This window comes from Streptomyces nojiriensis, from assembly GCF_017639205.1.
In the GTDB taxonomy this organism is placed as follows: Bacteria; Actinomycetota; Actinomycetes; order Streptomycetales; family Streptomycetaceae; genus Streptomyces; species Streptomyces nojiriensis.
Window position 1 is genome coordinate 8,801,358 of record NZ_CP071139.1, and the last position, 56,747, is coordinate 8,858,104.

Below are 56,747 nucleotides of genomic sequence, written 5' to 3' on the forward strand. Positions count from 1 at the left end.
GCCCGCGCGGCTGCTGTGGGCGCGCGGCCTGGTGGAGCTGTGCCGACTGGTCCCGGTGTTCTGCTCGGCCGCTCTGGCCGTGCTGACCGCGGCGGCGCTCTGCGCGCTGATCACGCGGAGCGGCCTCGGCGTCGGGGGAGCCGCGCTGCTCTCCGGAGCGGTCCTGCTCACCGCCGGAGGCGCCGCCTGCGCGGTCGCGGTGACCGCCAAATGGCTGCTGGTCGGCCGGCACCGGACCGGGGAGCACCCGCTGTGGAGCGGCTTCGTGTGGCGCAACGAGCTGGCCGACACCTTCGTGGAGGTCCTGGCCGTGCCGTGGCTGGCCGGATCGGTACCCGGCACGCCCGTGCTGGCCCTGTGGCTGCGCGCGCTCGGCGGCCGGATCGGCCGGGGCGTGTGGTGCGAGAGCTACTGGCTGCCCGAGACGGACCTGGTCGTGCTGGGCGACGGGGTCAGCGTGAACCGCGGCTGTGTGTTGCAGACACACCTCTTCCACGACCGGATCTTGAGGACGGATACTGTGGTGCTCCGTGAGGGCGCCACCCTGGGCCCGGGCGGAATCGTCCTGCCCGGGAGCACGGTGGGGGCCCGCAGCACACTGGGTCCCGCATCCCTCGTGATGGCCGGGGAATCCGTCCCCGCCGACACCCGCTGGCTGGGCAACCCGATCGAGGCGTGGCGGTCCTGACCGGGCCGTCCGCGCCGCGGCAGGCAGCAGGGCGGTACCGGCACACCGCCGGTGCACCGGCACACCAGCACGTCGTACGAGCACAGCGCAGGGAGCGGAAGCGGCAGTGAGCGGCCAGAGAACAGAGCCATCGGACCCGTACTTCCCGGCCAACGGCGACTCCCGTTACCGAGTGCACCGGTACGAACTCGCTCTGGAGTACCGTCCCGGTCCCAACCGGCTCGCCGGCACGGCGCGGCTGAGCGCGATCGCCGGGCGGGCGCCGCTCACCGAGTTCCACCTGAACCTGGCGGAGTTCAGAATAGGCCGCGTCCTGGTGAACGGCCGGGCGCCGCACTACACCCACCGCGGCGGCAAACTCCGCATCCGCCCGGCCAAGCCCCTGCCCGCCGGCTCCGCCTTCACCGTGGAGGTGCACTGGGCGGGCAACCCCAAGCCGGTGCGCAGCCCCTGGGGCGGCATCGGCTGGGAGGAACTGACCGACGGCGCGCTGGTGGCCAGCCAGCCCGTCGGCGCACCCTCCTGGTACCCGTGCAACGACCGGCCCGCCGACAAGGCCTCCTACCACATCTCGGTCAACACGCCGTCCCCGTACGCGGTCGTGGCCGGCGGCCGGCTGCTCACGCGCACGACGAAGGCCAGCACGACCACCTGGGTCTACGAGCAGTCCGCGCCGACCTCCAGCTACCTGGTCGGCCTGTCCATCGGCATGTACCAGACGGTGCTCCTGGGCGACCCCGGACTCGGCGGCGTCCCGCAGAGCGCCCACGTGCCGGCGCACCTGCTGGCGCGGTTCTCCCGCGATTTCGCCCGGCAGCCCGCCATGATGCGCCTGTTCGAGGAACTCTTCGGGCCCTACCCCTTCGGCGAGTACGTGGTGGTCGTCGCCGACGAGGAACTGGACGTCCCCGTGGAGGCACAGGGCCTGTCCACCTTCGGCGTGAACCACGTGGACGGCGTCCGTGGCTCGGAACGCCTCATCGCCCACGAGCTCGCGCACCAGTGGTTCGGCAACAGCGTGACCATCGCCGACTGGCGGCACATCTGGCTGAACGAGGGATTCGCGAAGTACGCCGAATGGCTCTGGTCGGAACGCTCCGGCGGCCGCACCGCGCACGAGCTGGCGACCGCAGCACACCGGCTGCTGGCCTCGCAGCCACGCGACCTGCGGCTATCCGACCCCGGCCGCAAGCTGATGTTCGACGACCGCCTGTACCAGCGCGGTGGCCTGACCCTGCACGCGATCCGCTGCGCGCTGGGCGACAGCGCGTTCTTCCGCATGCTGCGGGACTGGGCCACGGTGCACCGCCACGGGGTGGTGTCCACGGTGGCGCTCACCCACCACGTGGCCCGCTACGCGGACGAGCCGCTGGACGACCTGTTCACCGCCTGGCTCCACGAAACGGCCCTCCCGCCCCTGCCGACGCCGCCCCGCCCCCCGATACCGGCGAGGCCCGGCTACCCGCCGTCGAACGGCCGCCCCAAGGGCGGCGGCCGCGGCAAGGCCTAGGGAGCAGTGAGCGGTATCCGGGCTCGTACCTGCCAGTCGCCCTCGGCGGTGGCCTCGGCACGGAAGGTGCCGCCGGCCAGGGTGACGCGTTCGCGCAGGCCCTTCAGTCCGTAGCCCGGGCGGGAGGTCGGCCGGGCCGTCCCGTCGTTGGTTATCCGCACGGCGGCCTCGTGGGGACGGACGCGCACGTGGACGCTGACGTGGCGGCAGTGGCGTGCGTGCCGGCGGATGTTGGAGAGGGATTCCACCGTCACGCGGTGCAGGGTGGCGGCCACCTCGGGCGGAACGGTGTCCGTCGGGCCCTCCTCGGTGAGGTGCGCCGGTACGCCGTTCAGGGCGAACCCCCGCACCAGGGCCCGCAGGTCGTCCATGCCGGCGGGCGCGGCCGGAGGTGCGTCGCTCTCGCCGGCCCGGAGCCCGGCGACCATCTGCCGCATGGACGCGAGCGCCTCCGCCCCGGTCTCCTCGATGCGCTGCAGAGCGGGCAGGACCATGTCGGGCCGCCTGGCGGCGACCGCCCGGGCGCCCTGGGCCTGCACCACGATGCCGGTCACGTGGTGGGCGAGGTGGTCGTGCAGATCCCTGGCCAGCTCGATCCGCTGTTCGAGCCGGATCCGGTGGGCGCGCTGCCGCCGGTCCGCCTCCCACATCCGCGCGGTCACACTCGCCCCCGCCACCAGGACGGTGACCAGGGTGAGGCCGAACGCGACGGTCAGGCTCCCCTCCTGTACGCCGGTGGACAAGGGGCGCACGACGACGGCCGCCGCCAGCAGCAGGGCGATGGGCGCGGTGGCGGGCGCCGGGCTCCGCCGGGCGACGAAGGCCAGTACCACCAGGAGGGCCACCGGCTCGAACGCCCCGTAGGCGGACGGGACGCCGACGGCGGTGTGACTCAGGTGCACGGCCGCGGAGCAGACCAGCGAGGCGATGGCGGCGGCGCCCCCGGCGTAGGCGTACGACCAGGCTTCCCTGAGCAGGGGCAGGGCGACGAGGACGGCGCCCACGGCCGTGGCCGACAGCGCGAGCCGGCCCTGCGACGCCGGCCCGGTGAACGTCCCGGCGCGTACGTCCGCCCAGGCCGCGGCCGCGAGCACACAGGCTGCGAGGGACCGCAGCAGGACCGCCGCCCTGCCGGGAACGGCGAGGAAGCGGAGGAAAGGAGACCACATAGCGCGCAGATTAGATCATCCGCTCGCCCGTCCCCGCGGCACCCACGAGACCGATGGCCGAGGATCGACGTAGCCTGCGCCGGTCGCGAACCGAGACCCTGCGGACGAGCGACGGCACGGCTACCGCGTGTGCGTGCTCGGGCCGGCCGCGTTGTGGATCAGCCGCCGGAGCACCTTCAGCGTGGTGACGTAGTCCGCGTCGTCGATGCCCTCGTGGAGGGCGGCACGGATCGCGGGGGCGTTGCGCGCGAGGTCCACCCGGGCCCGCTCACCCTCCTCGGTGAGCCACAGCCGGTGCTGCGGGTCCCGGGTCAGCCAGCCGCGTTCCAGGAGGACCTCGGCCTCCGCCGCCAGATCGTCCTCGTGCCGGATGTAGGAGGCCATGGCCTCGCGCAGCTCGGTCAGGGTCATTCCCTCGCCGTCGGGCGAGATGTCGTTCACCGACAGATTGCGCAGCAGCCAGAACTGGGGCTGGGTGTAGCCCTTCTCGGCCGTCCGGGCCCGGGTGTACGCGATGAGCGCCTCGTAGGCCGTACCCGTCCAGTAGGCGGCGGGCTGTCCGGCGAGTTCGGCGTCGGACATCTGCTGGGTCGTCATGTCGTGCCCCTTCTCGGTGCGGTGCAGGTCATGAGGAGACCGTAGGACCTCAAGTGCGGTTGAGGGCAAGGCTCAGGAAGGCGTCGCGGCGTGATCGGACTCGCTGCGCAGGACGCAGAATTCATTGCCTTCGGGATCGGCGAGAACCGCCCAGCCCGTACCGTCGGGCTGTCGGCGATCGGTGACCAGGGTGGCTCCGAGCTTCAGCAGCCGCCCGACCTCCTCCTCGCGCGAGGTCGTCGGACGCAGGCACAGATGGATCCGGTTCTTGACCGTCTTCGGTTCCGGCACCTGGTTGAAGTACAGCAGCGGGCCCTCCGCAAGCATCACCGGGACCTCCCGGTCGCCCCGTCCGGCGTCCGGATGCAACGGGCAGCCGGTCACTTCACTCCAGAACCGGGCCAGTTCATACGCGTCCGAACAGTCGATCGCCACATTCTGCACCACTGAAACCATGCGGCTCAGCCTGCCTGAGCACCGCTCCCGTCCGCCACTGAAATCTCCCTAGGTCGTCTCTTTCGGATCTTGCTGGTCAAGCCCGCGTCGTCCGGTGCCGTGCATCGGCGCCTTGGCGGGGCGCCTTTGTACTGGACGTACTCGGGCGCTCCGCCAAGGCGGCGAGGTGCGGTGCCGGGCGGCGCGGGTCAGGCAAGATCCGGAAGAGACGGCCTAGCCCTGTTTCGTCCAGCGCTGCGACGCCTCCCCGCCGCACGTCTTCGTCACCAGGCCGCCGCTCATGCCCAGGTCGAGACAGCCCCCGCTGAAGTCGTTGCGGAGGCTGCCGCCCGCCCCCGTACGCCACAGCCGGGCGGTGTCCTGGGAGCAGTCGCCGACGAAGACGGCCTGGTTGAGCATGTTGGCGTACAGGCAGCCGCCGCCCTGCTGGTTGACCAGTTTGAAGCTGCCGTCCGGCCCGCCCTGGACGGTCCACCGGGCGCTCGCGTCCGCGCAGTCGCCGTAGTCCGAGGCCCCGAAGACCTGCGTGATGCACTTGCTGTTGTTGCCGTTGCGGAAGCGGTAGGTGCCGGACGCGGGAGGGGCCGGGGGCGGCGGGGTCGTGGGCGCCGTGGACGTCCCGCCGCCGGAGGGGCGCGTGCTGCCCGAGCCGCCCGCGTTCGCGGGGTTGCCGGAGTTCCCGGCGCCGCCCGAGCCGGGCTGTGCACCGCCGCCGGGGAGGGTGCCGGGGCCGGTGCCGGGGCCGGGGCCGCCCGCGCCCCCGGCGGCCGCGGCCTGTCCCGGGTCCTGGGCGGGCGGCTGCGCCGGTGACGCCGTACCCGACGGGCTGCCGCCCGCCGTGCCGGCCGTACCCGCCGCGGCCCCCGGTGCCGTCGGGTCGGCCGGAGCCGGAGCCGGAGCCGGAGCCGTGACCGGGGCGGACGGGGAGTTCCCGGCCCCGGCCCGCAGCGCGGAGGCGTAGGGAAGGTGCTGGATGGCGAGGGTCGTACCGCCCGCGACCACGACGACGGGCACGACGGCGAGGAGGGCGCGGGTGCGGCGGCGCGGCGCGGCCCGTTCCGGCCGGGCCGTGACCGGGGGAGCGGGGGTCGCCGGAGCCGGGGCCTTCTCGGGAGCCGGTTCCGGTTCCGGCTCCCGCTCGGGCTCCGGCCGTTCGCCGGTGAGCGGGATCGTCGGTACGTCGGCCTGCTGGACGTCCGCGGCGAAGGCGGCCCGCTCGGTCAGGTGCTCGGTGACGGCCTCCGGCCACAGCGGGGTGGTGAACGGCCCGTGCTCGCGGGCGCGTTCGAGGAGTTCGGCGGCGGTGGGGCGTCCCTCCGGGTCCTTGTCGAGGCAGGCCGCGACGAGCTCGGCGAGGTCCGGCTCCAGCTGCCGCAACGGCTCCAGGTCGGGTTCCTCGTGGACGATGCGGTACAGCACCCCGTGCCCCGACTCGTCGCCGAACGGCGGCTGACCGCACGCCGCGTACGCGAGTACGGAGCCCAGCGCGAACACATCGGTGGCGCCGCTCAACCGCCTTCGGCCCGAGGCCTGTTCGGGTGCCATGTAGGCGGGCGTACCCACGACCATGCCGGTCCGGGTCAGCTGGCTCTGTTCGGCGGCGCGCGCCACACCGAAGTCGATGAGGGTGAGACCGTCGACGGTCAGCATGACGTTGGACGGCTTGAGGTCCCGGTGCACCATGTCCAGCGCGTGCACCGCCGCCAGCCCCGCCGCGGCCTCCCGCAGCAGCAGCCACAGCGCCGGCGCGGGCAGCGGGCCGCCGTGCAGTGCGATGGCCTCCCTCAGGGTGAGCCCGGGGATGTACGCGGTGGCGAACCACGGGGGAGTGGCGGTGCGGTCGCTGTCGAGCAGCGGCGCGGTGGCGTCCTCGGGCAGCCGGGCGAGGTTGTCCAGCTCGTGCCCGAAACGGCGCAGGAAGTCCTGGTCCTCCCCGACGACGGAGGACAGCAGTTGCTTGACGGCGACGTACCGGCCCTCGCGGATGCCGAGGTAGACGCGCCCCATGCCACCGGCCCCGAGCCGGCCCACCAGCGGGATCGACCCGATACTGCGCGGATCCGCCGCCTCCAGCGGCTCGGCCCCGCTCCCCGTCAGCTCCGACACGTCAGCCAGCCCCACTCGAAATTGGAGAAGTTTCCAGAAATCTAACCCTGATGATCCCGGAACGGCAACGCGGGTCGCCGAAAGCCGAGTTGATCCTGTTTTCGCCCCGGAGGCCCCCGGAACGCGCCATCGGGCCCCTTGCGCCCCCCTGTGCGATCGGCCCACGCGACGACCGGGCCCTGCCGGTGGGATAATCCAGTCGGGGAGACAGATGTGACGCACTCGGATCGAGAAGCTCGGGCGACTCGAAGGGAGGAGCGTGGTGAGCACCCCCGCCGCCGCTCGCATCGCTGACCTGCTGGAGGACGTACCGACGGACTCGAACCCGCCCGCCCGGTTCCCCGTTCCGGCTCCCGACCGACCCCCGCGGACCGATGGTCCAACGCTCAACATCACTGTGATCTGGGGCGACATAGCCCGGATCGCGGCCGATCTGCACGTCACGGGTCACTACCAGTCGGTAGTGCCCGCGGCCGCGGAACTCGCACTCGACCGGGCCATCTCCGTCGACCCCCGCCGCACCATCACCGAGCACACCAAGCTCGGCTGGATCGAAGCCCAGTTGGGCGAGGTCACGTACTTCCCCTGCAAGGAGGGCCCCGTGCGCTGCGCGGCCGTCGTCGGCATGGGACCGATGGGCACCCTGACGGAACGCCGCGCCGTCCAGCTGTACGCCTCCCTGCTCGGCGAAGCGCTCGGGCTCGGCCACGTCGGGACCATGGCCACCGTGCTCATCGGCTCGGGCACGGGCAATCTGGCCGTCAAGCAGGCGGCCCGCGCCCTCGTCCGGGGATTCGCCGACACCCTGGCGCCACTGGGCCCGCCCGCGCCGCCGCCCCGGCTCACCGACGTACTCCTCATGGAGGTCGACCGGCTGCGCGCGGAACAGCTCCACCTCGCACTCACGGACTGCGCCGCGAAGCTCCCGCAGGTACGGATCGTCCCCGGGCTGCGCGAGGAGAGCGGCGGCGAGCTCTTCGGGCCCTCCGCCGCGGTGTACGCACTGTCGGCGCTGACCGGGCTCGCCGGGCCGACGGGCGCGGCCGCCACCGACGGCACTCCGGGCGGCCCCGGCCCGCCGGCCGCGCAGGACGTCCTCGGCACCGTGCTCGCCGGCTTCGACGCCAACATCCAGGGAAAGATCCGCGAGCAGCTGGCGGACCTGGCCTCGGTGGAACGCACCGAACTGTCCCTGAGCGTCCGCAGACCGGCGGAGGGCCAGGACGACGCGGTGCCCGTCAGGATGTCCGTCCAGTCGGGGGTCGGCGGCCTGCGCTGGGCGGCGCTGACCGGGCGGGCCACCGTACCGGAGCGGCTCGTACCGGTGGACATGGACCTGCTCCGCGAACTCGTGGACCGGCTGACGGAACCGAGCGTCAAGGACGCGTGCGAACTGCCCGACCTGCTGTCCCGGTTCGTGGTGCCGCCGGACTTCCAGCGGCTGCTCACCGACGACTCGACGGTGCTGCTGGAACTGGACCGGGACACGGCCTCCGTGCCCTGGGAGTTCCTGGCCGAGATCCAGCAGGCCGGTATGGAGCAGCGCGATCCCCTGGCGATCCGCACCCAGCTGTCCAGGCAACTGCGCACGACCTACTCGCGGGTGATGACCGAGGGCCTGGCGGACGGTCCGCTGCGCGCTCTGGTGATCGGCGACCCGGGAGACCCGGAGAAGGGCTTCCACCTGCCCGGCGCCCGTCAGGAGGCCCTCGCGGTGGCCTCGCGGCTCAAGGAGCTCGGCGCGAAGGTCAGCCTCTTCGTCGGCGCGGCGAACGCGCTGCGCCAGCCGGGCGTCGACCCCGCCCGGCGCCTGGACGTGCTGCGGGTCCTGCTGTGCGGGGGCAACCACATCGTGCACTACTGCGGACACAGCGACTTCGACCTCTCCGGTACGGGACGCCGCTCGGGCTGGGTCTTCGCGGACGGCCTGCTGACCGCCCAGGAGCTCGCCCTGCTCGAACGCCCGCCGCTGATCGTCGTCGCCAACGCCTGCTACACGGCCCGCCTCGGCGCTGCCGCCGCCGGCCCCGGCACCCCGGACGGAGCGCCTGGCCTCGCCGGCCGCAGCCCCTGGGGGAACCCGCAGGCCGCGCTGGTCCCGAGCCTCGCCGACGAGTTCCTGCGCATGGGCGTGGGGCACTACATCGGGGCGGCCTGGCGGATCCCCGACGACCAGGGGATCACCTTCGCCGACCAGTTCTACACGCACCTGTTCACGGGCGGGTCCGGCGAGGCGGCCCCGACGGTGGGCGGCGCCGTCCGCACGGCGCGCAGGCGCCTCTACGGGCTGCGCGCCGGGGGGCAGGGGGAGCAGGACGGCGGCGGTCCGGGCGGCCGGAACGGCCCTGACGGCTCCGGCGGCCCCGACGACTCCTACCGCCCGGACATCACGGCGAGCGGGCAGCGCTGGAGTTCCTGGGCCGCCTACCAGCACTACGGCGACGCGGCCGACCCATTCGTCCGATCAGGGGGTAGCTAGGAGGCCCACTCATGGCCAGGATCCCGATGGCCGATGTCGTCGTACTGCTCCCCGGTATCGGCGGGAGCGTGCTGACGAGGAACGGCAAGGACGTGTGGGCGCCCTCCGCCTCGGCGGTACTGGGCGCGCTGGCGAGCCTGGGCGGCTCGCTGGAGTCCCTGGAACTCGGTGCGGACGACTGGCTCGTGGACGATCTCGGCGACGGCGTCGCCGCCGACCGTCTGGTGCCCGACCTGCACACCCTGCCCGGACTGTGGAAGATCGACGGCTACACGGCGATCGAGAAGTTCCTGCTGGCCCGGTTCGATCTGCAGAAGGGCCGGAACTACTTCCCGTTCCCGTACGACTGGCGGCGCGACAACCGGGCCGCCGCCCGCAGGCTCGCCGATCAGAGCGCCGTCTGGCTGCGGGACTGGCGCGGGACGAGCGGCAACTCCGCGGCCCAGCTCGTCCTGATCGGGCACTCGATGGGCGGGCTCGTCTCCCGCTACTTCGTCGAGGTGCTGGGCGGCTGGAAGGACACCCGGGCCATCGTGACCTTCGGGACCCCCTACTACGGTTCGCTCAACGCCGTCGAGTTCCTGTGCAACGGCTTCCACAAGCGGATCGGCCCGTTCGAGAAGGACCTCACGCGCCTCCTGCGCTCCTTCACCGGCCTGCACCAGCTCGCACCCGTCTACCGGTGCGTGTACGGGCCCGACGGCGAGGCGGCCACCCCGGCCAAGGCCGGGCTGCCCGGCTGGCACCCGCAGTGGAGCAGCCACCTCACCGACTTCTTCGGCGAGATGGAGAAGGCGGCCGCCGACAACCGGAAGGAATCCGCCTGGGAGTCCAACCAGGTGGTCTACCACCCCATCGTCGGCATGGACCAGCCCACCCGGCAGTCGGCCCGGCTCACGGACCACAAGGTCGAGACCCTGATGCTCCGCGGGGACGAGGACGAGGGCGGCGACGGCACGGTGCCCAAGCTCTCCGCCGCCCTCTCCGGCACCGAGGACGCCCGCACCTTCGTCCCCCAGAAGCACGGGAGCCTGCAGAACCACGACGCGATGCTCGACCACCTCGGCGGCATCCTCCAGTCCCTGCACGACATCCGCATCGACGACCTGCGCGCCGCCGTGACCTCGTGGTTCAGCTACCTCGGTGACGACCTCTACCTCGCCGACGAACCCGTCGTCTGCGAGGTCGGCGCCATCAGCGCGCTCAGCGAGGGCGAACTGCCCGAGGTGCCCGCGCGACTCTCGGTGACCGACCGGGCCTCCGGCCGGGCGGTGGTCGCCCGCGACCTCACGGTCGCGCGGGAGCGGCAGCGGGTCGACATCGGCGTGCTGCCCGCCGGTACGTACGACCTGCTGATCAGCGCCGGAGCCGACACGGCCCCGCTGTCCGACGTCTTCGTCGTCGCCGGACCGGACGGTACGGACGCCGTCGGGGCCACGGACGGCACCCGCGTGCCGGAGGGGTGACAGCCCCCGCTCCGCGTGAGCCCCCGCCGGGGTAAGAATCGTGACAACGATTACATTCATCCCCAAAACGAGCATCCAGCAGGGATCATTATTTCCCGTAATTGTCGTATATGGCTGCCATTGCGGCCCGCGCCACCTGAGGACCGGTCGGCGCTACGGGAGAGATATGGGACGCGTGCGCAGCTGGACGGTCAACCGACGGATCGCTCTGCCGGTGGCAGCGGGAGGGGCCGTCGTCCTCGCCCTGGGCGGCCTCTACGGAACCGCCCTCGCGGTCGGAGGCGACATCGACCAGGGCACCCGGGTCCTGGGGGTGGACCTCGGCGGCATGAGCCGGGCCGAGGCGCGCCAGGCGCTGACCCGGCAGCTCGGACCCGCCGCCGCGGCGCCGATCACGGTGAAGATCGGCGACCGGGTGGAGAAGGCCGATCCCGCCGCCCTCGGGCTCTCCCTCGACGCCGACGCGACCGTCGACCGCGCCGTACGGACCGGCTACGGCCCGGGCACCGTCATCGGCGGCCTCTTCGCCTCGGGCAGCCGCGACGTGGCGCCGGTGATCAGCATGAACGAGCAGACCGCCCGCGCCGCGGTGAAACGCCTCGGACTGACCACCGGGCAGCACGTCCGCGAAGGGGCGATCGCGTTCGAGGAGGGCACGGCGAAGGCCGTCGCCCCGCTCCCCGGCGTGTCCCTCGTCGAGGACAAGGCCCTCGGCACCCTCCGCGACGCCTACCTGCGGCCGCACCCGGGCCCCGTCGTCCTGCCGGTCGTGCGCACCGAGCCGCGCGTCGGCGCCGAGGAGACCGGACGGGCCATGCGGCAGTTCGCCGAGCCCGCGATGTCCGGGCCCGTCACGCTCACCGTCGCCGGCCGGCGCATGTCCATAACCCCCGCCGTCCTCGGCGAGCACCTGAAGATGCGGGCCGACGGACAGGGCCGCCTCGTGCCCGACCTCGACTCCAAGAGCCTGCTCGCGGACCCCGCCGTGGCGCCCACGATCGACGAGGTCACCCGTACGCCGCGCAACGCCGTGCCCGGCCTCGCCGCGGACGGCCGCGTGGTCATCGCCGACCAGGGCCGCGCGGGACGACAGGTCACCCAGGAAGCGCTCGGCCGGGCCGTGCTGCCGCTGCTGACCCGCACGGGCGCGGCCCGCAGCGGCGAGGTCGCCACCGCGGCGGTCCAGCCGGAACTCACGGCCGGTGAAGCGCGGCGGCTCGGCATCAAGGAGAAGGTCTCCTCCTTCACCGTGGAATTCCCGGCCGCCCCCTACCGCACCACCAACATCGGCCGCGCCGTGGAGCTCATCAACGGCTCCGTCGTCATGCCGGGGCAGGAGTGGAGCTTCAACCGCACGGTCGGTGAGCGCACCCCCGAGAACGGCTTCGTCGACGGGATCATGATCAACGACGGCCAGTACGTGAAATCGCCGGGCGGCGGTGTCTCGGCGGTCGCCACCACCATGTACAACGCCGCGTTCTTCGCGGGCGTCAAGCCCGTCGAGCACGGCGCGCACTCCTTCTACATCGAGCGCTACCCCGAGGGCCGGGAAGCCACCGTCGCCTGGGGCACCCTCGACCTGCGCTGGCTCAACGACTCCGGCCACCCGCTGTACATCCAGGCCCGGTCCACCGACACGTCGCTGACGATCTCCTTCCTCGGCACGAAGAAGTACGACGAGATACGTGCGACCAAGGGGCCGCGCACCAACATCACGCCGCCCGGGAAGCGGACCGGCAGCGGCGAGACCTGCGAGGTCCAGACGCCCCTGGAGGGCTTCGACGTCACCGTCGGCCGGACCTTCGTCCAGGGCGGCAAGGAAGTCAAGCACGAGGACTTCAAGACCCACTACACGCCGCGCGACGAGGTCACCTGCACCCCGGAAGGCGCGCCGGAGGCCTCTCCCGGGGCCACCCCGGGCGCCACGCCGGGCGCCACCCCGCAGGCCCCGGTGCCCTCGCAGACCCCGTCCTCCGCCGCCGCGGGCGGCGTCCGGACCGCGGCCCAGCGCCACGCCGGCTGACGTCACCGGGGGACCAGGTGTGACAATCCGGGCGCTCCCTGTGCATGTCGGGGGCCGGAGGCGCCCGGAAGTGCTACAACTGGGTTCGTGACCATTCCTCGCCACCCGTGCCGGGCACGTCGGTGCGGTCACCTCTAGGCAACCGGAACAAGAGCGTCGCCGGACAGGTATTCGTCCTCCAGGTGGCGATCGTGGTGTTGCTCGCGGCCGGGGCCCTGCTGGCCCTGGTCCTCCAGTCGAGGCACGACACCGAACGCGAGGCGCGCAACCGGTCGGTCTCCGTGGCCCAGACCTTCGCCCACTCCCTGGGCCTCCAGGACACCCTGAAGACGTCCGACCCGTCCAAGACGCTCCAACCCCTCGCCGAGACCACGCGCAAGGCCGCCGGGGTGGACTTCATCGTGGTGATGGACACCAACGGCATCCGCTACAGCCACCCCCAGCCGGACCGCATCGGGAAACGATTCGTCGGCACCATCGAGCCCTCGCTGAAGGGCCAGGTCCACACCGAGAGCGTCGACGGCCCGCTCGGCAAGGAGATCCAGGCGATCGTGCCGGTCACCGGGCCCGACGGCAAGGTCAACGCGCTCGTCTCGGCGGGCCTCACCGTCAAGAACGTCACCGGCGTCGTCGACCGCCAGCTCCCGGTCATCCTCCTGGCCATCGCCACCGGCCTGGCCCTCGCCACCGTGGGGACCGCGCTCATCAGCAGACGCCTGCGCCGCCAGACCCACGGGCTCGGCACGCAGGAGATGACCCGCATGTACGAGCACCACGACGCGGTGCTCCACGCCGTCCGCGAAGGCGTGCTGATCACCGACGGCGAAGGCCGGCTCCTGCTCGCGAACGACGAGGCCAAACGCCTGCTCGGGCTCCCGGAGGACGCCGACGGACGGCACATCGCCGACGTGCCGGGCCTGGACCGCCGGATGGCGGACCTGCTGCTCTCCGGCCGCGAGGCCACCGACGAGGTCCTGGAGAGCGGGGACCGGCTGCTCGTCGTCAACCAGCGGCCCACCCACCCCCGCGGCCGGCCGGAAGGCGCCGCCATCACCATCCGCGACTCCACCGAGATGCAGGTCCTGACCAGCCGGGCGGAGACGGCCCGCAGGCGCCTCAAACTGCTCTACGACGCGGGCGGCGACATCGGCACCAGCCTCGACGTGGTGCGCACGGCCGAGGAGCTCGCCGCCGTGGCCGTCCCCCGCTTCGCGGACTTCGTCACCGTCGACCTCGCGGACCAGGTCATCGACGGCGAGGAGCCCCGCGCGGGCTCCGACATGCGGCGCACCGCGGTCAGCGGCATCCGCTCCGACCACCCCCTCTACCCCGTCGGCCGACTGATCGACTTCCTGCCCTCCACCCCCCAGGCGCGCGGCTACGGCACCGGACGGGCCGAGCTGGTCCCCCACCTGGCCGACGCGCCGGGCTGGAAGGCCCAGGACCCGCCACGCGCCCAGGCCATCGTGGACTACGGCATCCACTCCCTCATCGCGGCCCCGCTCATGGCCCGGGGCGTCGTACTCGGCGTGGTCAACTTCTGGCGGTCGCAGAAGCAGGAGCCCTTCGACGAGGACGAGCTGTCCCTGGCCGAGGAACTCGTCGCCCGCGCGGCCGTCAGCATGGACAACGCCCGCCGCTACACCCGCGAACACGCCCTCGCCGTGACCCTCCAGCGCAGCCTGCTGCCCCGCGCCCTGCCCGAGCAGAGCGCCATGGACGTGGCGCACTTCTACCTGCCCGCGCAGTCCGGGGTCGGCGGCGACTGGTTCGACGTGATCCCGCTGGCGGGCTGCCGCGTCGCGCTGGTCGTCGGAGACGTCGTCGGACACGGCCTGCACGCCGCCGCCACCATGGGGCGCCTGCGTACGGCCGTGCACAACTTCTCCTCCCTCGACCTGCCGCCCGACGAGATCCTGGCCCGCCTGGACGACCTCGTACAGCGCATCGACCACGACGGGGAGGGCGACGACGTGAACGGCGGCGTACTGGGCGCGACCTGCCTGTACGCCGTCTACGACCCCGTCTCCCAGCGCTGCACGATGGCGCGGGCCGGCCATCTGCCACCCCTGGTGGTCGCCCCCGACGGCACGACGGAGATCGTGGAACTGCCGGCCGGACCCCCGCTGGGGCTGGGCGGCATGCCCTTCGAGACCGCGGAGCTGGACCTCGCCGAAGGCAGCCAGCTCGTCCTCTACACCGACGGACTGATCGAGGAGCGGACCCGGGACATCAGCGAGGGGCTGGAACTGCTGCGCGCGGCCCTCAGCCACCCCGACCGGGACCCGCACGAGAGCTGCCGGGCCGTGCTCGACATGCTGCTGCCGCCCCGGCCCACCGACGACGTGGCCCTGCTCATCGCCCGGACCCGGACGCTCGGCCCGGACCGGGTCGCCCAGTGGGAGGTGCCGTTCCAGCCCAGCGCGGTGGGCGCCATGCGCAACGCCGCGGCGAAGAAGCTCGACGAGTGGGGCCTGACGGACCTCGGTTTCGCCACGGAACTGATCCTCAGCGAGCTGATCACCAACGCCCTGCGGCACGGCAGCGCACCCGTGCGGGTGCGGCTGCTCCACGACCACAACCTGACCTGCGAGGTGTGGGACGGCAGCAGTACCGCCCCGCACCTTCGCTACGCCGCCACCACGGACGAGGGCGGCCGCGGCCTGTTCCTGGTCGCGCAGCTCAGCGAGCACTGGGGCACCCGGTACACGCCCGACGGCAAGGTCATCTGGGCTGAGCTGGCCCTGCCCGGCGCCGCGGGCGGCACGGAGGCCGCCCTCGCGGCCTTCCTGGACGTGGACCCGATCTGACCGGCCCCGGGGGCCCGTGGAGCCGGGTCCACGGGGGTCAGACGCCCGGCCGAAGGGCCTTCAGCGCCGTCTCGAGCGCCTGCTCCGCCGGGACCGGGACATCGGGAACGACTCCCACGCCCTCCCAGTTGCCGCCCGTGACGGTGTTGATCGACCGTGCCGTCGGCACCGTCACGAGAACGTGCTCGGCGACCGCGTGCCGGGCCGTCGGATGGGCGCCGCCCCGGGTCGTGGCACCGACCAGAACGGCCCGCCCCTGCGCCTGGAGGGTGTACGCCACGTCCTCGCCGCCGGAGAAGGTGCCCTCGCTCGTGAGGACGTGGACCGGCCGGTCCAGATAGCGCGGGGCGGGAAGGTGCGCGACCGTCCAGTACTGGCGGGTCGTGTCCGAGGTCCGGTCGTAGATGTCGTTCAGGTGCACCTGGTCGTCGGGGAAGAAGTAGCTGCACCACATCGCGGCACCTTCCGGAGCCCCGCCGCGGCAGCCGCGAAGGTCCAGGACGAGGGCGGAGCTGTGTGCGACCAGCTGCATCGCCGCGCCGATCGCGCTCGCGCCCTCGACGGCGCTCGCGATCCACCGGATCTCGATGAGCCCGACGTTCCCCTCCAGCCGCTCGACGCGCTGGATCCCCTGGTTCTCCGCCCGGAGCAGCGCCAGGAACGCGGCCTCCCCGCCGTCCTCGTCCACCGGGTCCAGCGACTGCGGCTCGTCCGTCCACAGCAGGCGCAGGTGCTTGTCCGGGCAGACCTCCTGAAGGTCGGCCGTCACCACCCCGCAGAGCGCCGGCCCGTCCAGGCCCGCGTAGGCACCCGCCGCGAGACGGCCCCGTATCGCGGCCTCGATGACAACGGCCTTGTCGGGGAAAACGTAGCCCGCGGTGATCCGGTCCAGGGCGCGTTCGACGATCTCTTCGTTTTTCGGCATGAGGAGTCATGATAGAGCGCCAACACCCCGGTGACCAAAGGGTTTACCCTCGACCCGCACCCGGTCCGGGGGCCGTGCCAAGGACGCCGCCGGGCTCCGCGAGCATGTCGTCGACAAGCTGCATCCGGGTCTCCGGCAGGCGCTCGGCGATCGCCTCCACCATCATCGCGACCCCCTGCGGGTCGGGCGCCGCACAGCGTTCGCGGGCCGCCTCGTCGGGCCAGCGGGCATACGCCACCCAGGTACCGTCGTCCGCCCGGTGCAGCCGGGACCCGTAACTGCCGCATTGCGCGTGGATGGCCGCCGTCACGCGGTGCCAGCCGTCGGCGAACTGCTGCTCCATGCCCGGCCGGAGCCGCCACCGGTAGATCACTGCGAACACGCCCGGATACCTCCCGCATCAGGATGTGGATCTTTCCTGGCCACTCTAAGGGCAGTCCCGCGGAGCCCGCCGAACAGGCGGGAAGAAACCCGGGGGAGCTTCGCGGACGCGCTCGCTACCATCGCCTGGTGCACCCCGAACCCCGCCCTTGGACCCCGTATCCGAAGATCCCTGCGAACACCCGGCTGGGAGAGGCCCGCGGGCGGAACTGGGTGGCCCACGAGAAGATCCACGGTGCCAACTTCGCCGTCGTGTGCGACGCGTCGGGCGCGCACCCCGCCAAGCGGCGGGAACTCCTCACGGACGGCGGGCTGGACGACTTCTTCGGCGTCGGCCGGATCTGGCCCGCGCTGGCGGTCGCCGCGACCCGCTGCGCGCAGCGCCTGCGCGAGGACACCGGAGCCCCGGCCTCCGCCGTCGTCACCGTCTACGGCGAACTCGCCGGCGGCCGCTACCCCCACCCCGGCGTCCCCGCCACGCCAGGAGCGGAGCCCGTCCAGACCGGCGTCTGGTACGCGCCCGAACTCCTCTGGCTCCCCTTCGACGCCACCGTCACCGACCACGACGGCCCGCGCTGGGTCGGGGACCGGACGCTGCGCGCGGCGGCCGCCGAGGCCGGGCTGCACTGCGTCCCGCTGCTCGCCGAAGGTCCGCTCGGGCGCCTCCAGGAACTGCCGGCGGTCTTCCCCACCCGGCTGCCCGCACTCCTGGGCCTGCCCGCGCTGCCCGACAACCTCGCCGAGGGCCTCGTCGTCAAACCCGCCGACGGATCCCGGGAACCCGGCCGGCCCATGGCCAAGTTCAAGCAGCCCGCCTTCGCCGAGGACGAGCGGTTCGACGGCTCGCGCCCCTACCAGGCGCCCGCCGAGGGCGCGGCAGGAGTTCCCGGCTGGCTGCTCGCCCACGGCACCGGCCTGCTCACCCCGGCCCGGGCCGCGTCCGCCGTGAGCAAGCTGGGACCGCGCACCCCGCCGGGCGACCTGGCCGCCGAGATCGCCCGGGACGCCACCGAGGAGGTGGCGCAGGCACTGGGCGGCCTGGACACGACGACGCACCGCGCACTGGAGGCATGCCTGCACGCCGGAGCCCTGACCCTGGCCCGCTTCGACGCCGCCGACCGCCGCGCCTGACACCACCGGCGCGGGGGCGGGCCCGCCGGATTCCGCCGGCGCCGGCGCCCCTGTGCATACTGCTGCCATGAAGTCCCCGGTCGGCTCGCGCATCCACCTGATGATCACCTTCGTCCTGGTGACGTGCGGCGCGGTCGCCGGAGCCTGCCTCGGGATCCTCCTGTCCGGCCGGCTGATGGCAGTGGTCTTCGCGGCCGTGGCCGGTCTCGGCGCCGGGCTGGGATCGTTCTTCTCCCGCAGGCAGGTCCTCGCCCTCTTCCAGCCCGACCCCGAGGAGGTCCCGGCCGACGGCTACGCCGAGGGCCTCGCCGACGCCGCCCTCGTCTGCATCGCGACCTATCAGGCCGCCGTCTTCCCGCTCACCCCCGACGGGGTGAGCGAGGCCGAGCGGGAGGCCCGCCGCACGATGGCCTACCGCATCTCCGCCTACGAGGGCCTGCCGTACCCGGTACGGACCTCGGCGGCCGCCGCCCTCGAAGCCATCGACCACGGCGCGGACCCGGGGCGGGCGGAGACCGCGATGAAGGCGCTCTGCCTCACCATCTACGACAACCGCCACGGCCGCTGAACCCCGGTGCACCCCGGGCCGTCCGGTGCGCTCAGCCCATTGTGTGATCGGCTGGTCGGCAACGGTTGGGCCTCGGTCCGGCCGTCGGCAGTGGCCTGATGCGGATCATGGCGTTGTCCGGTTATGGAATCTGACGGGATGCTGTTCGCTCGGGCGCCGCTCGACGGTGTCGTCTGGCTCGACACACTGGTCCACGACCCGGACTGCCGGTCATGTCCGCGTCTGCGGGGGCCGGGAGAGGAATCCGAGGAGGCCGACCCCGACGCCGACGGGATCCCGGTGCTGTCGGGCCGGGGCCGGAACTGGATGGTGGCCGCGTCCGCGGTCACGGTCGTCTCGGCCGTACTGACCGTCGTGGCGAACTGACGGCGTTCCCGGCCGGCCCCGCGGCCCGGGTGCGCGCGGGCTCATCCGCCCCGGTGGAGGGTGAGCGTCCAGCTCCGGTGGCTGTGCTCGCCGGGCCGGTCGGGGTGCTGTTCGGTGATGGTCGCGGTGATCTCGTCGCCGGCGCGGTGGAGCGCGCCGTGGTAGCGCCACGCTTCCTCCGGATCGATGGCCAGCAGTTCGGCGAGGACGGTGTCCTCCAGCCGGCGGCCGACGGCGCGCAGCACTCCGGCGTCGAGAACCAGGATCGTCCCGTCCGTGAGGACGAGCGGCTTCGGGGTCTGCGGGTCGGTGAGCGAGGGTCCGCGTTCCACCGTGCCACCGGGCAGCAGCCGGACCACCCGGCTGCCGGTGGGGATGTTGCGGTCGGTCTCGACGACGCGGATGCCGGTGCCGACGACGTAGTGGCCGTAGCTGCGCCAGGAGTCGTACAGGGTGCCGTCGCGGTCGTACGCCCAGGTGTCGAAGGCGTCGTAGCCCTCCAGGCCGAGTACGAACCGGCCGCCGCCCAGGGCCGCGCCGCGGGCACCGCGCAGTTCGGCGATCAGGCCGCCGTCCGCCAGGTCGAGCAGCACGGCCGGGCCGAGGTTGCCCCAGGCCGTGTACGCGAGGGAGTCCGTCGTGACCAGGACCCGGCCGCCGGAGAGGTGGGCGGCGTTGGGGACGCCGGAACAGAGCGCGGTCCAGCGGGTGCGGCCCGAGTCGTCGACACAGCTGATCTTCCCGGCGGTGCCGTGGATCCGCAGATCGCCCCGCCGGGCGAGCGGCCGGCCCCCGGCACGGGACGGACCGCCCTGCGGCAGACCGGACTTGCGCCCCCGTGCCCGCACCGTGACCCGCCACGCGCCGGACCGGCCGTCCTCCTCGGATATCCCCATGGATCCAGATGCTAAGGGGTGTCTTGCCAGTCGGGCCGCGGACCGGCCCCGCCCGCAACCGTGGTCGATCCGACGACGCACCGTCACCAAGCTGTGAAGCTTCTACGGGACGCTGGTGCTCAGCCAGCCCGGCCCAGCCCGGCGCGTTCCGCGCATTCCCCAGGGGGGACCACCATCATGAGCACCGTACGCAAGGCCGCCATCGCCCTCGCCGCCGTATCCGCACTGGCCCTGACGGCCTGTGGCCCCACCGAGGACGGCGCGGCGGGCGGGTCCGGGACGCCCAGCGCGAGCCCGACCGCCGTCCCCAGCGGGAGCGCCGGCGGGAGCGCGTCCGCCGGTCCGAGCGCGACCGCGTCGAAGTCGGCGGCGCCGAAGAAGACCGCGACCCCGTCGAAGCCGTCGAAGTCGGGGTCGACCGACCCCGACTTCGACGTCTTCCCGTGCAGCACGTTCGACGTGACCTTCACCGCGACCCTGGCCGAGCCCACGACCAGCAGCTACCTGCTGAAGATCACCAACAAGGGCACCAAGGCGTGCCGGGCGCTCGGGCACCCGATCGTCACCTTCGGCGACCTGGACGGCCAGGCCACCGAACGGGGTGCGGCCCCCGGCATCGAGGACGCGCTGCGGCTGGAACCGGGCCAGTCGGCCTACGCCGGGCTCATGGGCGGCGCCAACGACGGCAAGGGCAAGACCGTCAACTCGATCGCGCTGACCATGAGCACCGAGTCCGACCTGAAGCAGACACCGCTGAAGGCATCCACCCCCGGCCTGTACGTCTCGCCCGCCAAGAACTCGGTGACCGCCTGGATGAACAACGCGGAGGACGCGCTGAGCCTCTAGGCCGTCTCTTCCGGATCTTGCCGGGCCCGCGACGCCCGGCACCGCACCTGGCCGCGTTGTCGGGGCGCCCGAGTACGTCCAGTACTCGGGCGCTCCTCCGCCTTGCCATGTACGGCACCGGACGCCGCGGGCTCGGCCGACAAGATCCGAAAGAGACGGCCCAGGGGTGTCTTGGTGACGGTCCCCGGCACGACCCCGGCACGTCCGCGTTCATCCGGTCGGCCGAGCACCGCAGGCCGGCCGCGTCCCGCCGGGTCAGGCTGTGGACAAGGACCGTCACCACCGCACAGACGAGGACCGAGCCCATGTCCCACAGCCGACGTATCAGCACCCTCGTGGGCGTCGCAGCACTGCTGCTGACGGCCAGCGCCTGCTCGGGCCTGGGCCGGAGCACCGTCGGCATGCTGACCTTCCGCGGACACGACTCGCCGGTCGAGCTGAGCTACTCCAACACGCTGGTCGTCGGCTGCCACAAGATCGGCATCCCGAAGGGGGCCACGCACGTTCAGAACAACACCCTCGTCGACATCGTCCTGTACCGGACGCCGGACTGCCAGAAGACCGACAAGGCCGACGGGATCTACGTGGCCACCACCCTCTCGAACGTCACGGCCCCGGTGAGCCTGCCCTGGCGCAGCTTCAGCGTCATCCACTGACCCCGCGCCCTCCTGCCCTGCGCCCCGCCGCTTGCGGGCGGGCGGGCTCTGTTCCATAGTCCGAGGTATGGACGAGCGCGAGGCGGCGCTCCGGCAGGCGCACGGCCATGCCGTCCGCTGGCTGGCCAGCCTGTCCGACCGCCCGGTTCCCGCCCGCGCCTCGGTCGACGAGATCGTGCGCGCGCTCGGCGCCGAGCTGCCCGACGCGCCGAGCACGCCCGCCGATGTCGTCGACCTGCTGGCCACGGCCTGTGAGCCGGGGCTCACCGCCTTCCCCAGCGGCCGCTTCTACGGATTCGTGATCGGGGGCACCGAGCCGGCCGCACTCGCGACGGACTGGCTGGTCAGCGCCTGGGACCAGAACTGTGTGATGCGCGCGGTCTCGCCCGCGTACACGGCGGCGGAGGAGGTCGCCGGCGCCTGGCTGCTCGACCTGCTCGGTCTCCCGCCCGACAGCGCCGTCGGCTTCACCACGGGCGCCACCATGGCGAACTTCACCTGCCTCGCCGCCGGGCGCGACACGGTGCTGCGGCGCGCCGGCTGGAACGTGGCCCACGAGGGACTCGTCGGCGGGCCGCCCGTACGCGTGGTCGCGGGCCGGGACCGCCACATGGCCATCGATCTGGCCCTGCGCTACCTCGGGCTCGGCCGGCCCGAGCTCGTCGAGGCGGACGAGCAGGGACGCATCGACCCCGAGGCCCTGCGCCGCGCACTGGCGGCCGGCGGGCCCGGACCCACCATCGTGGTCCTCCAGGCCGGCGACATCCACTCCGGCGCCTTCGACCCCTTCGCCGAAACGGTCCGTGCCGCTCGCGAGGCCGACGCGTGGGTGCACGTGGACGGCGCCTTCGGCCTGTGGGCGGCCGCCTCCCCGGCCCACGCCCACCTCACCGACGGCTGCGCGGGGGCGGACTCCTGGGCCACGGACGCCCACAAGACCCTGAACGTCCCCTACGACTGCGGCCTCGCCGTCGTCCGTGACCCCTCCGCCCTCCGGTCGGCGATGGGCGAGCGCGGCGACTACCTCATCCAGCACGAACACGGCGACCCCGTCGACAAGGTCCCCGAACTCTCCCGCCGCGGACGCGCCTTCACCGTATGGGCCGCCCTCAGATCCCTCGGCCGCCACGGCGTGGCCGACCTCGTCGACCGGCTGTGCCGGCACGCCGGCGCCTTCGCCGCCGGCATCTGCGAGATCGAGGGCGCGACCGTCCTCAACGACGTGGTCTTCACCCAGGTCTGCGCCGAGTTCGGCGACGACGAACGCACCGACCGGGTACTGGCCCGCCTCCTCGACGAGGGCACGGCCTGGATCAGCGGCTCCACCTGGCACGGCCGCCGCGTCATGCGCATCTCGGTGAGCAACTGGTCGACGACCGACGAGGACGTCGCACGCACCCTCGACGCGATCCGCCGCGCGTCCGACGGCACATGAGGACAGATCAAGGCTCCTCGGCGCCGACGGTCGCGATGTCCCGTGCGACGTTGAAGTCCGGGCCGTGCTGCGCCCGCATGTCCTCCAGCCACCTCATGGTGCGTGCACCGGCGTACGTGACCAGCCCCGGCGAGACGCCCAGCCGGAAACCCCCGAGGAGCGGTTCGTCCTCCGGTGTGCGGGGGAGGACGTTCAGGGGCGACGGGCCGTCCGACGCGTACACGACGCAGTCGGCGAAGACCGCCAGCGGGAACAGGGCTGCCTTCCGCGCCGACGTGAGCATCTTGCGGTGCATGTTGACCCGGCCCCTCGCGGAGACCGCGGCGCGGATGTCGGGTCGCCAGGTCGGGCGCTGCGGGTCCTGCCACGACTGGCCGCCGAGCAGGGCCAGACCACCCTCGGCGGTCGCCTCGATCGCGCCGAGCACGGCCGCCGCCCCGGGATCGCTCCGGTGCCGGCGGGCCATGGCGTCCAGCAACTCCTTCTCGGTGAGGCCCGGGACCATACCGAGGTCGGCCATGGTGGCCAGGTAGCCGTCCCGCAGCCGCTCGTACCAGGGGTCGAGGTAAGGGGCGCTCCTGGTACGGACGTACGCCTCCAGGGGGCGCACCGCGAAGCCCAGCTCCACCGCGTAGGCGATGGTCGGGGTGGTGTACCAGGCCGGGCCCGTCGGAGGTCGCCCGTGCGGTGTGAACGGGGAGGGCAGGCGCGCGTCGTGGGTGATGTGGGACAGGTCCACCAGCCAGCTGCCGGGAAGTGCCTTGTCGAAGCCCGGCCGCCTGACGTGCACGGGGGCGTCGAGCCCCAGGCCGAGCCGGCTCGCCGCCCCGACCGGCGCCAGGTTCACCTTGATGCCGACCACGTGGGACGCGCGGAGTTCGGCGTCGGTGGGCGGCCGCTGCCAGGAGTGCGCCTCCTCCATCAGCACCTGGTCCGGAGCGCGCCGGTGGGAAGGCGGGTAGAGGCCCGCGAGCATCGGGTGCCCGTCCGGGGCCTCGCACGGCGCGCAGTCCACCGCATCCGTGAGCGCCGAGGGATTGGGCGCGGACACCCAGGCCCCGGTCCGCTTGTCGCGCACCGCACGGGTCGGCGGGCGCAGCGCGGTCATCAGCGACAGACCCGTGGCCCCCGCAGAGCCGTGCGGGGTGATGACGCGCTCGGCGTACGTGCCGAGCACGCGGGCGGCCTCGGCGGGCGGGAGCTGCGCGGTCGCACCCCAGTGGCGGGGGTCGAGTGCGCCCCAGGGCAGTACGCACAGCTGGACGCACTGCCGCCGGTTCCCCCTGGCGGGGCGGTACAGCCGGGCCCAGGGACCGAATCCGGTCCGGGTCGTCTGCCAGCCCGCCCGCCGGAGCCGTACGAGGACCTCGTGACCGTCCGGAAGGGACCACCGGGAGCCGCCGCCGGGACCGCGCGGGAGGCCGAACCGTTCGGCGGCGGCCGGGGTGAGGGCGAGCAGCGGATCGGCGTCGCTGCCGTGGCGGTGCAGCCGCGGCGCGCCGAGTCCCGACAGGGTCAGCGTCCATTCCAGGAGCTCGGCGAGCGTCGTCGCGGGGGAGTACAGCACGCGGCCGCCCGCGCAGTACGCCCGTACCGTGCCGTCCTCGGCATCGACGACGGCCAGCGGCCCGTTCTCGAACTGCCGCGGTCCCGCGGAGGCCGGCCCGGAGGGTGGCCGCGGTCCCGCGGTGGCCGGCCCTGCGGCCCGGTTGCGCAGCCGGATCCGGGTGGCGACGGCGTTCTGGGCGAACTGCTGCGGTTCGGAGCTGCCGCGCCGCGCCATCCGGCGCCGGACGGCCCGCCAGGCGTCCTCCAGGCTCAACTCCGGTCCCACGCCCGCTATGCCGTGTTCCAGCACGGAGATCAGCTCGCCGGTGAACTCCGGGAACGGTGCTCCCGGCGGAACGAAGGAGCGCCGCGTCGCGGGAGCCGACGTCAGGACACAGTCCCCGTGGTCGTCCGCGTCCACCGCCTCCCCGCCGTCGGCCCGGTGCCCGGCGGGCTGCACGGTCTCGTCCAGGGCGTGCGCGAGATCCTCGCGGGTCGCCTGACCGGCGCCGGACATCGCACCCGCCAGGCCGCTGTAGCAGCAGTCCAGCACCGTCACCCGGTGCCGTGCCCGGTACCCGGCCTGGCGCACCACGTCACGCAACGTCCGGTACGGCAGCGTCCCGATCTGCGGATGATCCGCATCCGCCTCGGCCAGTGCCAGATACAGCTTCTCGTCGCGGTCGCGCAGCCCGTGCCCGGCGAAGTGGACGAGGAGCGTGTCCGTGGCCTCCAGGGCGGCGTCCCGCACCGCGCCCAGGATCCGGGAGACGGAGGCGTCCGCGCCCAGCACCGTGACGTGCCCGGCGGGCAGGCCCCAGACCGACGGGTCCCGCAGCAGCTCGGCGAGGCGCCGTGCCCCCGCGGCGGCCGCGGGCAGCGGCTCGAGGTCCGGGTGGCCGTAGTCGCCGACCCCGATCAGTACGGCCCGGCTGGCGATCGGGTCAGGAACCGGCACCGGGGGTTTCCTGCGACGCGCCGTGGGAGGGACCCGGGTCGGCCTGCCCGCCCGCCAGAGCGCGCGCGACGCGGGCCGCGTCCTCCGCCGTACCGTCCTCGACGACGACCCGGACACCGTCGTACTCGACCACCAGCCGCGCCTCGGAGCGCAGCCGGGGCGGCAGCGAGGCGCGGAACGTGCGGTGCGCGTACACCAGCGCCGTCGCGGAGAACCCGGAAGAGACCGCGAGATTGATCCACTCGACCAGATCGCCCGACATGGCACCGCTCGGGGCCGTCGCGCGGACCCGCTGAACGGCCGTGTACCGGGACACCTCGCGGTCCTGCGTCAGCCAGTCGGCGAAATCACCGGTCAGCCCGGCGGTTCCGGCCGCAGCCGGTTCCCCGTCACCGGACTCGATCCGCACGCGCATGCCGGTCATCCTTGATTCCCCCGTTTCCCCGTACGTCCAACTGCCCTGCCGACAACGGCAAGAGCGCCCTCACTCTATCGTTCCCGATCTTGGTCGACACGCCGTTCGGTCCCACCGCTGCCGGTGAGGGTGACGGGCGTCGGGCCGTCGGGGCGGACGGTGATGCTGTACGCGGCCCCCGTCGGGACGGCCCGGAAGTCCGGGACGTGGGCGGGCAGCAGGAGTTCGAGCAGGGCGACCGACTCCCGCAGGGCGAACTGCTGGCCGAGGCAGGCACGGGGGCCGATGCCGAACGGCAGGTAGGCGCCGGGCCGGGTCGGACGGCCGCCGGGGACGGTGAAGCGCCGGGGGTCGAAGTGCTCCGGATCCGGCCACAGTTCGGGATCCCGGTGGGTGAGGTAGGGACAGACCAGCAGATCCGTGCCCGCCTCGACGCGGTAGCCCGCCAGGACGTCGTCCTCGGCGGCGTGCCGGGGCAGGATCCATGCGGACGGGTAGAGCCGCAGCGTCTCGCCGACCAGTGCCTGGAGGGCTTCGCGCCGCTCCGGCGAGCCCGCGCGACCGGCCGCGAGGGCCTCCTCGCGGGCCGCGGGATGGCGGTCGAGGAGCAGGTACAGCCAGGTGAGCGTGGTCGCGGTGGTCTCGTGGCCGGCGACGAGCAGGGTGACGAGCTCGTCCCGCACCAGCCGGTCGGTGTACTCGGGGCGCTCGGCCGAGGCGTCGACCAGTACCTGGAGCAGCCCCGGCCCGTCGGGCCCCGGGGCGCCGTCCCGGGCGGCGGCCACCGCCCGCCGGGCGACCTCGTCGATCCTGGCCAGGTCGTCGGCGACGGCCTCCCGGGCGTCCACCCGGTCGGCGGGCAGGCTCGGCAGCGCCGCCACCACGGTGGCCACGGAGGTCAGTTCGTGCGCCGTGGTGTCGTCGAGCGGGTGCCCGGTGAGCGCCCGCCAGATGGTGTCCAGGGCGAAGCGGCGCATCTCCTCGCCCAGGTCGAAGCTCCGCCCGGTGCGCGCGTGCTCGGCCCACCGGCCGGCCGTGGTCCGGGCCGCCCCGGCGATCCGCTCCTCGTAGCGGCGCATGCCCTTCCCGGTGAACTGCGACTGCAGCAGCTTGCGTTGGCGCTTCCAGGCCTCGCCGGTCGCGGCGAGCACCCCGTCGCCGATGAGCAGGCGGGCGCGGTGGGACCGCTTGACGTACCGGTCGGGGTGCAGGGCGAGCACGTGCTGCACGGCCTCGGGCCCCGTGACCAGGACGGTGGGCTGCGGCCCGAGACGGAACGCGGCGACGCCGCCCAGCCGTTCCCGTACCTGCGCCAGCAGGTCGACCAGTTCTCCCTGATGGGTGCGCCACCGCTCCACGCAGTCGGCGTCGGCCTCGGGGAGCGGTCGCCCCGCCCCGGACCGCTGCGCGGCGGGCGGCCCGCTGCTGGCGTCGATGGCCACGGCTCTTCTCCTGTCCGGCTGTCGGGACGGTGCCCGAGGGTACGTCGGCATCACGGACTGTACGGGGACAGGCGTGCGCGGTGACAGCGCCGGAGGGCCGATGGCCCGATTCACCCGGGTGGTTGGAGGGCGGGCCCGCCGATGCGGGCCGCGAGGAGGGCGATGTCGTCGTCGGCGGAGGCGGGCACCAGGTGGGCGATGAGGGAGTCGCAGAGGTGGTCGAGCGATTGCTGGGGGGCGGCGAGCAGGCCGGTGAGCTCGGTCAGGCGTTCGTCGATGTCACGGCGGCGCGCCTCGATCAGGCCGTCGGTGAAGAGGACCAGGGTGCTGCCGGGCGGCACGGCGATGTCGGTGGTGGTGAAGGAGATGCCGCCGACGCCGAGAGGGACGCCCGGCGGGGTCTTGACGAGGTAGACGGTGCCGTCGGGCTGGACCACGGCCGGGGGCGGGTGTCCGGCGCGCGTGACCGAGCAATGGCCGGTGGCGGGGTCGCAGACCACGTAGAGGAAGGTCGCGAGCATCGGGTCGGACAGGTCGGCCAGAGTGGCTTCGAGTTGGTGCAGCAGGGCCGTGGGAGGCATGTCGAGGCGGCCGAGGGCGCGGACGGTCGCGGAGAGCCGTCCCATCACGGCGGCGGCCGCGATGCCGTGGCCCATGACGTCGCCGATGAGGAGTGCGGCGCGGCCTCCGCTCAGGGGCAGGACGTCGTACCAGTCACCGCCCACCTCGTTGACGTCGCTGGCCGGCAGATAGCGGTGGGCGATCTCGATCCCGGGCGGCGGGGTGACGTGCTGGGGGAGCATGCTGCGCTGGAGGACGACCGCGGTCTCGTGCTCGTGGTGGTAGAGGCGCGCGTTGTCGATGCTGATGGCGGCCCGGGCCGACAGCTCACCGGCGAGGGTGACGTCGTCGGACCCGAACGGGCCGGTGTGCCCGGTCCGGTAGAAGGTGGCGACGCCGAGGACCATGTCGCGGGCGACCAGCGGCGTCATCATGAAGGAGTGCACGCCCAGCTCCAGGAGCTGGGCCGGCTTGGGGGAGTGCCGGGCCGCGGGGGCGACGGCCCGGTCGTCGAGCTGGGCGATCAGGAACGGCTGACGGGCCGCGAGGGCCTGGGTGTAGGGGGCGGTCGTGGGGAAGATGAGGGTCCGGCCCAGGGGCGCCAGGGCCTGCGTGACGGCGGAACCGGTCAGCGGCGCTTTGCCCAGACGGCGCAGGGCGACGCCCCCGGCCAGTCCCGTGCCGGGCTCGATACCGCGGGCGAGGGAATCCAGGACGTCGACCGTGACGGCGCTCGCGAGGTGCGGGACGGCGAGGTCGGCGAGCTCCTGCGCCGTGCGCTCCAGGTCGAGGCTGGCGCCGATCCGGGAACTCGCCTCGCTGAGCAGGGCGAGACGGCGGCGGCCCGCCTCCGCCTCGGTGTGGTCACGCTGCTGCATGGTGATGTCGAGGAGCGAGGCGATCACCCCGATCGGCCGGCCGCCGGGATCCTCGACGCGCACGTACGAGCACGACCACACATGGTCGTGGTCCGGGTCGGCCGGGGTCCGGCCGGTTCGGCGCCGGTCCAGGACCGGCTCGCCCGTGTCCAGGACCTGGCGCATCGCCTCCTCCATCTGGTCGGCGTTCACCTCGGGCAGCAACTCGGCCAGCCGCCGCCCCACATGGGCGGACTCCGCGAGACCGTTCATCGCTTCGAGGGCCGGGTTGACCTGGAGGAACCGCAACTGCGTGTCGAGGACCCCGATCCCGACCGGCGAGCGGGCGAACAATCCGTCCCAGACGGCCGAGGAGCCCCGGATCCGGCGGGCCGCGTGGGCGTCCGCGGCGAAGACCAGTACGGCCGAGGCGCCGTGGCGGCGGTCCGGGACCGGGCAGGCCCAGATCTCCAGCTCCAGCGGGTGGCCCTTGCGGTGCCAGGCGGTGACCGTACCCATGACCCCGCGCCCGGTCGCGGCCGTCTCCCACAGGGACCGGCCCAGGCTGCGGTCGGCTCCCGGATGGAGGAGATCGGAGATGTGCCGCCCCAGCACCTCGGGCGGGGCGTAGCCGAGGAGCTGCTGGGCGCCGTGGTTCCAGCGCACGATCATCCCGTCGTTGCTGGTGGCCACGAGCGCGACCGGCAGGGCGCCCAGCCAGCCTCCGGCATCCTGGGCGGCGCTGCTGATCAGGTCGTCGAGCGGCATCTCCTCAGGCATCCTGCACCCGCTCCTCCGGGGCGGCCCGGGCCTCGCGCCGCGGCGGCCCCGCCGGGGCGGCGTGCGCCACGGCCGGCCCGGCGCCGCGGCCGCGCCACGGTCCGCCCCTGCGGCCACCCACCCGCTGCGGCATGAGACTGTGCGTGGTCCACATCTCTCATCGTCGCCCGGATGGCTCCGCGGCGCTCCCCGGCCGGGCGGCCCCCGCCGCCGCCGGGGCCTCTGCGCAGCGCAGGCGGTCGGCGGTCACGGGGGCGCCGTCGGCCACGTTGCGGTCGAAGGTGACGCTCCTGACCCGGACGGGCCGTGTACCGACGGTGACCTCGACGACCGCGTCGAGCTCCGGGTCCACCTGCGGGCGGGAGCCGGGCAGGGCGGCCGCCACGGTCGCCGCGTCGTCCTCCTGGCCGGTGGCGTACCGGATGACCGGCGGCCCGGACGGGCGTACCGCCGGTGCGGTCGCCGAGGTGTCGGTGACGACGAACCCGTTGCCGCGCAGGGCGGCGGCGACCTCGGCATCGTCCACCCGGACGGCGATCCGGGCCGGATCGGCCGGGGCCGGGTTCTGTGCGACGGGCTGGATCCGGGTGTCGCCCGTGATCGGGCGGTCCGCGCCGAGCGCGGCCCAGAGCGCCGCGGAACGGGCCTCGTCCCACACCAGGGTGGAACCCACTCCGGGGACGCGGTGGTCGAAGAGCCGGATGGGGACGGTCGCGAACTCCGTCCGGTCCGCCCGGAGGCGACCGAGCGCCCAGCCGATGCGCACCAGGTCGTCCAGGCCCGTCCGGTCGTCGGTGCGTACGGTCTTCAGCAGGGTGCGCACGGTCCGCGCCGTGCTGATGGGGCCGGCCAGGGCCCCCTCCGCGGCGAGCCGGGCCAGCAGGTCGTTGACCACACGCTGCTGCCGGCGGACCCGGCCGAGATCGCCGGGCCGGAGGTTGACGTGCCGGGCCCGGACGTAGCGCAGGGTGCGGTTCCCGTCGGCGAGGTGGCGGCCGGCGCCGATGTCGAGCCCGGAGTTCTCGTCCTTGAGCGGCCTGTCCGTGCAGACGGTGGCGCCGCCGAGGTTGTCGACCGTCTGCTCGAAGCCCGTGAAACCGGTCTCCAGGTAGTGGTCGATGTGGAGACCGGTGGCCTTCTCGACGGTGGCCACGGTGAGCGGGCCGCCGCCGAGCGCGAACGCACCGTTGATCTTGCCCCTGCGGGCCGGCGCGGCGGCCGTGGCGGGGGTGGCCGCGTACTCGACGTAGGAGTCGCGCGGGATGGAGACGATGCTCGCGCGCCGCCGGTTCTGCGACAGGTGGACGAGCATCATCACGTCGGTGCAGTTGCACCCCTTGCCGCCCACGTGGAGCCGCCGCTTCTCGGCCGCGGAGAGTCCGGCGCGGCTGTCGATGCCGACGACCAGGATGTTGGTACCCCGGCCGCCACCGCCACCGCCACCGCCACCGCCACCGCCTGCCGACGCGCTCGCGGCCGAGACGGCCTGGGAGCCCGCGAAGGAACCGCAGGAGAGGGCGGCCAGCAGGGTCAGGGCGACAGCGGTACGACGCAAGGCACATCCCCGGATAGAACGAACCGACTGAAATGGGGAATGTACTGGTCCGCTGTGCGAACGGCCGGGCTGTACGCGCCGGGATTCCTCCCGCAGGGGGCGGGCTTGGTACATCTGCCGCCGCGGCGGCGGAGCCGGGGCCGGCCCGGTCAGCGCTCGGACAGCTCCGACGGGGCCTCCTGGACGACCCAGCTGTTGCCGTCGGGGTCGTCGAAGGTCAGGAAGGAGTTCCAGGTGCCGCCCTTGCCCTCCTGCCAGCCCGACGCGCCGAGGCTCCGGACCGGCGACACGTCCACACCCCGGGCCACCAGTTCCTCGCGGGCCGCTTCGATGTCGGTGACGCACAGCTGGAGGCCGTGCAGGGTGCCGGGCGCCATGGCCCGGCCGCCGGGCGCCCCGGGCATCCCCTGGAGCATGGCGATGGAACACCGGGAACCGGGCGGGGTCATCTGGATGATGCGTACGCCGGGGGAGACCTCGTCGTCGAGGTCGACGCCGAAGCCGACCTGGTCGGCGTAGAAACTCTTCGCGCGATCCATGTCGGTGACAGGGACGGGGACGACTTCGAGCGTCCAGTTCACGGGGTGTCTCCTTCGGGGGATCGGCGGGTCGTACGGCGGGGCGGGTCCACCGTTTCCCATGGAGGTCCGGTGGCGCACGTCGCAACGCCCGGCGGGCGCCGACTTCTGCGGGAAGGGCGGACCCGTGTCGCGGGTCAGTCGTCGGGGAGGACGCGGCCGTCCTCGTCGAGCGTCAGGTGGATGCGCGCGGGGTCCTGGCTGTTGACGTCGGACGGCCGCGGGCCCTCCGGCCCGTCGGGCCCCCAGCGCAGCAGGCGGCGGGTACGGACGATCTGGTACAGGGTGCCCTGGAACTCCAGCCGGTCGACGCGTCCGGCCCGGAGCGTGTCGGCGGCCCCGGCGTACGCCGCCAGCTTCGCGGCCCGCAGGTCGGCGTTCTCCCCGCCGCCCGCGGCCGTCCACGTACGGGCGTCCGTGCGCGGGTCGGCGTCCTCGGGGATGTGACCGCGCATCCGCGGCCACATCCACGTCAGGGCGAAGTCCAGCGACTTGCGGGCGGCGTGCGGGGTCGGATGCGGGCCGCTGACCGGCCGCCAGCCGTTCGCGGTCCGCTCCACGACGCTGAAGGTCGGCGGCATCAGCAGAACGTCCGGGTGGGTGTCCAGGGCCCGCTGCGAGTCGGCGCGCACCTCCTCGGGGAACCGCCCGCCCGTGTAGCACAGGCCGCGCAGCGCCAGCTGCTCGAACGCCTGGGTCGGGGTGACCGGAGCGTCCGGATCCACGACCAGACCGTCATCGATCTCCGGTTCCCGGACGGCCCGGTCCCAGACGGGGACGAGAGGCTCCGGATCCGTCGGGCGCGGCGCCTCCATACCGCCCGGACCCGAGGCCGCGTACTCCTCGGCCCGCACCACCCGGTACCGGGTCCCGGACACGACGAGTTCGTCGACGCGCTCGCTCTCCAGCCGGGCGACCGCAGCCAGCAGCTCGCGCCGCTCCGCCCGGTCCCGCGCCTCGTCCTTCGCGTGGAACCACAGCCGCGAGTTCAGCCCGTCGCGCGCCTGCTGCGGGCAGCCGGCCGTCACTTCGAGCACCACCCGCCACCGCGGCCCGTCCCCGGCGGACTGCGCCGCCACCCCGAACAGCGGGCCGCGCACCACCACATCGCCCGCCCGTGCCACGGCGTCGAGCGCGTCGGCTTCCACTGCGGCTTCCACCGGTTCCACCGGCACCCGCACCACCACCGGCCGCGACCCGCGCGGCCTCATGTCCCCACGGTCCATGGCCCCATCCTGCCGACCGGTGCGGGGCGCCGCCCCTGATTCGCCGATTCCCCGGCCCCGGGGGACCCGGGGGCGGTACCGTCCGCGCACCCCTGACATTCGTCACTGTCCCTCCCGCGGTACACGCGTGAGCCTGGGGGAGGGAAAGAAGCCGAGCGACGAGGGGCAGGGGGCGGCGATGACGGTGCCGGGACCTACGACCGGACCGACGACCGGACCGACGACCGGACCGATGACGGGGGCCGTGACACCGCGGCCGAGCAGGGCCGGGATCTTGCGGATATGGGCCCGGTCGCTGACGGCGGTGGTGCTGCGGCGTCCGCCGGCACCGGGGCAGCGGCACTCGGCCGGGCCGCGGCAGGTGGTGCTGGTCCTGGTGGCGACGGAGATCGTCGCGGCCTTCCTGGCCTCCTCGATGCTGCCGCCCGCGGTCCGGCCGGTGCACGCGTTACTGGAGGTGCTGCTGGTGCTCGGCGGCCTGGGCCTGGTGGCGGCGCTGGTCCGGCACCCGCACGAGGTGGACGAGGAGCGGGTGGTCCTGCGGACCGGCTTCCTCGGCGACGTGACCCTGCCCCGCCCGGCGGTCCGCTCCACCTCCCCGGTGGTACGCACCGTTCCCGGCCGCGGCCCGAGGCCGGTGCCCGGCGAACCGGACGCGGTGGCCTGCTCGGTGGAGAGCGCACTGAACGTGGCCGTGCACCTGGACCCGCCCGTACTCCTGGACCTGGGCCCGGCCGGGCCGGTGGCGGCGTCGACCGTGTACGTCTCGGTGGACTCGCCGCCCGCCCTCGCACAGGCCCTCCGCCGCGTGGTCCCGCCGCACCGGAGCTAGCCTGGACAGGAGGAATCCGCCCGACGGCACGTGGGGAGGGAGGTCCCCGTGGTGACCCCGAGACTGCGCCTGACGACACTGGACGCGGGACCCTTCACCCTGCCGAAGGGCGACCTCCTGTACGGGGCGAGCGGCACGGTCACCGTGCCCTCGACGGTCGCCGTCATCGAGCACGCCACCCACGGGCCGATCCTCTTCGACACGGGCGTCAACCACCGCGTCGCGGACCCGGACGCGGCCGAGGCCCACTGGGGTCCGGGCCTGCGGGCGGCGTACGGCGCCGAGGGGTTCACCAGGGAGCACGCCGTCGACGCGCAGCTGGAGCGCCTCGGCTACCGGCTCGCCGACGTCAGGTACGTCCTCTACTCCCACCTGCACCTCGACCACGCCGGCGGGATGACCTACTTCCCGCACGCGGTGCACGTGGCCCAGCACGACGAACTGCGCCACGCCTGGTGGCCGGACCGCTGGACGGCCCGGGGTTACGCGTTCGCGGACTACGCGGGCGGCCGGAACTACGACTTCCTCGAACTGAGCGGTGACACCGACCTGTTCCGGGACGGCACGCTCACCCTCGTGCGCACCGCCGGCCACACCCCCGGCCACCAGGGAGTCATCCTCGATCTCGACCACCACGGGCGGATCGCGCTCATGGGCGACGCCGCGCACCTCCAGCAGGGACTGGAACACAACGTGCCGATGCTCAGCGATTGGAACACCCAGGAGAAGATGCTGACCTACGGGCGCCTGCGCGTGCTGTCCCGGTCCGGCATCCGGGTGTTCCTCTCCCACGACCCGGAACACTTCGCCGCCCTGCCGCACGACGGCGAGTTCTGGGACTGAACCCCCGGCAGGCCACCGGCGGGCCCCGGCAGGGCCGCGCGCCACCCCACCGGTCGCTGTCCCCCGAGGGGGTCCGGTGGGGCGGGATCGTGCAGCGAGGCAGCCCGCCTCAACCCTTGGATGGGAATGCTCCGACTGTAGACCGAGCCACTGACAATGCCCGGACGGCCAGGATCGAACTCGAACGTACATCCGCGAAACGGCCTGGTCCGGCGGGCTCGGAATGCCGGGCACGCCCGTCCGGCGCACCCTGGGTTAAGCGGGACCCGCACCGGAACCGTCCCGCCCCCGGTGCCGCCCTCCGGCGGCCCCGACGCGTGGGGAGGCAGAACCCATGGCCAAGTCCGACGAACCGAAGGGCTGGGCGCCGCTCCCGGACCCGCCCCCGGAACTGTTCAACGTGCCCCCGGGCGAGCCGCTCGACGACGCACGGCGCACCGCGGTCCTCGACTGGACGGTGAACCAGTACGTCGCCCTCGGCTGGCGCGTCGAATCGCGCTCCCCGACCCAGGCGGTGCTGGTGCGCGGCGGGAACGTCAACCACCTCCTGCACGCGATCCTGACCATCTTCACCTGCCTGCTCTGGGGCGTCGTGTGGATCGTGCTGGCCCTCGGGAACAGGACGGAGCGCGTCGCCCTCACCGTCGACCCGACCGGCCGCGTCCAGACCGTGCACGGTCCGCGCTGACCCGGACCGGCCGGCCCGGTCACACGTCCGGGAACTCGGGAGCGATGCCCAGCGTGGGGGCGATGGCCCGCCAGATCGTCGACCGGGCCGCCGCGAGGTCCACCCGGGGATCGTCCAGCATCAGCCGGATACCGAGGCCGTCGCACAGGGCCAGGACCAGGGTCCCGAGCGCGGTGACGTCGCAGTCGGCGAACTCCCCGGAGCGGATGCCCCGTTCCACGGCCCCGCCCACCCACGCGTGCAGTTGGTCGTACAGGTCGACGGCCAGGTGCCGGGCCGCCGTGTCCCGCTGGGCCCGCACCCACAACTCCTGCCACAGCTTCCAGTCCTGGCGCAGTTCCGAGTCGGTGGGCAGCATGCTCCGCAGGATGCGGGCCAGGACCACCGAGGAGGGCACCGAGTCGGGGACGCCCTCGGTGTCCGTCCCGGTCTGGGCGAAGGAATGCGTCATCGCCTCGGCGAAGAGCTTCTCCCGCGTGTCGAAGTGGTAGTGCAGCAGGGCCTTCGACACCCCGGCGTGCTCGGCGACCTTGCGCATGCTGACGTTCTCGAAGCCGATGTCGGCGATGACTTCGCACGCGGCCGTCAGGATTCGCTCGCGCGTCTCGAGTGCGCGCTCGGCCTTGGTCACGTTGGCTGCTCCCCGTGTCGGCGCCCGTGTACCGGGCGGGTGGGCCCGGTTGCCGTGGCCACCACACCACCATCCTCGCGCATCGGGCCGCCCCCGCGGTCGCCGTAGGTGTGGAAGCCCCTGCCCGTCTTGCGGCCCAGCCGGCCCGCGTCGACCATCCGGGCCAGCAGCGGCGGCGGGGCGTACAGCGGCTCCCGGTACTCCGCGTACATCGACCGCGCGATGGCCTGCACCGTGTCCAGGCCGATCAGGTCGGCCAGGGCGAGCGGTCCCAGCGGGTGCGCACAGCCCAGGGTCATGCCGCGGTCGATGTCCTCGGCCGACGCGGCGCCGTGCTCGGCCATCCGCACGGCGGCCAGCAGGTACGGCACGAGGAGCGCGTTCACGACGAACCCCGCCCGGTCCCGGGCGCGTACGACCTCCTTGCCGAGCACCTCGGAGGCGAACGCGTGCGCCCGCCGGACGGTCTCGTCGCCGGTGAGCAGGGACGGCACCAGCTCGACCAGCGCGAGTACCGGTACCGGGTTGAAGAAGTGCAGGCCGACGACCTGCTCCGGCCGCGATACGGCCGCGGCCAGCCTGATGACGGGGATGGAGGAGGTGTTCGTCGCGAGGACCGCGTCCCGGCGCTCCACCACCCGGTCGAGCAGGGCGAAGACCTCCAGCTTCGCCCGCTCGTCCTCCGCCACCGCCTCGACGACGAGGTCCCGGTCCGCCAGCCGCGCCACGTCGGTGGTCACCGCGATCCGGCCGACGGCGGCGTCCCGTTCGGCGGCCGTCAGCTTGCCGGACGCCGCGGCGCGTGCCAGGGAACGGGTGATCCGCTCCAGGCCGGCGGCCGCGGCCGTACGGGTCGTCTCCACCACCACGACGTCCCGTCCGGCCCGGGCGCAGACCTCGGCGATACCGGATCCCATCAGTCCGCAGCCCACGATCCCGACCCGTTCGACATCGGTCATCGATCGGTCCTCCCTCCTCTGGTGCCTGTACTGCTCCTGCTGCTCCCGCTGCTCCTGCTGTCCATGGGACGGGGCGGCCCGGACCACCGGCCCGGGCCGCCTCGCCCCATCAGTTCCCGCCCGTCACCGCGCGGACGGCATCCGCAGAACGCCCGTACCGCGCTTGACCAGTTCACCCGCCACGATCAGGCGCTGGATCTCGGAGGTGCCCTCCCAGATCCGGTCGACGCGCAGCTCGCGGTAGAGCCGCTCGACCGGGTACGAGCGGTCGTATCCGCGCCCGCCGAAGATCTGCAGGCACCGGTCGACGACGCGGCCCGACGCCTCGCTCGCCGCCAGCTTGGCGATGGCGGCCTTCGCGTGCAGCGTCTTGCGGTCGAGGACGCCCTCGTCGACCTCCCAGGCCACCTGATGGGTGTAGGCGCGGTTGACGGCGATGTCGACGGCGCAGTCGGCGAGCATCCCCTGGATCAGCTGGAAGTCGGCGATGCGCGAACCGAACTGGCGCCGCTCCACCGCCCAGTCCCGGGCGAGCTCCAGCGCCCGCTCCGCCGCCCCGATCGTCCGGGCGGCGATCATCAGCCGCTCCTCGGTGAACCACGAGCGCGTGATGTCGTAGCCCTGGCCCACCTCGCCGAGCACCGCGTCGTCGGGGACGAACACCTCGGTGAAGGTGAACTCGGGGTGCTCGTAGACGAAGGTGTGCATCCAGCGCGGCACCCGGGTCATCTCGATGCCCGTCGTGTCCTTGTCGACGAGGAAGAGGGTCGGTGCGCGTTCCTCCCCGGCCGCGGACAGCACGATCATGAAGTCGGCGTGGTCGCCGACGGTCACGAACCACTTCTCGCCGTTCAGCACCCAGCCGCCGGCGGTCCGCGTCGCCGTGGTCCGCAGGTTCTGCGGGTCGGAGCCGGCCTCGGGCTCGGTCACCGCGTAGCAGTCCCGGCGCTGCCCGCGGATCACCGGCACGAGGTAGCGCTCGCGCTGCTCGGGCGTGCAGAAGGACAGGGCGTTGGCCGGACGCCACACCATGTCCCACAGGGCTCCGGTGAGCCGGCCGAGCTCCGCCTGGACCGTGACCTGCTCCAGGATGGTGAGGCCCGCGCCGCCCCACTCCTCGGGCATGTTGACGGCCTGCAGCCCGCTGTCGAGGACGGCGTCGCGGATCTCGGTGTGGGCCTGCGGCGGCAGCCCGTTGTTCTCCTCGCAGTCGAGCTCGTACTTCGCGATGAAGTCGGTGAGCGCGCGCGCCGCGCTCCGGAGCTCTTCCTGACGGGCGGTGAGGCGGAAGTCCATGTCTGGTTGTCCTCTGGGTCGTGGTGGGGGAGCGGTCGTCAGGAGGCGGGAAGCGCGGCGGGACGAGCGGGGGGAGTGGCGACGGGAAGGGCGAGGGCCCGGGTGCCGCGCTTGATCAGCTCGTTGGCGATGATCAGGCGCTGGATCTCGGAGGTGCCCTCCCAGATCCGGTCGACCCGCAGTTCGCGGTACATGCGCTCGACCGGGTACGTACGGTCGTAACCGCGCCCGCCGAAGATCTGCACGCACCGGTCGATGACCCGCCCCGCCGCCTCGCTCGCCGCGAGCTTCGCCGTCGAGGCCTTCGCGTGCAGTGTCTTGCGGTCGGTCTCCGGCCGGTCCGCCTCCCAGGCCACCTGATGGGTGTAGGCGCGGTTGACGGCGATGTCGACGGCGCAGTCGGCGAGCATCCCCTGGATCAGCTGGAAGTCGGCGATGGGCGAGCCGAACTGGCGCCGCTCCACCGCCCAGTCCCGGGCGAGCTCCAGCGCCCGCTCGGCGGCGCCGACGGTCCGGGCCGCGATCATCAGCCGCTCGTCGGTGAACCACTCCTTGGTCAGCTCGTAGCCGTTGCCGACGCCGCCCAGCACGTCCTCGTCGGGTACGAACACGTCGGTGAAGGTGAACTCGGGGTGCCCGTTCACCGCGGAGTGCATGAAACGGGGGACCCGGGTCATCTCGACCCCGGGCGCCTGCTTGTCCACGAAGAACAGGGTCGCCGCCCGCTCGGGCCCCGCATCCGCCTGCACCAGCAGGAAGTCCGCGATGTCCCCGCAGGTCACGAACCACTTCTCGCCGTTCAGCAGCCAGCCGCCGTCGGTACGGGTCGCGGTGCTCGTGCCCGAGCCGGGATCCGAGCCCGCACCCGGCTCGGTCACCGCGAACGCGTCGAACCGCTCGCCCCGGATGACGGGCAGCAGGTACTTCTCCCGCTGCGCCTGCGTCCCGTACGCGAGGACGTTCGCGGGCCGCCAGGGGATGTCCCACAGGCAGTTGGTCACCTTTCCGAACTCCTCCTCGACGATGACCTGGTCCAGCAGGGACAGCCCGGCGCCGCCCCACTCGGCGGGCATGTTGATCGCGTAGACACCGGCGTCGACCGCGGCGCGGGTCAGCTCGCGGACCGTGTCGGCGGGCAGCGGGCCGCCGGCCTCCTCGGACCGGTCCTCGTAGGTCATCAGCAGCCGCGCGTAGGCGGCGGCGCGGGCCTTGAGGTCGGCCTGCTCGGGCGTGTAGCGGAAGTCCATGGGGCGTCAGTCCTCCAGAGCACAGGGGGTGGGGGTGGGGGTGGAGCGGTCAGCGCAGGACGGCCCGCGCGTCCAGGGCGAGCGCGCCGTCCGGGCGCACCAGCAGGGGGTTGACCTCCAGCTCGGCGATCTCCGGGTGCGCCGCGGCGACGGCGGTGATGCGCTCGATGACGGCCGCCGCCGCGGCCACGTCGACGGCCGGCCGGCCGCGTACGCCGTCCAGGAGCGCCGCGCTGCGCAGACCGCGCAGCAGGGCCTCGGCCCGCCGGGCCGGTACGGGAGCGAGCGCGAAGGCGACGTCGCGGAGCGACTCGGTGAGCACGCCGCCGAGCCCGACCAGGGCGACCGGCCCGAACCGCGGGTCCTGGTTCACGCCCACGATCAGCTCGATGCCGTCCGTGAGGTCGGCCATCGCCTCGACCGAGTAGGCGGGCGCGCCGAGCCGGGCGTGCATCTCCCGGTACGCGGCGAGCAGCGCTTGCCGGTCGGCCAGGCGCAGCACCACACCGCCGGCGTCGGACTTGTGCAGGACGTGCAGGGCCTTGAGCACGTACGGGCCGTCGAACTCCGCGGCCGCGGCGAGCAGTCCGGCCTCGTCCGTGATCTCGCGCGCCGCCGGGAACGGCACGCCGGCGGCGTCGAGCAGCGCCCGTACCCCGTGGTAGCCCGGGTCCGCGAGCGGTGCGGCGGCGGGCGGCAGCGGGGGCACGCCGGGGCCGTCGGCGTCCGCCGCCCCCCGTCCGGTCATCGCCGCCAGCGCGCGGGCGGCGTCCTCGGTGGCGGCGAACACCGGCACCCCGGCCTCGGCCAGCACCCGGCAGCTCGGCGACCTCGGGTACATCGACTGCACGACCAGCGGCTTCGGCGCGGCGGCGAGGTGCGCGACGATCTCCTTGGCGGCCCGGGCCTCGCCCTCCGCCAGTACGGAGCCGCCCGCCGGGCCGCCGCCCAGACCGCCCTCGGAGGCGGCGTACCCGCCGAAGTACCCGGTCATCAGCACGGCGTCGACCTCGTCTGCGGCGAGCAGCGCCCCGACCGTGTCCGCGTAGGAGAGGGGCCGCTGTTCACCCATCCCCGCCAGGTCGACGGGGTTGCCGACCGAGGACTGCTCCCACAGGACCGTCCGCAGCCCGTCCTGCGTCGGCCCGCCGAGTTCGGGTACGGCGAGCCCGGCGTCCTCGGCCGCGTCGGCGGCGACCGCGCCGTGGCCGCCGCCGTCGGTGAAGACGGCGGTACGCCGGCCGCGCGTCCGCACCCCGGCGGCCAGCGCGGCGAGCACGACCGTCATCTCCCGCGGCGTGCGGACGAGTGCGACGCCCGCGTCGCGGCAGGCGGCGGCCACCACGTCGGCCGAGGTGGTGAGGGCCCCGGTGTGCGACTGGGCACTGCGTGCGGAGGCGGAGCCCCGGCCTGCCGTGAGCAGCACCACCGGCTTGCCCGCGGCGGCGGCGGCCGCCGCGAAGGCCCGGCCGTCGCCGAAGTCCTCCGCGTACACGGCGATCGCCGAGGTGGCCTCGTGGCGGGCGCAGTCCTCGACGAGGTCGACGAGGGTGACGTCGGCCTGGTTGCCGAGGGAGACGAAGCGGGAGAAGCCCAGGCCGTGCGGCTCACCGCGGAGCTGGAGTTCGAGGGCGAGGTTGCCGCTCTGGCTGAGCAGGGCGACGCCGCCGGGGGCGAAACGGTCCGAGGCGAGGTACAGCTCGGTGGTGTTGTCGGCGATGCCCAGGCAGTTGGGGCCGACGAGGACGGCTCCGGCGGCCCGTACCCGGGCGGCGACCGACCGCTGCCGGGCCAGGCCCGCGGGGCCGGCCTCGGCGAAGCCCGCCGTGATGGCGACGATCGCCTTCGCCCCGCAGGCCAGGGCCTCGTCGACGGCGGCCTCGAAGCCGGCGCCGGGTACGGAGACCACCACCAGGTCGACCGGTTCGCCGACGGCGGTCAGGGAGGTGGCGGCGGTGCGGCCGAGTACGGTGCCGCCGCGCCGGTTGACCAGGTGCACGGGGCGCCGGTCGGGGGCCCGCAGGGCCTGGGCGGCCACCGCGTGGCCGTACTTCGCGGGATCGTCGCTGGCGCCGACGACGGCGACCGATCGGGGGTCGAAGAGGGCGGTCAGGTCGCGTCCCATGTCATCCCTCCACACGGAGCGCGGAGTTGGGGCAGCTTTCGACGCAGGCGCGGGCGGCGTCCTCGGTACCGGCCGGGACCAGGACGGCGATGACGTTCGCGTAGCCCCATTCGTCGAGCTCGACCAGTTCGGGAGCGGGTTCCTGGCACAGGCCGTAGCCCTGGCAGCGGGTGGAGTCCAGAAGGAGTTTCACGGCGTTCCTTTCAGCGCGGGCAGAGGGGCGTCGAAGCTGGCGGTGACCGGTGCGTCGAACGGGGCGGCGAACGGAGCGGAGACCGCCGGCACGGCCACGGTGAGACGGCGGTGGCCGTCCTCGGGCGTCGCGTCCGCGCACACCGGGCACGGCGCGGCGAGATGGGAGCGGACGAGCCCGGGGAAGGCGCGGAGCAGGCTGCCCGCGATCCCCGCCGCGGCGTCGAGGAGTCCGCAGGCGCCGCGCCCGGCCAGGCCCCGCGACCAGCGGAGCAGGCTGTCCGCGGTGTCCGGGCGGGCGGTTCCGGCGGCGAGGCCGGACAGAGCCTTGCCGACGGCGGCGGTGCCGGACACGCAGACCCCGCACTGCCGGGCGCTCTCGGCCGCGAGGTGGGCGGCCGCGTCGGCGGCGGTGGTCACGGGGCAGCCGCCGGGCGCGAGGAAGCGGATGGCTCCGCACCCCAGGGCGGTGCCGGCGGCGGTGAGCGCGCCGGGTTCCAGGGGGAGGTCCAGGGCGCGGGCTTCGACGAGTCCGCCGAACAGCCCGCCCATCAGGGCTCCGGCCGCGTCCGGCATCCCGTACCGCGCGGCCAGCGTGCGCAGCGGGATTCCGTAGGGGACCTCGGTGAGCACCGGTGCGGCCGGGCCGCCGCCGGACAGGGTCACCAGGGTGCCGCGGGCGATGGCGCGCCGCATAACGGGCCGGGTGGCGGTGAGGGCGATCCGGGCGAGCGTCTCGACGTTGGACACCAGGGTCGGCGCACCGCCCACTCCCCGCTCGAAGGGGCGCGGCGGCTTGGCGGTGGGCAGCGCCGGGCCACCGTCGATCCGGCGGACCACGGCCGTCTCCTCGCCGGCGACGTAGGCGTGGCCGGTCTCGACGACCTCGACGGGCAGCGGCGGCGGGTGTTCGGCCAGGGCCCGGCGTACGCTCTCGCCCGCCGCCGGGTCCGAGAGGTACACGAAGCCGCGTACGGCGCCGGTGACCGCGGCGGCGCGGGCGAGGCCGTCGAGGACCAGGTGCGGCCGGGCCCGCAGCAGCCAGCGGTCCTTGGCCGAGCCCGGTTCCCCCTCCTCGCCGTTCGCCACCACGACGGGGGAGCCGCCGCGGCCGCGTACGGAGCGCAGTTTGACCGCGGCCGGGAATCCCGCGCCGCCGCGACCCAGCAGCCCGGAGGCGTCGAGGTGGGCGAGGAGTTCCTCCGGGCCCGTGGCCGCGTCGTAGCCGCCGGTGGCGCGGTAGGCGTCGGCGCTCTCGGCGGCCTGCGGCGCCGCCCCGAGGACGGTGCCCGCCGCCTGCGCCGTCGGGAGTCGGATCGTGGTCATCGGTCGGCTCCTGTCGTGGTGGGGATGCGCAGGGTCCGTACGGCGCGCTCCAGCGCGGTGCGGTCCTGGGCGGTGCGGCCGTAACCCGGTCCGGGGAGGCCGATGAGCATGCGGTGGTGTTCGAGGACGACCTCGCCGGCGAGCAGGGCGGCGGCCCGGTCGCCGGCCCGGGATCCGGCGGCCACGCCGGTCACCAGGTCGGTGACCTCGGCGAGGTAGCGGAGCCAGCTGTGCCGGCCGCCGCGCAGGATCAGGCGCTCCACGCGGCGGCGCTCCTCGGCCGCCAGGTCGTCGGGCGGTGGCCCCGCGGACGCACCGCGTGACGAGGCGCGCAGGGCGGCGACCGCCGTGGGGAGTTCTCGCTCCGGTTCGGGGGTGAGCCCGAGCCAGTCCAGACGCCGACGACCGCTCATGCGTGCCTCCGGGAGGTGGGATACCGCCGCCGGCCCGGCGCCCGGCGGGAGCCGTGGGCTGGCGGGGGATCGGAGGGGATCGGGGGTGCGGGCCCGGACTGGCCGGGCGCGGGCCGCACGGCTGCGTCCGCCCTGGTGAGCAGGGCGAATGCGGAGCAGGGCCGGTGCGGCGACAGGAAAGCACGTTTACTGACCGATCGGTCAGGCAAGAATTACGCTAGCTGACCGATCGGTCAGTGAACAAGTCTTGACCCGGTGGAAATGAGCCAGCAATCTGGCTGTCCAATCGGTCAGCCTGGTTCCGGCTTCTCCGCCCCGACCGCCTGTCCGCCGCTGGATCGCCTTGCCCCGCCTTGCTTCGCCCTGCCCGGCTTTGCCTCGTTCCGCTTCGTTCCGCCTCGTCATCGAACGCCGACACCGATCGCCGCACACCGGCACGGAGGAGTCACCGATGCACTCAAGAGCTCCCGAAACCCCGACGGGCCACACCGTCCGCGCCGACCGGGCCGGACCGCCGGGCCACGCCGCCGCCCGCGAGGCCCTCGCCCCCGAGGCCCTAGCCCCCGAGACCCTCGCTCCCGAGCCGCCGTCTTCTCGGCCCCCCGCCCGCGGGGCCGCCGCCACCGACGTCCCCGGGCCGGCCCTCCCCGGCCGCTACTACACCGACCCCGAGACCGCCGCCGCGGAGACCCGGCACGTCTTCGGCCGGTCGTGGCAGCTCGTCTGCCACGAGTCCGACCTGCCGAACGCGGGAGCTCGGCTCGCCGCCGCGGTCGCCGACCGCGAGGTCCTGGTGGTCCGCACCGAGGACGGGGGCCTCGCCGCCCACCTCAACGTCTGCCGCCACCGCGGAACACGCCTGGTCACCACCCCCGAACCGGCCGGGAAGGCGATCCGCTGCCCGTACCACGGCTGGACGTACCGCCTCGACGGGAGCCTGGTCGGCGCTCCCGAGGCCCGCCAGATCCCCTGCCTGGACAAACCGAAGCTCGGCCTCTTCCCGGCCCGCGTCGAGTCCTTCCTCGGCTTCGTCTTCGTCAACCTCGACCCCGACGCCGTACCGCTGGCCGAGAGCTGCGCGGGCCTCGCGGAGGCGGTCGGCCACTACGCCGGAGCCGACCTGGTACCCGTCGGCCGCGCCCGCATCCACGACCTGGCCGCCGCCGAGGTGCAGCAGGCCAACTGGAAGGTGGCCGTCGACAACTACCTGGAGGGCTACCACGTCCCGGTCGCCCACCCCGGGCTGATGCGGCTGCTCGACTACCAGGGCTACACCTGCGAGATCGAGGAGTCCTACGCGCTCTTCGCCTCACCGCTGCGCGACAAGCCGTCCTCGAACTGGGCCGAGCGCCTCTACCAGCGCATCGCCGCCCCGATGCCGGGCCTCGGCGAGGCCGACCGCCGGATCTGGCGGTACGCGGTCATCTACCCGAACACCCTCATCGACTTCTACCCCGACCACGTACTGGCCTGGACCGCGATCCCCACGGCGGTGGACCGCGTGGCCGTACCCGGCGCGTTCTACACCCGCCGCGGCACCGGCCTGCGCACCCGCCTCGCCCGGCGCCTGAACATCCACATCGGCTGGATCACCAACGACGAGGACGCCGAGCTGGTCGCCCGCGTGCAGAAGGGGCTCTCCACCCCCGGGTTCGAGCCCGGACCGCTGTCCCGCCGGGAGTCGGCGGTCGGCTGGTTCGCCGGCCGCATCCGGGCCGACCTCGACCACCCGGGCGGCTGAGGCCCGCCCCACCCGCCCCACTCGCCCCCGTCCACCACGGCACGACCGCAGCACCGTACGACCGTACGACCGCAGCACCGCAGCACCGCAGCACCGCACGACCGCACGACCGCAGCACCGCACGACCGCGAGGCAGCGCCCCCGCCCCCGTGACGCGCCCGCCGCACGACCGAGCCCCCACGTACCCGCTCGTTCCCGCCGTCCCCCTGCGGCCCCTACGGAGAGGACCCCATGTCCCCCGAGGCACTCCCCCCGACCAGACGCTCGTTCCTCCGAGCCGGCACCGCCGCCGCCCTCGCCCTCACCGCCTCCGGCTGCGGTTTCGCCACCGCGGACGACCCGGCCGGCCGGGCGGCCGCGGAGGCGCCCATCGACGTCAAGATCGACGGCGACCTCGTCTACTTCAACTGGGCGGACTTCGTCGACCCCGCCGTCTTCGAAGGCTTCCAGAAGGAGTACGGCGTCAAGGTCGTCCAGTCGAACTACGACTCCATGGAGGGCATGGCCGCCAAGCTCAACGCCGGCAACCGCTACGACATCATCTTCCCCACCGCGAAATGGGCCGAGCGCCTCGCCGCCGGCGGCCGGCTCCGTACGATCGACCACTCCCGGCTGCGGGGCGCCGAAGCCGTGTTCGGCGGCTACGGCTACTTCGCCGACCCCTGGTACGACCGGCACTCCGCGCACACCGTCCCGTTCACCATGTACAAGACGGGCATCGGCTGGCGCCGGGACCGGCTCGGCGATCTGACCGGGTCCTGGAACGACCTGTGGAACGACCAGGCCAAGGGCAAGGTCTTCGTCCTCGACGACCGCGACGAGGTGCTCGGCCTGGGTGCGCTCAAGCTCGGCCTCGACCTCACCACCGGCGACCAGGCCGACCTCGACCGTGTCACCGACACCCTGCGCTCGCTCCGCCCCCGCCTGCGCGGCTTCTCCAGCGACAGCTACAACAACCTCCTCAACGGCAACGCCGACATGACCCAGGCGTGGAGCGGAGACATGGCCGCCATGCTCGCCCAGGCCGAGGATCCGGCCGTCTTCGGCTTCGAGGTCGCCCGCGAGGGCGCCCCCGTCAACTCCGACTGCTACGCGATACCCGCCAACGCGCAGCACCCCGGCACCGCGATGCTCTTCATCGACTACATGCTCCGCCCGGAGAACGTGAAGAAGAACATCGAGTACATCGGCTACCCGATGCCGGTCCGCGGCACCGAGGACACCTACGCCGCGCTCGTCGAGCCGTTCCCCCAGTGCCTGGTGACCGCCGACGACCTGGCGGCCGACCTCTTCTTCCGCAACGGCGACGCCGGCACCGAACGGGCCCGTGACGCCGCCTGGACCGACGTGAAGGCCGGCTGACATGGCGACACGCAGCAACCGCACCGGGACCGCGCTCCAGCCGCCCCAGGACCCGGCCGAGCCGAAACCGCCGCCCCGGGGCCCCAAGGACCGGACCCGGCCCGCGCCCTCGCCGGGCACCCGCGCCCGCACCCGCCGGCCGCGCCTGTGGACCTGGCTCCTGCTCCCCGGCACCCTCTGGATGACCGGATTCCTCGTCGCCTCCCTCCTCCTCGTGGCCACCCTCGCGCTCGGCACCACCGATCCCCTCGGCAACCCGCGCTTCGGATTCGACTTCGCCAACCTCACCGCACTCGCCGACCCCGCCTACAGCACCGTCCTGCTGCGCTCCCTCGGCTACGCGCTGATCACCTGCCTCATCAGCCTGGCCGTGGCCTACCCGGTCGCCTACGCCATCGCCCTGTGCGGCGGCCGGTTCAAGAACCTGCTGATCGCCGCGATCGTCGTCCCGTTCTTCGCCAACTACCTGGTCCGGATGTACGGCTGGTCCGTCGTCCTCTCCGACGACGGCCCGCTGCTGAAAGCCCTGCGCGCGATCGGTCTCGCCGACGACGGAACCAAGATCCTCCAGACCGGCGCGGGTGTGATCGCCGGACTCGTCTACGGCTTCGTCGTCTTCATGATCATCCCGCTGTACGCGGCGATGGAACGCATGGACACCTCGCTCATCGAGGCCGGCCGCGACCTCTACGGAGGGCCCCTGCGCACCTTCCTGTTCGTCACCGTCCCCGCCACCCGGCAGGGAGCGGCCGCCGGCTGCGTCCTCGTCTTCCTGCCCGCCATGGGGGACTTCGTCAGCGCCCAGCTCATGGGAGGCCCTGACCAGATCATGATCGGCAACCTGATCCAGGACAAGTTCTTCCAGGGCCAGAACTGGCCCCTCGGCTCGGCCCTCACCATGCTGCTGATGGCGGTCCTGTTCCTCGGGATGCTCGGCTACCTGCGCCGTACCCGCAAGGACGAGGCGGAGGCCGCCCGATGAGCACCCCGCAGCGCCGCCGGCGCGGTGCCGAGCGCCGCCCCCGCTTCGCCATCGCCGTCACCGCCCTCTTCTTCGTGCTCCTCTATCTCCCCGTCGGCGTCGTCGTCCTGTTCTCCTTCAACGCCCAGAAGTCCCTCACCGTCCTCGACGGCGTCAGCTTCCGCTGGTACACGGCCCTCCTCCACGACGAGGTGCTCCTCGACTCGCTCGGCATGAGCCTGCGGGTGTCCCTGGTCGCCATGGCCGGCTCGCTGGTCCTCGGGGTGGCCCTGGCCCTGGGCCTCGTACGCAGCCGCAGCCGCCTCGGCTCCTTCGCCGGCCTGATCATGCTCGTCCCGCTGATCACCCCGGAGATCGTCACGGGCGTCGCGGCGATGCTCCTCTTCAAGGGCCTCGGCATCACCCTCTCCACCACCACCGTGATGCTCGCCGAGATCACCTTCTCCATCTCCTACGTGACGGTCATCCTCCGCTCCCGCATCGCCGCCCTCAACCCGGAGGTGGAAGAGGCGGCCATGGACCTCGGCGCCACCCGCGGGCAGGCCCTGCGCCTGGTGACCCTGCCCGCGCTGCTGCCCAGCATCCTCGCCTCCGCGGTGCTGATCTTCGCCCTCGTCTTCGACGACTTCGTCCTCGCCTACTTCACCACCGGCGTCGACCCGCAACCGCTGTCCGTGCGCATCTACTCGGCGATCAGGTTCGGCGTGCAGCCCACCATCAACGCCGTCGGCACCCTGATGCTGGCCGGCTCCATCGGCCTCATCCTCCTCGCCCTCGCCATCCCGCGCCTGTTCGGGCGCAGAGGCGGCCTCGACCTGCTCTCCGGGAAGTGACACCCATGCCCGCGACACCCGAGCACCCGACCCCCAAGACCCAGACGCCCAAGACCCAGACGCCCAAGACCCAGACCCCCATGACCCCGACGCCCGTCCACCCGACCCCCGCGGTCCGGCTCGACCGCGTCGGCAAGCAGTACCCCGGCGCGGGCGGCGCCCACGCCGTACGCGACGTCGAACTCGACATCGCACCGGGCGAGTTCTTCTCCCTCCTCGGCCCCTCCGGCTGCGGCAAGACCACCCTCCTGCGGATGATCGGCGGCTTCTCCGACCCGACGGAGGGCAGCATCCTCCTCGACGGCCAGGACGTCACCGGCCTGCCGCCCGACAAGCGCAACGTCAACACCGTCTTCCAGAGCTACGCCCTCTTCGACCACCTCTCCCTCGCCGACAACGTGGCCTTCGGCCTCAAGCGCAAGGGCGTCGGTCGCGCCGAGATCCGCGAACGGGTCTCCGGCATGCTCGAACTCGTCCAGCTCGGCCACCTGGCGAACCGCAAGCCGGGCACCCTCTCCGGCGGCCAGAAGCAGCGCGTCGCCCTCGCCCGCGCCCTCGTCAACCGGCCCCAGGTCCTGCTCCTCGACGAGCCGCTGGCCGCCCTCGACCTCAAACTGCGCCGCCACATGCAGGTCGAGCTCAAGCAGATCCAGCGCGAGGTCGGCATCACCTTCGTCTTCGTCACCCACGACCAGGACGAGGCCCTGACCATGTCGGACCGCCTCGCCGTCATGAACGAGGGCCGCGTCGAGCAGTGCGGAACGCCCGAGGACGTCTACGAGCGCCCCACGAGCAGCTTCACCGCCTCCTTCATGGGCACCTCCAACCTCGTCCCCGGCACCTACCGCTCCGGCCGGGTCGTCCTCGACGACGGCCCCGAACTCCCCGTCGGGCAGCGGCCGTCCGTCCCCGAAGGCAGCAGGGTCAACCTGTCGATCCGCCCCGAGAAGATCTGGCTGTCCGACCTGGAGCCGGACATGGCCCGCGCCACCGGCGTCGTCCGCGAGACCGTCTACTGCGGCCCGACCACCACGTACCTGATCGAACTGGCCCCCGGCGTCACGGTGTCCGTACTGGAGCAGAACACCGTCCGGTCCCGCAGGGAGGACCGCTGGAGCGGCGGCGAGCGCGTCGAGATCGGCTGGAAGCCGGAACACTGCCTCGTCCTGGACTGAAGCCGCCCCGACCGAAGGACACCCTCATGAACCACGACGTCATCGTGCTCGGCGCCGGCCTGGCCGGCCTCGCCGCAGCGCGCGACCTCGCCGCCGGCGGAGCCGACGTCCTCGTCGTCGAAGCCCGCGACCGGGTCGGCGGACGCGTCGAACAGACCGAACTCCCCGACGGCCGGCTGGTCCAGCTCGGCGGAGAGGTCGTCGGCCGCGCCCACACCGCCTACCTGGACCTCGCCGCGGAACTCGGCCTCACCCTGGTCCCCAGCTACGTCGCCGAGCCCGGCGCCCTCACCCGCGCCACGCCCGAAGGGGTCTCCGCGGGCGACCCGCCCCACTGGTTCGGCCCCGCCGACGACGCCTGCCACCAGAAGGCCACCGCCGCCTTCCGCACACTCGCCCAGACCGTCGACCCGGCCGACCCCTGGTCCCACCCCGACGCGACGGCCCTCGACCGGTCCTCCGTCGGCGACTGGCTGCGCGCCCAGGGAGCCACCCCGGCCGTCGTCCGCCTCTGGGAGATCGGCCAACTCGCCCTCGCCGACGGCTCGTACGAGCGCACGTCCCTGCTCGCCGCCCTGCGCAAGCACGCCGCCGTCCCCGGCCCCGGCGCCTACGACTACGAGGCATGGGAGGGCCTGCGGGTCGCCGAGGGGTCCGCCACGGTGGCCCTGCGCATGGCCGCCGCCCTCGGCGGACGCATCCGCACCGGCGCGCCCGTCCGCGCCGTCACGGTCCGCCGGCCCGGCCACTGCTCCGTACGGCTGGCCGGCGGCGAGACCCTCACCGCCGGCGCCGTCGTCAGCGCCCTGCCCGTCGGCCCGCTCCGCGACGTCGCCGTCACCGGCGTCTCCGACGAGCGGCTCGCCTCCCTGCACCGTCAACGCCAGGCCCTCGCCGCGAAGTTCGTCGCCGCGTACGACCGACCGTTCTGGCGCGAGCTCGGCCGGAGCGGCCTCTCCGAATCCGAAGGGATCCTCGGCAGCACCTGGCCGCAGAGCCACGGCATCCTCTCCGCCCTCGTACCGCCCGAGAGGCTCGGCGTCCTGCTCGGGACACCCGCCCCGCTGCGCACCCGCGAACTCCTCGCCGACATCGCCCGGCTCTACGGCGACGAGGCCCACCGGCCGCTCGCCACCTACATCCGGATGTGGGGCACCGACCCGTGGACCCAGGGGTACGTCACCCAGTGGACCCCCGGCGACGTCATGGCCGTCGGCCCCCGCCACGGCACCCACGAACCCCCCTTCTACGTCTGCGGATCCGACCAATGGGTGGCCGGCTACATGGAAGGCGCCGTACGCACCGGACGCGACGCCGCCAGGGAGGCGCTGCGCCGTGGCTGACCCCGTGCTCAACCACGTGGCGGGCGTCGACCGGCCCGCCGCCTCGGGCGAGACGACGGAGCTCGTCGACCCCGCCACCGGCCGGGTGCACGGCCACGCCCCGCGCTCCGGCAGGGCCGACACGGACGCCGCCTGCGCGGCCGCCGCAGCCGCGTACGCGCACTGGTCCACGACCACCCCGGCCGTACGCCAGCGCGCCCTGCTCGGCATCGCCGACGCGATCGAGGAGCACGCGGAGGCCTTCGTGGCCGCCGAGACCGGCGACACCGGCAAGCCGCCCCGGCAGTTCAGGACCGAGGAGCTGCCCGCGATCGTCGACACCCTCCGCTTCTTCGCCGGAGCCGCACGCAACCTGCCGGGCCTCGCGGCCGCCGAGTACACCGAAGGCCGGACCTCCGTACTGCGGCGCGAGCCGGTCGGGGTCTGCGCCCAGATCACCCCGTGGAACTACCCGCTGATGATGGCGGTGTGGAAGATCGCCCCGGCCGTCGCCGCGGGCAACACGACCGTGCTAAAACCGGCCGACACCACCCCCGCGTCGTCCGCGCTGCTGGCCCGCGTCGCGTCCGAGCACCTGCCGCCGGGCGTGTTCAACGTGGTCTGCGGCGACCGCGACACCGGCCGCACGCTCACCGCCCACCCCGACGTCGCGCTCATCGCGGTCACCGGCAGCGTGCGCGCCGGCCGGCAGATCGCCGCCGCCGCGGCCGCCGACCTCAAACGGGTCCACCTGGAGCTGGGCGGCAACGCCCCGGTCCTGGTCCACGACGACGTGGACGTCGAGGCGACCGCCGCCGCCCTCGCCGCGGTCGCCTACTACAACGCGGGCCAGGACTGCACCGCGCCCACCCGGCTGCTGGTCCACCACCGGGTGCACGACGCGTTCCTCGCGTCCTTCGCGGCGGAGACGGCCAAGCTGCGCACGGGTGCCCCGGACGAGCCGGACGCGGACTTCGGCCCGCTGAACAACGCGGCCCAGCTGACGTCGGTACGGTCCCTGCTCGACCGGCTGCCGCGGCGCGCCGAGATCGTCACCGGCGGCGCCCGCCTCCCACGACCCGGCTTCTTCCACGAACCCACCGTCATCGCCGGCGTGCGCCAGGACGACGAGATCGTGCAGGAGGAGATCTTCGGCCCCGTCGTGACCGTGCAGCCCTTCGCGGACGAGGCGGAGGCCCTGTACCTGGCCAACGACGTCCGCCACGGCCTCGCCGCCAGTGTGTGGACGAGGGACCACGACCGCGCCATGCGCGCGACCCGGGCCCTGCACACCGGCATTGTGTGGGTGAACACCCACGGCACCACCGTCTCCGAGATGCCCCACGGCGGGGTCAGGCACTCGGGCTACGGCAGCGACCTCTCGATGGCGGGCCTCCTGGACTACACCCAGGTCAAGCACGTCATGCTGTGAGCTCGCCGGGGTCCCCCCCCCCACGGGATCAGCCGTTCAGGGAGGCCATCAGCTCGGGTGCGTAGCGGTCGCCCGAGGCCACGCCGTGCGGCGCCACGGCGTCGATGGCGGCCAGCTCCGCGGGGGTGATCGTCACGGCGGTGGCGGCGATGTTCTCCTCCAGGTAGCGGCGGCGCTTGGTGCCCGGGATGGGGACGGCGCCCTGGTGGAGGGTCCAGGCCAGGGCGAGCTGCGAGGGGGTGACGCCCTTCTCGGCGGCGAGCCGGCGCACCTGGTCCACGACGGCCAGGTTGCGGTGGAAGTTCTCGCCCTGGAACCGCGGGTCGGTGCGCCGGAAGTCGTCGGCGGCGAAGTCGTCCGGGCTGGTGATGGCACCGGAGAGGAAACCGCGTCCGAGCGGGGAGTAGGCGACGAGCCCGATGCCGAGTTCGCGGAGGGTGTCCCGTACGCCGTCGTGTTCGATGCCGCGCTCGAAGAGGCTGTACTCGGTCTGTACGGCGGCCAGCGGGTGCACCGCGTGGGCGCGGGCGATCGTGGCGGGGGAGACCTCGCACAGCCCGATGTGGCGGACCTTGCCGGCCTCGACCAGCTCGGCCAGGGCGCCGACGCTCTCCTCGATCGGCACGTTCGGGTCGACGCGGTGCAGGTAGTAGAGGTCGATGTGGTCGGTGCCCAGGTGGCGCAGGGAGCGGTCGGCCGAGCGGCGGATGTACTCGGGGGTCGCATTGTGTCCGACGAAGGAGCCGTCGTCGGTGAACTCGACCCCGGTCTTCGTGGCGATCACGGCCGACTCGCGGCGGCCGGACAGGGCCTTGCCGAGCAGCTGCTCGTTGCGGAAGGGGCCGTAGCCCTCGGCGGTGTCGAGGAGGGTGACGCCCAGCTCCAGGGCGCGGTCGATGGTGGCGAGGGACTCGGTCTCGTCGGTGGCGCCGTAGTGGGCGCTCATGCCCATCAGGCCGAGGCCCTCGGCGCCGACCTTCAGCCCCTGGCCGCCCAGTGCGCGAATCTCCATGGTGTGCGTGCTCCTCGCAAGAAAGTAACTAACTGGATAGTTCGAGTCTGCGACGCGTCGGGCTCGTTTGTCAATAACCGGATAGTTACTTGCTAGGCTGCGGCCCATGGCACGGGATTCCAACGCGACGAAGGCGCGCCTGCTCGACGCCGCCTTCACCGAGTTCGCGACGTACGGCATCGCGGGTGCGCGCGTCGACCGCATCGCCGAGGCGGCGCAGGCGAACAAGCGGCTCATCTACGTCTACTACGGCAACAAGGAGCAGCTCTTCGACGCCGTGCTCCAGCGGGCCCTCGCGACGGGATCGGAGTCGGTTCCCTTCGACGCCGAGGACCTGCCCGGCTATGCGGGGGCGGTCTTCGACCACCTCGTCGAGCGGCCGGCGCTGATGCGGCTCGTGCTGTGGAAGCAACTGGAGCGCCCGGGGGTCACGGACGAGGAGTCCACGTCCTACGACGGCAAGATCGCGGCGGTTCGGCGGGCGCAGGGAGCGGGCCGGATCGATGCCGCGGTGCCCGCAGCGGACGTGCTGACGCTGGTCATGGGCCTGTCGCAGGCCTGGTTCGGCGCGGTGGGCGGTCCGGCGGCGGACGCGGCGGGCACCGGCTGGGCCGCCGAGCGGCTCGCCGAGCACCGCGCGGCGGTGGTGGAATCGGTCCGCCGGATCACCGCACCCGCACCCCCGGCGGGCGGCGCCTGAGGGCGCCTGAGGGCGCCTGAGGGGTCCACGGTCAGCGGCAGGGCCCGGCGAACTCCAGCAGGGTCCGCTCGTACCGCCCGCCGAAGTCCACCCGGGTGACGTCCTCGAACCGGAACTTCGACAGCCTTGGGTGCCACCGCGCCTCCGGGTCGACCTCCCGCAGCCGCAACGACTTCGGCCGGACCGCGGCCACCTCGCCGATCCAGCACGCCCCCGGGGCGTCCCGCTCGACGTGCAGCGACACCAGCCCGAAGGCCCGGGAAGCCCCGTCGGCCAAGTCCGCCAGCCCGTTCAGGGCGAGCGCCGGCTCGGGCGCCCTGGCCGGCCAGCGCCCCCGCCGCCGCAGTGCCCGGACCGTCAGGCAGTCCGGGCCGCCGCGCCACCCGACCTTGGTGATGTCCGGGGTGCGCACCGCCGCCCAGCCGTCGAGCCGGAGATCACTGCACAGGGCGATGAGCGTCCACGCCGCGCTCGTGCCGACGATGAAACCGTCGAGCCGGTCCGCGCCACGGATCGCCGACCGGTGGACGCGGACCGGAACGCCTGACGACGCCGCCTCGGCGAGCCGCGCCATGACCTTGTCGTCCACGTCGTCCTTGTGCTCCATGGACAGATCCTGCACCGTCCAGGGCGCGGCGGCACGTGGGTTTCGGCCGGTCCCCGTCCCCGTGTCAGCCGGCGAGGAACGGCCGCAGCGCCGTGACGAGTTCGGTGGGCGAGTCGAGTGCGATGAGGTGGGCCGCGGCGGGGAACTCGACCAGGACGGCGCCGGGGATCCCGGCGGCGTACCGGCGGGCGATGTCCTGGAAGTCGGCGACGTCGAGCCGGCCGATCCCGACCAGTGTGGGCACGCCGATGGCCGCGATGTCGCCCACCGCGCCGCCCTGGGAGTGTTCCCCCACCGTGTCCTGGTTCACCAGCGACGTCCGCACCGGGGTACGGAGCCGTTCGTCCAGCCCCGGAGCGACGTCCTCCCAGCCGCGGCCGGGCCCGCGCAGCCACATGTCCAGGTTCACGCGGACCGCGGCGTCCAGATCACCCGCGGCCAGGGCCGCCGTCTCGGCCTCGTCGTAGGCCACCATGTCCGCCGACCAGCCGTAACCGGGCCACGGCGGGGCGAGCAGCGCCAGCGACCGGACCCGGCCGGGATGGGCCAGAGCGAAGTTCACGGCCACCCGCCCACCCCAGGACGCGCCGATGAGCCGGACGCTCTCGTGGCCGAGGTGGTCCAGGAGCCGGCACAGGTCATCGGTCTCACTGAACGGCCCGGTCGGGGGCGCGGACTCACCGAAGCCGCGCAGGTCGTACCGGATGACGGTGTTCCGCTCCGCGAGGGCGGGCACGACCGCGTCCCACATGGTGTGGTCGGCGACGCCGGCGTGCACGAGCACCACGGGCGGACCTTCGCCGGTGACGGTGTAGGAGAGATGGCCGAGATCGTCGGCAAGGGTAAGCATCCGCAGATGGTCGCAGGCCGGCGCCCCGCAGGCCATCCGAATTCCCGGCAAACGCAGTCCCCGTGGGCTTGCCGCGTCAGAAGGCGGATGCGAGCAGTTCCTGGAGGAGTCCGACGACGAGCCGGGGCTGTCCCACGAACGGCGAGTGGTCGGTCCGCCACTCGCGGACGTCGGTGCACCGCGCGGCCATCGTCCGCTGGAGGCCCGGGTCGACGGCCCGGTCCCGTGCGCAGACCACGTAGGTGGAGGGGGTGTCCTTCCAGCTCTGGCGCTCTGGAACTCCTCGCCCGCAGCCGGAGGCTTGGGCCCGCAGGAGGTCGACCGCCCGGGCGGCGAGCGTCAAGCAGGTGGGCAGCGTCGGCCCGGGGTTCGATCTTCCGCGTGGGGCATGAGACTGTCTGGTCGTGTCGGAGATGATGAGTGGGTTGGAGGCGGCCTTGGCTGAGGCGTCGTCTCCTTCGTGGTCGCAACGTGTTCGTGCCGGGCATGACCTTGCCTCCTTCGCTGATGTTCCTGAGGCTGCGGAAGCGTTGGTGGGGCTGTTGCTGGACGTCGAGGACACGGCGGTGACCCGGCAGACGGCAGAGGCGCTGGCCCGGGTGGGGACGGTGGCCTCCGTAAGGCTCATCTCTCTCGCGGTTGCCGAGGCTGACGACCACCAGGCTGACTGGCTGCAGACCGGGGTGCATGACGCGCTCGTGGGGCCGGACGGTGTGCTGGACGTCGCAGCGGTCTGCGGGCAGCTCGCCCGGGACCCGGAAGAAGCTGTCCGTCGGGGTGCCGCGGAGGTCTCGGCGTGGGCGGACGGCACAAGAGGCTGATGTGAGTCGAGCTGCCTGTGGCCAAAGCGCGGGGGACGCGGGGTTCGTAGAAGGTGCCGTCGCAGAGCATCGCGAACAGCACGCTGATACGGTGCCGGGCCAGGCGGAGAAGGGCTTGAGTGTGGGTCTTTCCGCGGGCTCGGCACTTGTCGTAGTAGGTCCGGGAAGCGGGATCGTGCAGGGCTGCGAACGCGGAGAGAAACATCGCCCGTTTCAGCTGCCGGTTGCCGCCTCGGGGCGCGCGTTCGCCGTGAATCGAGGTCCCCGACGACTTCGTGGTGTGCACGAGTCCGGCGTAGGAGGCCAGGCGGGCGGCGTTGGGGAAACTGGTGCCGTCGCCAACGGTGACCAGCAGCACGGCGGCGGCCCTGACCGCAACCACCGGCATCGAGGTCAGGACTACCGAAGGAGGGTATGCCTCCAGCAGGGCCTCGATCTGGGCCTCCAACGCGCGTCGTTGCTCGTGGACGGCTCCGAGCGAACGGGCCAGGGACGGGATGACGACATCGAGGGTGCCGGTCCCCGGAACGACGACGGTCTGTTCGTCGAGCGCGTCGAAGACCTCGTCGGTCAGCCGGGCGGCCATGCGGGGGCCTTGGGTCGGATGGCCTCGACGAGCCTGCGGCTGCCGACTTTCCGCAGCGCGGCTGGGGATCCGTAGCGTTCCAGCAGCCAGGTGACGGCCTGGTGGTCGAGACGGGGGCCCAGGACGCGTTCGAGGCCGGGGTGGAACTGGGTGAGCAGGCCGCGTATGCGGTTGCTGGTGCGGTGGCCTCGGCGGCGAGTCCTGGTCGAAGCCCACGAGCACGGTCAGTTCGGCGGTGATCTCGTCGGGTTCCAGCGAGCGCAGCGCGTGGGGCAGCGTGCGGGCGGCGTCCGCGATCACCGCGGCGTCCTTCGCGTCGGTCTTCGCCTCGCCCGGGTAGAGAT

At 73.4% G+C, this 56,747-nt stretch carries 48 protein-coding genes and 2 pseudogenes (2 of these 50 cut by a window edge); 23 read left to right on the forward strand and 27 right to left on the reverse strand.

Features of this window, described 5'->3' with window-relative positions:
- On the forward strand, positions 1-688 hold the end of the coding sequence (locus JYK04_RS39810) for a Pls/PosA family non-ribosomal peptide synthetase (protein WP_189744915.1). 3,224 nt of this gene lie to the left of the window's left edge; 688 of the gene's 3,912 nt are visible here — the last part of the coding sequence; the start codon falls outside the window, past its left edge; its stop codon occupies positions 686-688.
- Between the two features lie 106 nt (positions 689-794).
- Positions 795-2,198, forward strand: a complete 1,404-nt coding sequence (locus JYK04_RS39815; protein WP_189744917.1) for a M1 family metallopeptidase — start codon at positions 795-797, stop codon at positions 2,196-2,198.
- Here JYK04_RS39815 and JYK04_RS39820 read toward each other — a convergent pair.
- From JYK04_RS39820 to JYK04_RS39835, 4 genes are all read right to left on the reverse strand, one after another.
- Positions 2,195-3,367 (reverse strand): sensor histidine kinase, encoded by a 1,173-nt coding sequence (locus JYK04_RS39820; protein WP_189744919.1) that lies wholly within the window; start codon positions 3,365-3,367, stop codon positions 2,195-2,197. The two genes, JYK04_RS39815 and JYK04_RS39820, sit on opposite strands and share 4 nt — an antisense overlap.
- Positions 3,368-3,487: 120 nt before the next feature.
- Entirely contained in the window at positions 3,488-3,964 is a 477-nt protein-coding gene (locus tag JYK04_RS39825; protein ID WP_189744921.1) for a MarR family winged helix-turn-helix transcriptional regulator, read from the reverse strand.
- A gap of 72 nt (positions 3,965-4,036) precedes the next feature.
- On the reverse strand, positions 4,037-4,420 hold the full coding sequence (locus tag JYK04_RS39830) for a VOC family protein (protein ID WP_189744923.1): 384 nt from the start codon (positions 4,418-4,420) through the stop codon (positions 4,037-4,039).
- A gap of 213 nt (positions 4,421-4,633) precedes the next feature.
- Positions 4,634-6,526 carry a serine/threonine-protein kinase gene (locus JYK04_RS39835; RefSeq protein WP_189744925.1) on the reverse strand — a complete coding sequence of 631 codons (1,893 nt, stop codon included), beginning with the start codon at positions 6,524-6,526 and terminating at the stop codon, positions 4,634-4,636.
- Between the two features lie 262 nt (positions 6,527-6,788).
- On the opposite strand from JYK04_RS39835, the gene JYK04_RS39840 reads away from it, so the two are divergent.
- From JYK04_RS39840 to JYK04_RS39855, 4 genes are all read left to right on the forward strand, one after another.
- Positions 6,789-9,005, forward strand: a complete 2,217-nt coding sequence (locus JYK04_RS39840) for a CHAT domain-containing protein (RefSeq protein ID WP_189744927.1) — start codon at positions 6,789-6,791, stop codon at positions 9,003-9,005.
- A gap of 11 nt (positions 9,006-9,016) precedes the next feature.
- Positions 9,017-10,471 (forward strand): lipase/acyltransferase domain-containing protein, encoded by a 1,455-nt coding sequence (locus tag JYK04_RS39845; RefSeq protein WP_229876693.1) that lies wholly within the window; start codon positions 9,017-9,019, stop codon positions 10,469-10,471.
- 166 nt (positions 10,472-10,637) lie between these two features.
- The gene (locus JYK04_RS39850) at positions 10,638-12,494 is read left to right on the forward strand and encodes a VanW family protein (RefSeq protein ID WP_189744929.1); all 1,857 of its coding nucleotides are present in this window, start codon (positions 10,638-10,640) and stop codon (positions 12,492-12,494) included.
- Between the two features lie 182 nt (positions 12,495-12,676).
- Positions 12,677-15,304 (forward strand): SpoIIE family protein phosphatase, encoded by a 2,628-nt coding sequence (locus JYK04_RS39855; protein WP_308431117.1) that lies wholly within the window; start codon positions 12,677-12,679, stop codon positions 15,302-15,304.
- Positions 15,305-15,341: 37 nt separating this feature from the next.
- On the opposite strand, the gene JYK04_RS39860 is transcribed toward JYK04_RS39855, so the two are convergent.
- Positions 15,342-16,229, reverse strand: coding sequence for a S41 family peptidase (locus tag JYK04_RS39860; protein WP_189744933.1), 888 nt, complete (start codon positions 16,227-16,229; stop codon positions 15,342-15,344).
- A gap of 43 nt (positions 16,230-16,272) precedes the next feature.
- Complete coding sequence (locus JYK04_RS39865; protein ID WP_189744935.1) at positions 16,273-16,611, reverse strand: antibiotic biosynthesis monooxygenase family protein; 339 nt, start codon at positions 16,609-16,611, stop codon at positions 16,273-16,275.
- 128 nt (positions 16,612-16,739) lie between these two features.
- Between JYK04_RS39865 and JYK04_RS39870 the strand changes: the two genes are divergently transcribed.
- The 3 genes from JYK04_RS39870 to JYK04_RS39880 all read left to right on the forward strand — a co-directional run bounded on the left by JYK04_RS39870 (position 16,740) and on the right by JYK04_RS39880 (position 18,675).
- Positions 16,740-17,741 carry an RNA ligase family protein gene (locus JYK04_RS39870; RefSeq protein ID WP_189744937.1) on the forward strand — a complete coding sequence of 334 codons (1,002 nt, stop codon included), beginning with the start codon at positions 16,740-16,742 and terminating at the stop codon, positions 17,739-17,741.
- A gap of 67 nt (positions 17,742-17,808) precedes the next feature.
- Complete coding sequence (locus JYK04_RS39875; protein WP_189744939.1) at positions 17,809-18,309, forward strand: hypothetical protein; 501 nt, start codon at positions 17,809-17,811, stop codon at positions 18,307-18,309.
- 138 nt (positions 18,310-18,447) lie between these two features.
- On the forward strand, positions 18,448-18,675 hold the full coding sequence (locus JYK04_RS39880) for a hypothetical protein (RefSeq protein WP_202185977.1): 228 nt from the start codon (positions 18,448-18,450) through the stop codon (positions 18,673-18,675).
- 41 nt (positions 18,676-18,716) lie between these two features.
- Here the strand turns inward: JYK04_RS39880 and JYK04_RS39885 are convergent, their stop codons facing one another.
- Positions 18,717-19,571 carry a hypothetical protein gene (locus JYK04_RS39885; protein ID WP_189744943.1) on the reverse strand — a complete coding sequence of 285 codons (855 nt, stop codon included), beginning with the start codon at positions 19,569-19,571 and terminating at the stop codon, positions 18,717-18,719.
- Positions 19,572-19,748: 177 nt separating this feature from the next.
- Between JYK04_RS39885 and JYK04_RS39890 the strand changes: the two genes are divergently transcribed.
- The 3 genes from JYK04_RS39890 to JYK04_RS39900 all read left to right on the forward strand — a co-directional run bounded on the left by JYK04_RS39890 (position 19,749) and on the right by JYK04_RS39900 (position 22,508).
- Positions 19,749-20,417 carry a DUF4232 domain-containing protein gene (locus tag JYK04_RS39890; RefSeq protein ID WP_189744945.1) on the forward strand — a complete coding sequence of 223 codons (669 nt, stop codon included), beginning with the start codon at positions 19,749-19,751 and terminating at the stop codon, positions 20,415-20,417.
- 305 nt (positions 20,418-20,722) lie between these two features.
- Positions 20,723-21,073 (forward strand): hypothetical protein, encoded by a 351-nt coding sequence (locus JYK04_RS39895; protein ID WP_189744947.1) that lies wholly within the window; start codon positions 20,723-20,725, stop codon positions 21,071-21,073.
- Between the two features lie 67 nt (positions 21,074-21,140).
- Positions 21,141-22,508 (forward strand): pyridoxal phosphate-dependent decarboxylase family protein, encoded by a 1,368-nt coding sequence (locus JYK04_RS39900; RefSeq protein WP_189744949.1) that lies wholly within the window; start codon positions 21,141-21,143, stop codon positions 22,506-22,508.
- Positions 22,509-22,515: 7 nt separating this feature from the next.
- Here the strand turns inward: JYK04_RS39900 and tap are convergent, their stop codons facing one another.
- From tap to JYK04_RS39935, 7 genes are all read right to left on the reverse strand, one after another.
- Positions 22,516-25,014, reverse strand: a complete 2,499-nt coding sequence (tap, locus tag JYK04_RS39905; RefSeq protein WP_189744951.1) for a telomere-associated protein Tap — start codon at positions 25,012-25,014, stop codon at positions 22,516-22,518.
- The gene (locus JYK04_RS39910) at positions 25,001-25,438 is read right to left on the reverse strand and encodes an effector-associated constant component EACC1 (protein ID WP_189744953.1); all 438 of its coding nucleotides are present in this window, start codon (positions 25,436-25,438) and stop codon (positions 25,001-25,003) included. Before JYK04_RS39910 ends, tap begins: the two co-directional genes overlap by 14 nt.
- 65 nt (positions 25,439-25,503) lie before the next feature.
- Entirely contained in the window at positions 25,504-26,865 is a 1,362-nt protein-coding gene (locus tag JYK04_RS39915; RefSeq protein ID WP_229876712.1) for a cytochrome P450, read from the reverse strand.
- Between the two features lie 116 nt (positions 26,866-26,981).
- Positions 26,982-29,069, reverse strand: a complete 2,088-nt coding sequence (locus JYK04_RS39920; protein WP_189744956.1) for a SpoIIE family protein phosphatase — start codon at positions 29,067-29,069, stop codon at positions 26,982-26,984.
- A 157-nt stretch (positions 29,070-29,226) separates the two neighbouring features.
- Complete coding sequence (locus tag JYK04_RS39925) at positions 29,227-30,624, reverse strand: LCP family protein (RefSeq protein WP_229876695.1); 1,398 nt, start codon at positions 30,622-30,624, stop codon at positions 29,227-29,229.
- A gap of 149 nt (positions 30,625-30,773) precedes the next feature.
- Positions 30,774-31,205: a VOC family protein gene (locus JYK04_RS39930; RefSeq protein WP_189744960.1), complete on the reverse strand. Its 432-nt coding sequence runs from the start codon at positions 31,203-31,205 to the stop codon at positions 30,774-30,776.
- Between the two features lie 134 nt (positions 31,206-31,339).
- Positions 31,340-32,413 carry a DUF5954 family protein gene (locus tag JYK04_RS39935; protein ID WP_189744962.1) on the reverse strand — a complete coding sequence of 358 codons (1,074 nt, stop codon included), beginning with the start codon at positions 32,411-32,413 and terminating at the stop codon, positions 31,340-31,342.
- Between the two features lie 247 nt (positions 32,414-32,660).
- Between JYK04_RS39935 and JYK04_RS39940 the strand changes: the two genes are divergently transcribed.
- The 3 genes from JYK04_RS39940 (at position 32,661) to JYK04_RS39950 (ending at position 34,791) form a co-directional block, all read left to right on the forward strand.
- Complete coding sequence (locus JYK04_RS39940; protein ID WP_208809283.1) at positions 32,661-33,260, forward strand: hypothetical protein; 600 nt, start codon at positions 32,661-32,663, stop codon at positions 33,258-33,260.
- A 48-nt stretch (positions 33,261-33,308) separates the two neighbouring features.
- The gene (locus JYK04_RS39945; protein WP_189744966.1) at positions 33,309-34,103 is read left to right on the forward strand and encodes an N-acyl homoserine lactonase family protein; all 795 of its coding nucleotides are present in this window, start codon (positions 33,309-33,311) and stop codon (positions 34,101-34,103) included.
- A gap of 334 nt (positions 34,104-34,437) precedes the next feature.
- A complete protein-coding gene (locus JYK04_RS39950; RefSeq protein WP_189744968.1) occupies positions 34,438-34,791 on the forward strand; it encodes a hypothetical protein in 354 nt (117 codons plus the stop codon).
- A gap of 19 nt (positions 34,792-34,810) precedes the next feature.
- Here the strand turns inward: JYK04_RS39950 and JYK04_RS39955 are convergent, their stop codons facing one another.
- From JYK04_RS39955 to JYK04_RS39990, 8 genes are all read right to left on the reverse strand, one after another.
- Positions 34,811-35,422 (reverse strand): TetR/AcrR family transcriptional regulator, encoded by a 612-nt coding sequence (locus JYK04_RS39955; RefSeq protein ID WP_189744970.1) that lies wholly within the window; start codon positions 35,420-35,422, stop codon positions 34,811-34,813.
- A complete protein-coding gene (locus JYK04_RS39960) occupies positions 35,419-36,381 on the reverse strand; it encodes a 3-hydroxybutyryl-CoA dehydrogenase (RefSeq protein WP_189744972.1) in 963 nt (320 codons plus the stop codon). Before JYK04_RS39960 ends, JYK04_RS39955 begins: the two co-directional genes overlap by 4 nt.
- A gap of 123 nt (positions 36,382-36,504) precedes the next feature.
- Positions 36,505-37,677, reverse strand: a complete 1,173-nt coding sequence (locus JYK04_RS39965) for an acyl-CoA dehydrogenase family protein (RefSeq protein ID WP_189744974.1) — start codon at positions 37,675-37,677, stop codon at positions 36,505-36,507.
- A gap of 38 nt (positions 37,678-37,715) precedes the next feature.
- Positions 37,716-38,924, reverse strand: coding sequence for an acyl-CoA dehydrogenase family protein (locus JYK04_RS39970; protein WP_189744976.1), 1,209 nt, complete (start codon positions 38,922-38,924; stop codon positions 37,716-37,718).
- 49 nt (positions 38,925-38,973) lie between these two features.
- Positions 38,974-41,049, reverse strand: coding sequence for an acetate--CoA ligase family protein (locus tag JYK04_RS39975; RefSeq protein ID WP_189744978.1), 2,076 nt, complete (start codon positions 41,047-41,049; stop codon positions 38,974-38,976).
- Position 41,050: 1 nt separating this feature from the next.
- Positions 41,051-41,242: a ferredoxin gene (locus JYK04_RS39980; protein ID WP_189744980.1), complete on the reverse strand. Its 192-nt coding sequence runs from the start codon at positions 41,240-41,242 to the stop codon at positions 41,051-41,053.
- Positions 41,239-42,567, reverse strand: coding sequence for an NADH-ubiquinone oxidoreductase-F iron-sulfur binding region domain-containing protein (locus JYK04_RS39985; RefSeq protein WP_189744982.1), 1,329 nt, complete (start codon positions 42,565-42,567; stop codon positions 41,239-41,241). Before JYK04_RS39985 ends, JYK04_RS39980 begins: the two co-directional genes overlap by 4 nt.
- Entirely contained in the window at positions 42,564-42,980 is a 417-nt protein-coding gene (locus tag JYK04_RS39990) for a hypothetical protein (protein ID WP_189744983.1), read from the reverse strand. Before JYK04_RS39990 ends, JYK04_RS39985 begins: the two co-directional genes overlap by 4 nt.
- Before the next feature lie 451 nt (positions 42,981-43,431).
- Between JYK04_RS39990 and JYK04_RS39995 the strand changes: the two genes are divergently transcribed.
- The 7 genes from JYK04_RS39995 to JYK04_RS40025 all read left to right on the forward strand — a co-directional run bounded on the left by JYK04_RS39995 (position 43,432) and on the right by JYK04_RS40025 (position 51,827).
- Positions 43,432-44,721, forward strand: coding sequence for an aromatic ring-hydroxylating oxygenase subunit alpha (locus tag JYK04_RS39995; RefSeq protein ID WP_189744985.1), 1,290 nt, complete (start codon positions 43,432-43,434; stop codon positions 44,719-44,721).
- A gap of 231 nt (positions 44,722-44,952) precedes the next feature.
- On the forward strand, positions 44,953-46,083 hold the full coding sequence (locus JYK04_RS40000; RefSeq protein ID WP_189744987.1) for a polyamine ABC transporter substrate-binding protein: 1,131 nt from the start codon (positions 44,953-44,955) through the stop codon (positions 46,081-46,083).
- A 1-nt stretch (position 46,084) separates the two neighbouring features.
- The gene (locus JYK04_RS40005; protein WP_189744989.1) at positions 46,085-47,065 is read left to right on the forward strand and encodes an ABC transporter permease; all 981 of its coding nucleotides are present in this window, start codon (positions 46,085-46,087) and stop codon (positions 47,063-47,065) included.
- Positions 47,062-47,898, forward strand: a complete 837-nt coding sequence (locus JYK04_RS40010) for an ABC transporter permease (RefSeq protein ID WP_189744991.1) — start codon at positions 47,062-47,064, stop codon at positions 47,896-47,898. The genes JYK04_RS40005 and JYK04_RS40010 overlap by 4 nt, the downstream gene beginning before the upstream one ends.
- The gene (locus JYK04_RS40015; RefSeq protein ID WP_229876696.1) at positions 47,895-49,073 is read left to right on the forward strand and encodes an ABC transporter ATP-binding protein; all 1,179 of its coding nucleotides are present in this window, start codon (positions 47,895-47,897) and stop codon (positions 49,071-49,073) included. The genes JYK04_RS40010 and JYK04_RS40015 overlap by 4 nt, the downstream gene beginning before the upstream one ends.
- 26 nt (positions 49,074-49,099) lie before the next feature.
- Complete coding sequence (locus JYK04_RS40020; RefSeq protein ID WP_189744994.1) at positions 49,100-50,416, forward strand: flavin monoamine oxidase family protein; 1,317 nt, start codon at positions 49,100-49,102, stop codon at positions 50,414-50,416.
- Positions 50,409-51,827, forward strand: coding sequence for an aminobutyraldehyde dehydrogenase (locus tag JYK04_RS40025; RefSeq protein WP_189744996.1), 1,419 nt, complete (start codon positions 50,409-50,411; stop codon positions 51,825-51,827). Before JYK04_RS40020 ends, JYK04_RS40025 begins: the two co-directional genes overlap by 8 nt.
- 28 nt (positions 51,828-51,855) lie before the next feature.
- Here JYK04_RS40025 and JYK04_RS40030 read toward each other — a convergent pair whose 3' ends face one another.
- On the reverse strand, positions 51,856-52,839 hold the full coding sequence (locus tag JYK04_RS40030; RefSeq protein WP_189744998.1) for an aldo/keto reductase: 984 nt from the start codon (positions 52,837-52,839) through the stop codon (positions 51,856-51,858).
- A gap of 106 nt (positions 52,840-52,945) precedes the next feature.
- Between JYK04_RS40030 and JYK04_RS40035 the strand changes: the two genes are divergently transcribed.
- Entirely contained in the window at positions 52,946-53,539 is a 594-nt protein-coding gene (locus JYK04_RS40035; protein WP_189745000.1) for a TetR family transcriptional regulator, read from the forward strand.
- A gap of 31 nt (positions 53,540-53,570) precedes the next feature.
- Here JYK04_RS40035 and JYK04_RS40040 read toward each other — a convergent pair whose 3' ends face one another.
- The 4 genes and pseudogenes from JYK04_RS40040 to JYK04_RS40060 form a co-directional block, all read right to left on the reverse strand.
- On the reverse strand, positions 53,571-54,146 hold the full coding sequence (locus JYK04_RS40040) for a hypothetical protein (protein WP_189745002.1): 576 nt from the start codon (positions 54,144-54,146) through the stop codon (positions 53,571-53,573).
- A 64-nt stretch (positions 54,147-54,210) separates the two neighbouring features.
- A complete protein-coding gene (locus JYK04_RS40045) occupies positions 54,211-54,996 on the reverse strand; it encodes an alpha/beta fold hydrolase (RefSeq protein ID WP_189745004.1) in 786 nt (261 codons plus the stop codon).
- Positions 54,997-55,072: 76 nt separating this feature from the next.
- Positions 55,073-55,333: pseudogene (locus tag JYK04_RS40050) on the reverse strand (alpha/beta hydrolase); the annotation flags it as partial.
- Between the two features lie 512 nt (positions 55,334-55,845).
- Positions 55,846-56,747, reverse strand: a pseudogene (locus tag JYK04_RS40060) (IS110 family RNA-guided transposase) (its annotated part continues 286 nt past the right edge of the window); the annotation flags it as partial.

What these genes read in the sequence shown, in the direction of transcription:
- JYK04_RS39935 (WP_189744962.1), bottom strand. Translation starts at nt 32,413, where the DNA reads ATGAGGCCGCGCGGGTCGCGGCCGGTGGTGGTGCGGGTGCCGGTGGAA.
- JYK04_RS40045 (WP_189745004.1), bottom strand. Translation starts at nt 54,996, where the DNA reads ATGCTTACCCTTGCCGACGATCTCGGCCATCTCTCCTACACCGTCACC.
- JYK04_RS40020 (WP_189744994.1), top strand. Translation starts at nt 49,100, where the DNA reads ATGAACCACGACGTCATCGTGCTCGGCGCCGGCCTGGCCGGCCTCGCC.
- JYK04_RS39910 (WP_189744953.1), bottom strand. Translation starts at nt 25,438, where the DNA reads ATGACCGGCATGCGCGTGCGGATCGAGTCCGGTGACGGGGAACCGGCT.
- JYK04_RS39830 (WP_189744923.1), bottom strand. Translation starts at nt 4,420, where the DNA reads ATGGTTTCAGTGGTGCAGAATGTGGCGATCGACTGTTCGGACGCGTAT.
- JYK04_RS39860 (WP_189744933.1), bottom strand. Translation starts at nt 16,229, where the DNA reads ATGCCGAAAAACGAAGAGATCGTCGAACGCGCCCTGGACCGGATCACC.
- JYK04_RS39820 (WP_189744919.1), bottom strand. Translation starts at nt 3,367, where the DNA reads ATGTGGTCTCCTTTCCTCCGCTTCCTCGCCGTTCCCGGCAGGGCGGCG.
- JYK04_RS40010 (WP_189744991.1), top strand. Translation starts at nt 47,062, where the DNA reads ATGAGCACCCCGCAGCGCCGCCGGCGCGGTGCCGAGCGCCGCCCCCGC.
- JYK04_RS39985 (WP_189744982.1), bottom strand. Translation starts at nt 42,567, where the DNA reads ATGACCACGATCCGACTCCCGACGGCGCAGGCGGCGGGCACCGTCCTC.
- JYK04_RS39895 (WP_189744947.1), top strand. Translation starts at nt 20,723, where the DNA reads ATGTCCCACAGCCGACGTATCAGCACCCTCGTGGGCGTCGCAGCACTG.
- JYK04_RS40005 (WP_189744989.1), top strand. Translation starts at nt 46,085, where the DNA reads ATGGCGACACGCAGCAACCGCACCGGGACCGCGCTCCAGCCGCCCCAG.
- JYK04_RS39875 (WP_189744939.1), top strand. Translation starts at nt 17,809, where the DNA reads ATGAAGTCCCCGGTCGGCTCGCGCATCCACCTGATGATCACCTTCGTC.
- JYK04_RS39940 (WP_208809283.1), top strand. Translation starts at nt 32,661, where the DNA reads ATGACGGGGGCCGTGACACCGCGGCCGAGCAGGGCCGGGATCTTGCGG.
- JYK04_RS39960 (WP_189744972.1), bottom strand. Translation starts at nt 36,381, where the DNA reads ATGACCGATGTCGAACGGGTCGGGATCGTGGGCTGCGGACTGATGGGA.
- JYK04_RS39845 (WP_229876693.1), top strand. Translation starts at nt 9,017, where the DNA reads ATGGCCAGGATCCCGATGGCCGATGTCGTCGTACTGCTCCCCGGTATC.
- JYK04_RS39975 (WP_189744978.1), bottom strand. Translation starts at nt 41,049, where the DNA reads ATGGGACGCGACCTGACCGCCCTCTTCGACCCCCGATCGGTCGCCGTC.
- JYK04_RS39965 (WP_189744974.1), bottom strand. Translation starts at nt 37,677, where the DNA reads ATGGACTTCCGCCTCACCGCCCGTCAGGAAGAGCTCCGGAGCGCGGCG.
- JYK04_RS40040 (WP_189745002.1), bottom strand. Translation starts at nt 54,146, where the DNA reads ATGGAGCACAAGGACGACGTGGACGACAAGGTCATGGCGCGGCTCGCC.
- JYK04_RS39850 (WP_189744929.1), top strand. Translation starts at nt 10,638, where the DNA reads ATGGGACGCGTGCGCAGCTGGACGGTCAACCGACGGATCGCTCTGCCG.
- JYK04_RS40030 (WP_189744998.1), bottom strand. Translation starts at nt 52,839, where the DNA reads ATGGAGATTCGCGCACTGGGCGGCCAGGGGCTGAAGGTCGGCGCCGAG.
- JYK04_RS39990 (WP_189744983.1), bottom strand. Translation starts at nt 42,980, where the DNA reads ATGAGCGGTCGTCGGCGTCTGGACTGGCTCGGGCTCACCCCCGAACCG.
- JYK04_RS39885 (WP_189744943.1), bottom strand. Translation starts at nt 19,571, where the DNA reads ATGGGGATATCCGAGGAGGACGGCCGGTCCGGCGCGTGGCGGGTCACG.
- JYK04_RS39995 (WP_189744985.1), top strand. Translation starts at nt 43,432, where the DNA reads ATGCACTCAAGAGCTCCCGAAACCCCGACGGGCCACACCGTCCGCGCC.
- JYK04_RS40000 (WP_189744987.1), top strand. Translation starts at nt 44,953, where the DNA reads ATGTCCCCCGAGGCACTCCCCCCGACCAGACGCTCGTTCCTCCGAGCC.
- JYK04_RS39880 (WP_202185977.1), top strand. Translation starts at nt 18,448, where the DNA reads ATGCTGTTCGCTCGGGCGCCGCTCGACGGTGTCGTCTGGCTCGACACA.
- JYK04_RS39950 (WP_189744968.1), top strand. Translation starts at nt 34,438, where the DNA reads ATGGCCAAGTCCGACGAACCGAAGGGCTGGGCGCCGCTCCCGGACCCG.
- JYK04_RS39900 (WP_189744949.1), top strand. Translation starts at nt 21,141, where the DNA reads ATGGACGAGCGCGAGGCGGCGCTCCGGCAGGCGCACGGCCATGCCGTC.
- JYK04_RS39890 (WP_189744945.1), top strand. Translation starts at nt 19,749, where the DNA reads ATGAGCACCGTACGCAAGGCCGCCATCGCCCTCGCCGCCGTATCCGCA.
- JYK04_RS39970 (WP_189744976.1), bottom strand. Translation starts at nt 38,924, where the DNA reads ATGGACTTCCGCTACACGCCCGAGCAGGCCGACCTCAAGGCCCGCGCC.
- JYK04_RS39920 (WP_189744956.1), bottom strand. Translation starts at nt 29,069, where the DNA reads ATGCCTGAGGAGATGCCGCTCGACGACCTGATCAGCAGCGCCGCCCAG.
- JYK04_RS40035 (WP_189745000.1), top strand. Translation starts at nt 52,946, where the DNA reads ATGGCACGGGATTCCAACGCGACGAAGGCGCGCCTGCTCGACGCCGCC.
- JYK04_RS39825 (WP_189744921.1), bottom strand. Translation starts at nt 3,964, where the DNA reads ATGACGACCCAGCAGATGTCCGACGCCGAACTCGCCGGACAGCCCGCC.